Source organism: Carbonatibacter coralli (assembly GCF_039592655.1).
Taxonomy (GTDB): Bacteria; Pseudomonadota; Alphaproteobacteria; order Kiloniellales; family Kiloniellaceae; genus Carbonatibacter; species Carbonatibacter coralli.
On record NZ_JBBUTJ010000001.1, the window covers coordinates 515206 to 572876 of the forward strand.

A 57671-nucleotide genomic window follows, 5' to 3' on the forward strand; every position below is an offset into this window, starting at 1 on the left:
CTCAAATATTCGGCCAGTTCCGGCACTCCCAGCGACTTCATGACAGGCAGATCTCCGGGCAGTTGGCGCTCCAGCAGTTTTCTCACCTCTTCCAGAGCTCCCTGCTCCAGCATCAGATCAAAGCGTCTGTTACAGTTGTCATACAGGCGCTCACGATCCGGCATCAAGGCCATGCGAACAAAATTGAACGCAGGCTCCAAAACCTGTTCCCGGCCCTTTTGATGCCAGTCACTGAGCGTCACACCGGTATGACGCCAGACCTCCCAGGCACGAACAAGGCGCTGCGTGTCCCCTGCTGTCAAACGCGAAGCTGCCTGCGGGTCAAGCTCCATGAGTCGGGCACGAAAAGCCTCCCCTCCCTCACTTCTGCACAGCGCCATTCCCTCTGCACGCACCTCTTCAGGTACGGCAGGTATCTCGGCAATGCCCTCTTCAAGAGCCTTGATATAAAGACCGGTGCCGCCGACGATAACCGGGAGCTTCCCCTGAGAAAGTCCCCGATCGATTTCAGCCAGCGCCATACCCCGCCAACGACCGGCCGAACAGCATTCAGCTCCGTCCAGAACCCCGTAAAGGCGGTGCTCGACCCGATCCAGATCCGCGCGAGGAGGACGGGCCGTCAGAACGTCAAGATCACTGTAGACCTGCATGGAATCTGCATTGATCACAATCCCGTCCAGCTCTTCCGCAATGCGAACTGCCAGACCCGACTTTCCGCTCGCTGTGGGACCGGTCAACAAAACAACGGCAGGCAAACTGGACGACTTTGACATGGAGACCTTCAACTTGAACTGTTTTCCCTGAATATTCAGATTTTTCCTACCCGGGACATGACGTTAAAGCAACCAGGCGATATAATTCGGAGTTCCAGACTATAACCGCTGAAGCCTTTGCGGACCAGCTTCGGTCACCAAGCGCCACCGGCTAACAGGATCGAGAACAATGGATGCCCTCCCCCGCTCTGAATACGCCCTGACACTGACAGCAGCACAAAACCAGAAAATCCCGGCTGATCTTCTGGAAGCAACCGGACAGCTTGTTCGCAACCAGAAACTCGCTCCTTCCGCTCCTGTCTGGCTCTCTGAAGGACAGGTCTGCGACTTCATTGTGGACATGACCCCGGATGAGAACAGGAGTCTCCTTGACGCGACCCGCCTTCTTTTGAGGGATGCCCCACTGGACTGGTGTCTTCAGCCAACAGAACACCGCCGTAAAAAAATGCTGGTGGCAGATATGGAATCCACAATCATCCCGCAGGAAATGCTGGATGAGATTGCCGAAGAACTGGGCTTTGGCGCAGAGATGAGCGAAATCACCGCTCGCTCCATGCGCGGGGAACTGAACTTTGAGGAATCCCTCCGTACAAGAGTTCAACGCCTCAAAGGTCTGGATCGGGATCAGCTGGAGCATTTCAAAAACAGCATCACCCTGCATTCAGGTGCCCGCAGTCTCATTCAGACACTCAAGGCCCATGGCGTTTTCACAGCTCTCGTATCCGGCGGCTTCACGATCTTTACAGATCATGTCCGGACGCTCTGCGGTTTTGACGAAGCCTACGCCAACACGCTGGAATTTGATGGAAACACTCTGAACGGAAAGCTCACTCCTCCCCTTCTGGGACCGGATGCAAAGCTTTCGATTGCCCGGGAACTTGCAAACCGTCAGAACATCGGGATTGAGGAGATCTGCGCTACCGGCGATGGAGCCAACGACATCCCTATGCTCAAAGCCGTGGGACTGGGCGTAGGCTATCACCCCAAGCCAATCGTTCTGAAGGCAACACCCTGGTCAGTCCGGCACGGCGATCTGACAACACTGCTCTATTTTATGGGCTACAGGAAAAGCGAAATCCTCCAAGCATAAACCCGAACACAAACAAGGGCAGATACAAAAAGGGCGCCACTCAGGGCGCCCTTTTCCATTTTCGCGAACGGATCGACCGTCAGTCTTTCAGCTTGACCGCGACCCAGGTGTGCTGCCCCTGACGATTGACCAGCAGGGTGACAACGCGATAGCCCGCGTCCTTGGCCTTTGCAATCAGGTCTTCAACATCACCGGGCGCGGAAACCTTCTCCTGATCAACCTCGATGATCAGATCACCTTCCTGAATGTTTTTCTCTGCCGCAGTTCCGGCCGGATCAATGGAAGTGACGACAACACCTTCCTGATCCTGCGAGAAGCTGTAACGCTCACGCAGCTCATTGTTCAGGGTTGCCAGGCTGATACCGATCTCGCCGATCACCTCAGTCGGAGTATTGCCTTTGGGAGGCTCCGGTTCCTGTGGAGCCGCAGCAGCCGCGACCTCATCTTCCAGTTCACCCAGCACAACAGTCAGGGTTTTGGATTTGCCCTTGCGCCAGACTTCAACCTTGACCTCCTTGCCGATTGCCGTTTCAGCAACCATGCGCGGCAGCTTGCGCATCTCCGGCACGCGACGTCCGTCGAACTTCAGGATTACATCGCCCTGCTGGATGCCGCCCTTGCCGGCCGGACCGTTCGGGTTGACTTCCGAAACCAGCGCACCGGCAGCTTCATCAAGACGCAGACCTTCAGCCAGTTCCTCGGTTACCGTCTGGATACGAACACCCAGCCAGCCCCGGCGAACCTCACCGTTCTCGCGCAGCTGGGCAACAATGTTCTCGACCAGATTGGACGGGATGGAGAAACCGATACCGACAGAGCCACCGGATGGAGAGAAGATCGCAGTGTTTACACCGACAACCTCACCTTCCATGTTGAACAGGGGACCACCAGAGTTCCCGCGGTTGATGGCGGCATCCGTCTGGATGAAATCATCATAGGGGCCGGAGCGGATATCACGGGCCCGTGCAGAGATAATCCCTGCAGAAACAGAACCGCCAAGACCGAAGGGATTGCCAATCGCAATCACCCAGTCGCCGATACGCGCATCGTCGGAATCGCCGAATTCAACAGCCGGCAGGGAAGCGGACGACTTGACCTTCAGCAGTGCCAGATCTGTGCGTTCATCACTGCCGATGACTTCAGCCTCCAGCTCTGTGCCATCCTGCATGCGGACAGACACGGCATCTGCGCCATCAATCACGTGGTGATTGGTCACAATGAAACCATCGGAATCAATGATAAAACCGGAACCCTGGGCATTGCCGCGGCGCTGCTCCGGCGGGCGTTGACCACGGCGTTCGAAAAAGTCGCGGAAAAATTCTTCAAAGTTCTCCCCCTGCGGCACCTGGGCCTGGGGTTCCTCATCAGGAGCTTCCTGAAGCGCAATGATGTTGACAACGCTCGGAAGCAGCTCCTCTGCCAGATCGGCAAAGCTCTCCGGTGCAGAACGGGCCTGCGCCAGATTGATATTCAGAGCCATCAGGACTGAAAGGAAAAGACCGAAAACCAGCATGGACTTGGGTGCCGGCTTCGATTGGGCCAGTACTCTGGCATGAGTTGTTTTAACGGAGTTCACAACGGACCTCTTCTTGCTATGACATCAGCACCCTACAGGAAAAATGATGTCAGATTATTAAACGCAACCTACCCGCAGACGGAACCTTGTATGTCAATTATGCGGTTTCCTGTCTGCCCTGGATCAAAAATCACCACAGAAAGGGGCAATAATATGGTTCGAATTCGGAAAGGTCGCGCCTTTTGTGACGAAAGATCGTCTCAATTAATCTTTGTCACAATGTCCGCCACAACAAGAGGCCTTCCTGTCACGTTACTGTGACAGGGACTGCAGATCATGAAATTTTGAGGAGCCAGAGGAAAAAAATCCCCATGGATGCTGCAACGATGCCGCCATAGCGCAAAACAAAAGGCGGCATTTCATTCATCATTTCAAGTATTTGCCGCAAACGTAACGGAAAAACAGCAATAAAAAGCCCTTCAATCACCAACATTAATGCAAGAGCTATAAGAAACTGTTCCACCGAAACCACCTCTGTTCTACTTACCTTAAGGCCGATTGTTTCAGCTCTTTTCCTGATTCGGATTTCCGTTTCACAACAACTGAATCCGCATTTGCCGCAGAAAAGCACATAATTGGAAAACACGGAACCCAAAAAAAACTAACCCGGAAACAAAAAGGGGGAGCCCTTTTCAAGGCTCCCCCTTTCGCAACAACCCGGCAATCTATTCCGGTGTCGCCCCTCTCAGGAACTCGAAGAAATCCCCTTCAGGCGAGATAACCATGTAGGTCTTGTTGTTGGTCAAAGACTGCTCGTAAGCCTGCATGGTCCGGAAGAACTTGAAGAAATCCGCATCCTGACCATAGGCATCGTTGAGGATACGGGTTTTTTCCGCATCACCCTGACCACGGAGAATCTCGGATTCCCGTGTTGCCTCGGCCATGATCACAGTTGCTTCACGATCAGCCGTGGATTTGATCAGTTCAGACTGCTCGAAACCCTGGGCACGGAACTCGGCAGCCTCACGCTCACGCTCGGTGCGCATCCGCTGATACACGGCCTGGGATGTCTCGACCGGCAGATCGGCACGACGGATGCGGATATCCAGCACATCAATACCGAAGCGCTGCGCCTGTTCATTGGTTGCCTTGAGGACCTCGCCAATGATGGCATCACGATCAGCAGACAGAACAGATGTCAGGGTCACCTTACCAAGGGAGCTCCGCAGGCTTGCATTGATAATCGGTCCCAGACGCTGAACCACACCGGCTTCGGTTCGCACGGAATTAAAGAATTCCAGCGGGTCCGTGATGCGATAGCGTGCAAAGGAATCGATCAGAAGCGGTTTCTGATCCGCCAGGATCATACGGGCTTCCGGTGGATCAAGATTGAGAACGCGTTTTTCATAACGCTGCACATCCTGCCAGGGCAGTTTCCAGTTCAGTCCAGGTTCCTGAACAGTCCGTTTGTACTGACCAAACTGCAGAACCATAACCTGTTCGGCTTCATCCACTGTAAAGAGTGATGTGTAGCCCACGATTGCAAGCACAGCTATAACCGCGCCGACAATAAATCCGGTAATACCTTTCATGATTTGTCTCCCCGGTTAGCGGTTGCTGTTGCGCAGTTCATTCAGGGGCAGGTAAGGAATCACACCATCACCCTGATTCTTGTCCAGAAGGACCTTGTCCGTATTCTTGTAAACCTTTTGAAGGGTTTCCAGATAGATCCGGCGCTTTGTCACCTCTGGATTCTGCTTGTACTCACGATAGATGGACAGGAAGCGGTCAGCTTCACCGGTTGCCTCGTTCACAAGACTTTCCTTGTAGGCTTCAGCCTCCTGGATCATCTTCTGGGCATTACCCCGTGCGCGGGGCAGGATGTCATTCCGGTAACGCTCGGCTTCGTTGCGAAGGCGATCCCGATCCTGCAGGGCACGCTGGACATCATCGAAGGCATCCACAACAGCAGCCGGTGGCGCAACGTCCTGGAGCTGAACCTCGGTGATCTGAACACCGGCCTCGTAACCGTCCAGAATCCGTTGCAGGCTGTCGCGAACATCAAGTTCGATGGCGCCACGTGCTTCTGTCAGGGCAGGCTGAATATCAGTGCGACCGATAATTTCACGCAACGCTGATTCTGCTGCAATTTTTACAGTCGCCTCAGGATCGCGAATATTAAAGAGGTACTGGAACGGATCGGAAATTTTCCACTGAATGGTCAGATCAATATCAATGATGTTCTGATCACCTGTCAGCATCAGGCTTTCCTCGGCCACATCGCGACGCTGATTTCTGTTACCGGCACCGGAACCACGGAAACCGATATCGATCTGGTGAATCGTTGTGACTTCAGGACGCAGAACCGTTTCAATCGGATAGGGAGCATGCCAGTGGAGTCCGGGATTGGTGATTTTCACCATCTCGCCAAAGCGCAAAACCACACCCTGCTGGTTCGGTTCGACGCGATAGATCCCGGATGCCAGCCAGACCAGCAGAATCAGGAATCCAAGTCCCAGAATCCCCTTGGGTCCCACACCGCCGCCCGGCATTACATTTTTCATGCGGTCCTGGCTCATACGGATCATTTCCTCGATGTCCGGCGGGCGCTGACCGCCGCCACCTCCACCGCTGCCGCGATTACCACCACCGCCGCCGCCCCATGGGCCGCCGCCATTACCCTTATTTTCCCAAGGCATTTAGAATTCCCTGTTTTCAAGACTTTAATATCAAAGGTAGGCAAAAAGCTTCGCAGACCAGTCCCGATACTGCAAGCAAAAGACTATTCAAGAATAGTCGCTTAAAAGCTCTCCACCCGCTTATGGCTCTGTAAACTTATATAAGGGGATAAACAGGGGACACAATGGATCATGCAAAATTCTTTCGCCTTTTTGCCCGGTTTTTTCCATCTGGTACTGGACAATGAAAATCTGCACACCTTATATGCCATAAAGCCAAAGATATCTTCATGGGACACCCCGCAGGAAGGAAGCCCGTCAGAATGAGCAAAGTAACCGAAAAAGACGTTCTGGATGCACTCTCAACCATTCTTGAACCGGAACAGAAAAAGGATATTGTGTCACTGGGCATGATTTCGGGACTGGTGGTCAAGGATGGCAATGTCGGCTTCTCCATCGAAATTGACCCTGCCAGGGCTCCCCAGATGGAGCCCCTGCGCAAGGCTGCCGAAAAGGCTGTTCACAACATCAAGTCCGTTCTGTCTGTCAGCGCAATCCTGACTGCTCACAGCCAGTCCCCGGCCTCTGTACCCAAGCAGGCACCGCAACAGGCCCAGCGCCCTGCAGCGGACAGCAAGAAGCTCAACATTGACGGCATCAAACACATCATTGCCGTTGCCAGCGGCAAGGGTGGCGTCGGCAAGTCCACAACAGCCGTAAACCTTGCTCTGGCTCTTGCACGACAGGGGCTTTCTGTCGGTTTGATGGATGCTGATATCTACGGCCCGTCCCTGCCGCGCATGATGGGAATTTCCGGTCGCCCCTCCTCTCCCGACGGCAAGACACTGGAGCCCATGAGCGCGCATGGCATCAAGTGCATGTCTGTCGGCTTCCTTGTCGAGGAAGACACTCCCATGATCTGGCGCGGCCCGATGGTTCAAAGTGCTCTGACCCAGATGCTCCGTGACGTTCTGTGGGGCGAGCTGGATGTTCTGGTTGTCGACATGCCGCCCGGCACCGGTGATGCGCAGCTGACCATGGCCCAGCAGGTTCCCCTGGACGGAGCGGTGATCGTTTCCACACCACAGGATATTGCCCTGCTGGATGCCCGCAAAGGCATCAACATGTTCAAGAAAGTGAACGTTCCCGTGCTTGGCCTTGTGGAAAACATGAGTGTCTACATCTGTCCGAGTTGCGGTCATGAAGCACACATTTTCGGGCACGAGGGAACCCGCAGGGAAGCGGCCAAACTGGGCGCAACCTTCCTGGGAGAAATGCCCCTGCACCTCGATATCAGGGTGACCTCGGACGAAGGGCGTCCGGTGGTTGTTTCCGAACCGGAATCAGATCACGCCAGACGCTACGCCGACATCGCACAAAAGGTCCATGCCCAGCTGGCAGGACCAGCCCCAAAGGCCCCCAGCATCTCGATGCAATGAAACCGGGGCAATGAAACCGGGGCAATGAAACCGGGGCAGCAAAACAGAACGAAAGGGCGGAAGAAAAACTCTTCCGCCCTTTCCTGTTCATGGTCTGGCAGGAACCTTCAGTCTCTTTCGTAGACGACAAAATCAAAGGCGGGCTGATCGCCTTCAGCCTCATGGTGCTCCCGCCAGCTTTCCGACCAGCTTCCCTGTGCCCGATAATCCGGGAAGAAGGCATCACCTTCCGGCGCCAGGTCAATTTCGGTCAGATAAAGCCGTGTTGCCCGGGCCAGCATCTGTTCATAGATCTGTCCGCCCCCGACAATCATGATCTCCTCGACACCCAGTTCAGCAGCCTTGCCTTTTGCGACCTCAATCGCCTCGTCCAGACTGGAAACACGGGTGGTTCCTTCCACAGCAAAGCTTTCATCGCGCGTGACGACAATATTGGGGCGACCAGGCAGGGGGCGTCCAATGGACTGCAGGGTCTTGCGCCCCATCACGACCGGTTTCCCCAGCGTCTTGGCCTTGAAAAACTTCAGATCGGCAGGGATATGCCATGGCATGACATTGTCCACGCCAATCACACGGTTGCGCCCGTGGGCGACGATCATGGAAATGATCATTTCAAAACTCCTCAAACTGAAATCGGTGCGGCAATGTGCGGCTGCGGATCATAGCCCGTGATTTTAAAGTCCTCGAACCGGTAGTCGAACAGGCTCTCCGGCTTTCGCTGAAGCTCCAGGGACGGCAGGTTCCCGGGGGTTCGCTGCAACTGCTCGCGCGCCTGGTCCAGATGATTGAGATAAAGATGGGCATCCCCGAAGGTATGGACAAAATCTCCAGGTTCCAGATCAACCTGCTGTGCAATCATGTGAACCAGCAGCGCATAGGACATGATGTTGAAAGGGACACCCAGAAAGACATCTGCACTGCGCTGATAAAGCTGGCAGGACAAACGGCCATCCGCCACATAGAACTGGAAAAGACTGTGACAGGGGGGCAGGGCCATGTTGTTGACCTCTGCAACATTCCAGGCCGACACAATATGTCTGCGGGAATGGGGTCTGTCCTTCAGGTCCCTCAGAAGAATCGCAATCTGGTCAATTGTCGAGCCATCCGGCGCAGGCCAGGAGCGCCACTGGTGCCCGTAAACCGGCCCGAGATCCCCGTTCTCATCGGCCCATTCATCCCAGATGGAAACACCGTTTTCCTTCAGATAGCGAATGTTGGTATCACCGTTCAGAAACCAGAGCAGCTCGTAAATTATGGAGCGAAGATGCAGCTTTTTGGTTGTCAGAATGGGAAAGCCTTTCGAAAGGTCAAACCGCATTTGGCGTCCGAAAACAGAGAGAGTCCCCGTCCCTGTTCTGTCACCGCGTTGCGTGCCATTGTCCAGAATGTCCTGCATCAGGTCCAGATATTGCTGCATTGTATTTCCCGAAATGATCAAGCAGAGTTATGGTCTTATCGTAATGCAGCTTTTCAGACAAAAGCAAAAGCCTTTCCGTTTTTTGCTGTCTGTTTTTTCGCAAAAGGCCAAGCACATGAAAAAGTCTTTTGATCTTCCCCGCCTCGTCCGCTTTGCAGCAACGCTTTTCTTCGCCTTCGGGTTTGGCTGGGCCATTCACACCTGGTCCTATCTGGATGACGCCCTGCGTGCGGACGGTGAAGTGGTCGATATCGTTGCGATTGAAAACACCGCCAAGGATTCAGACAAACAGAGACAGACCCTCTATTTCCCGGTCGTGCGCTTCATGACCCGGGATGGCAGGGCCATCAACTTCCAGGCCGGCACCGGCTCACAAAGCCCGATCCATTCAGCAGGGGACCCGGTTACGATCCTTTACAACCCCGAAGCACCGGAAGATGCGAGACTTGATGACTTTGCCAGTCTGTGGGGTCCGGCTCTGGCCATGGCCGCAATGGGAGCCTTCGCCCTGTTCCTCAGCCATCTCCTCCAAAAGCGCAGAGACAGAAAACAGACACTGTCCTGAAGCCTTTGAAAATTTTCCCTTTCCGCACAGGAATCCTTTGATCCCCCGCTGCAAGTGATTATATTAGGGGCACTGGCTTGCCAGTTATGGTGCTAAACGGGCTTATGGAATAAGCGTTGTGGACCCGGGGGCGGTACCCGGCGCCTCCACCATTATCCCTTCGGGGAGCCATGGGGGCGAAACAGGATCGACACGCGTGGTAAAGATTTGTTCGGTACCCGGCATGGTTCCGCCGTTATCGGGCCATCGAAGTAGTTGCAAATGACAACTCTCGTGAGATGGCTGTTGCTGCGTAATGCAGTCATGGCTATCGCCTTTTAAGCCCTGAGACGTCACACTCTCAGGCGGGGTTCGGAGGCACCTGGCAACAGAACGCCTCCACTGCTTCCCCAAACTGTCTTCAATGCTGTTTTCCGGATTTCAGCCTGTGCTTCTGCCACGGGCTCCCGAGAGATTACGGACAACCCTTGCACAGCCCGACAGCAGCCATCGAACCGTTTTGCTCAGGCCAATGTCGGAGCGAAGCTCGAAATGGTCATATCTGAAGCGCCGTCCGGGCAGGCCACTTTTGACAAAATCCCGCTGAAACTCCCTGCGCATGGCCGAAGGGCCACAGAAAAGGACAGACAGCTGCCGGATGTTCACATGCGTTTCCCTGATAATCTGACTGACAGAGAGGCGCTCTCCCCCGCGGCTCTCGACAAGGTGAACGGAAAAATCAGGATAGCGTGCTGCCACGGCCTTGAGTTCGTCGAAATGAATCGCATCCTTCCCGTCACGAACAGTATGGAAGAGATCGACCTTTTTCTCCCCCCGGTAAGCCCGGGCCATTGCCAGAAAAGGCGTAACCCCGACCCCGGCCGCGATCCAGATTTCCCGACAGGATTTCCGGTCAGTCTGGAACCGCCCAAATGCAGGCGATATCCGGGCGCGGTCGCCTTCTTTCAAGACCCTGTGCATCAACGCCGTGTCATCCCCCAGATTCCGGATTGTAAATCTGATTCGTCCACCCTCATCAGGGGCAGAACTGAACGAGAAGGGATGGGGCCCTGTGGGCACAGAGCCATCAAAACGGACAAAGGCAAACTGCCCCGGCCGACCTGACAGTTTGTTCCCGAGCGGCTCAAGCCACACAGACAGTGCGCCTCCTGCCCTTTCCAGCGATGAAATCCTGTAATCAAATCCCTGACGGAACAGGTGCCATGGCAAAAGTGTATAGAGGTAGGACAAAATACCAACCACACAGAAGAACAGCACATAGAGGGAAAGGGGATCGCTCAGATCCACTGGTTTGAGCACCAGTACAAAGTGGAGCGCAGACAAGGCAAAAAGCAATCCCGTGAATTTGTGACTCCACCTCCAGATGTGGTAGGGAATCAGCATCAAAAGGCTGGCCAGCACAAGCCCGCACAGACCGTAATAGGCGATTTCCCCAAGCTCTGCGCCGAAATCACTCAACCCCGTCTCCGGCCCAAGTCCTGCAAACTCCGGCTCCAGCATGTCGTGGAGTAAAAAGGCAAGGACGGCACAGATACCCAGCCATTTGTGCAGAAGATACTGCCTGTCCAGACTCCCGAACAGCTCTTCCAGAACAGGCAATCGGGTCGCCATGAGCTGGACCAGCCCCATGGCAATCAGCGAAACACATCCCAGATACAGGCTGGTCACAGACACAGGGTCATACTGCCCGAAAAGCGGTACGATCCAGTAAAGCGGGAACAAAAAAGCCAGGAGGCTGATGGCAAGACCTTTTCTGGGCGGCATGATTTTCTCTCTGTTGGCAATCAATCAAACAGGCAAAGATTATCGCGCCGAAATAACAGTTCTCTGGGAGGTACCTTACAAATTTGTAAGATTGAAAAAGTCGGTCATACCCGGAACATCACCTCTTCTGACTTATGACAAACGCTCCTCAGCGAAAGCTTTTTTATTGCCTGTCGGGTCCTTTCCTGTTTTAGAAGAAGGCAACAAACAAAAATGATGACAACCGGGAGTCAGTCATGGACAAACATGCCGTTATCAACTTTGCCCATCTCAACGGGGAATTCAGCGAACGTCGCCTGAAGGATCTTCCGGATCGTGTCGTCGAGGGAGATCCCCATCATGTCTCCACGGTCCGCTTTACAAGCGAGGACGGGGTCCTGATGTCCGGCACCTGGACAAGCACCCCCGGCAAATGGCATGCCTTCACCGGCAAGGACGAATTCTGTTACATCGTTTCCGGCCACTGCCGGCTGATCGACAAGAACGGTCAGGCCCAGGATTTCAAAACAGGTGATTCGTTCATGATCCCGAACGGCTTTGAGGGTTACTGGGAAGTGGTCGAGACCACAACGAAGCATTTTGTGATCCGGAACTATTGAACGGAAACAGCCATTGGCGGATCGAAAAACCTCATTCGCCAAAAATTCCTGTCCGTCTTATCTAGCGGGTTGACTGTTCCTTAAGGATCAGACAGACAGAATACCAATTCATTTTTCAATGTTGCTAAGGGCTCGGCCCGCAGGATGATTTCATGTCAGAAGATGATGGCGTTCAGATGGGTGAAATGCGTTACGACCACATGGTTGAACGTGCCTTGCTGGGCGTGGTCAGGGAAGCGCTTGAATACGTTAATGAAAACGGTTTACCGGGCGAGCATCATTTCTACATCACCTTCCAGACATCCCATCCCGGCGTCGAGATTCCCGATCATCTGCGCGCCCGCTATCCCGGCGAGATGACCATTATCCTGCAGTATCAGTTCTGGGATCTGGAAATCGGCGACAAGGAATTTTCCATTACGCTTTCCTTCTCTGATGTTGCCGAGCGCCTGACTGTCCCTTACGAATCAATCGTCGCCTTCGCCGATCCTTCTGTTCGCTTTGGCCTCCAGTTCGATGTCTCCCGCATGAACGAGGAGGAAGAGGAAGCGCTTGAAAGCCTGCTCGATGAAGAAGACAGGCAGGCCAATGACGGCACTGAAGAAACAGCCGAAGCCGGGGAAGAAGAGGAAGAAAACAATTCCGCCAAGGTCGTGACCCTGGATTCATTCCGCAAGAAATAGGTCACGGGCAACACCGTCGAAAACGGCAGGGCAGTCTGCCCGGACACAGCAAAAACAAAAGGCTTCCCCATACCAGGCGGAAGCCTTTTTTCCTGTCTGTATAAAACCCGGTGCAAGCTATTTGCCTTTCTGGGCTTTTCCCATCGTACGCGGATCCCATTTCACAACCTTTTTGGGTGGCTCGGGCTGTTCTGCGGCATAATCAGCCTTGCTGTTCTGCAAAGCCTGGGCAAACTCTGTGAAACGGCGTTTCATTTCCTTGCGCTCTTCCGGGCTCATGTCCTGGACAGGAACATTGGAAAAATCTTTTTGACGAATATCATCCATTTGTACAATCCTTTGCGCAGCTCTCACCTACTTGCAGGGCTCCACGCCTGATGTTCAAAAGCCCGGTTTCCGGCATCCTGCCAGCACGGGTCCATCACATTGAAGACCATTATGACAGATATTCCCTTAAGAGTGAATGAACCTGATCAAACTGTTCAGGCACAGGTTTTTCTGGCTCATGGCGCCGGTGCCCCCATGGACAGCCCCTTCATGGAAGAAACTGCAGAACTGATCTGCCAAAAGGCATCCGTGCGGATCGTCCGCTTTGAATTTCCCTATATGGCTGAACCCAGGACAACAGGAAAGAAAAGACCTCCGGACAAAGCTGAAAAGCTTCTCTCTTTCTGGGACAGCCTCCTCAAAAGGCAGGCCAGCTCCGGTTTGCCCCTCTTTCTGGCGGGGAAATCCATGGGCGGGCGCATGGCAAGCCACCTCCCCCTCCTTTCGTCCTGTACCGCTGAAATTGCAGGTGTGTTTTGTCTGGGCTATCCTTTTCATCCTCCGGGCAAACCCGAAAAGCTGCGTACGGAACATCTCGCGGATTTCCCCCTCCCCATGCTGATCGCACAGGGAACACGCGATCCCTTCGGCACCCGGGACGATATTACAGGCTACAAACTCTCCCCAACCATAGAGTTTGCATGGGCAGAAGACGGCAATCACGATCTGGCGCCCAGAAAGGCCTCGGGCCTGACCCAAGCCGACAACCTGAAACTGGTCAGCGATGCGATTGCGACCTTCATCAGTGAGGTTCTCAAAAGCAAAGGATAACGAAATGAGTGAACAGGAACAGATCGTTCTCGATTTCACCAGCCGTTGTACGGCACTGGGCCCCACCAGAACCCGCAAGATGTTCGGCGGAACAGGCATTTATCTGGAAGATATCATGTTTGCCCTCGAAGCCTGGAACAGGATCTATCTGAAGGTCGACAGGGAAACCATTCCCGTCTTCCAGCAAGCGGGTTCAGAGCCTTTCACCTATGAGGGCAAGGGAAAACCGGTCGAAATGTCCTACTGGCTTCTTCCGGAAACCACCAGCGAGGACGCCTTTATGGACTGGTGTCGTCTGGCGGTGGAAGCTGCCAGGCGTGCGGCGCAAAAAAAGACAAAAAAGAAGCGCTCATAGAACAATATCTGCGACAGGGCACTTGATCCCCTCAATCATCGGGACGTAAGCTGCTGTTCTGGGATCCCCGGAACTTTCGGGGGTTCACCTCTCCATGGCCAACAAGGACCTGACAGGCATGACTGACAAGACACGTATTGAATCTGATTCAATGGGCGATATCGCCGTTCCTGCTGATCGCTACTGGGGCGCACAGACACAACGCTCCCTGCAGAACTTCCGCATCGGTGGCGAAAGAATGCCTCCGGCCATGATCAAGGCTCTGGGAACCCAAAAGCTTGCAGCCGCCCAAACCAACATGGAACTGGGTGTTCTTTCCGAAGACATCGGAAAGATCATCTGTCAGGCTGCACAGGAAGTCATTGACGGAAAACACAATGACGAGTTTCCGCTGGTTGTCTGGCAGACGGGTTCGGGCACACAGAGCAACATGAACACCAACGAGGTGATCGCCGGGCGCGCCAACGAAATTCTCTCCGGCGAACGCGGCGGCAAAACGCCTGTTCACCCGAACGACCACTGCAACATGGGGCAGTCCTCCAACGACACCTTCCCGACCGCCATGTCCATCGCCGGTGTTCGCCTGCTGAGCGAGGAAACACTGCCTGCGCTGGAACGCCTGCACGCTGCTCTGGATGCCAAGGCAAAAGCCTTTGATTCCATTATCAAGATTGGCCGCACACACCTGATGGATGCCACACCACTGACACTGGGTCAGGAATTTTCCGGCTATGCCCGTCAGATCGAGAACGGTATCGCGCGGATCAAGGCAACCCTGCCTCGCCTGTCAGAGCTGGCCCAGGGTGGTACAGCTGTTGGTACAGGACTGAACTCCGTTGAAGGTTTCGCGGAAACCTTTGCCCGGAAAGTTGCCGATATTACAGGGCTGCCCTTTGTCACAGCCCCCAACAAGTTCGAGGCACTGGCAGCGCATGATGCCATCGTCGAGTCATCCGGAGCCCTGAATGTTCTGGCTGCCTCCCTGATGAAAATCGCAAATGACATCCGCATGCTGGGGTCCGGCCCGCGTTGCGGCATCGGCGAACTGCTGCTACCGGCAAACGAACCCGGCTCCTCCATCATGCCGGGCAAGGTAAACCCGACACAATCCGAAGCCCTGACAATGGTTTGTGCACAGGTTATGGGCAACCACACCACCATTACAGTCTCCGGTGCAACCGGACATTTCGAACTGAACGTTTTCAAACCGGTCATGATCTACAATCTTCTGCAATCCGCCAAGCTCATTGCGGATGGCTGTGATTCGTTCCGCGAAAACTGTGTCGAGGGTATTGAAGCCAATAAGGACCGTATCCAGTCCCTGATGGAAGAATCCCTGATGCTGGTGACAGCCCTGAATCCGCACATCGGCTATGACAACGCCGCAAAGGTTGCCAAAAAGGCCTATGCTGAAAACTCCACCCTCAAGGCTGCAGCGATCGAGCTTGGCCTGCTGACAGCCGAAGAGTTTGACCAGTGGGTTCGCCCGGAAAATATGGTTGGCCCCCGCAAGGCCTAGACAAACCCGGAACAGACTGACGACAGACAGAACCGGCACCTCTGCCCGGTTCTGTCTCCTCAACGGAGCAAGACATGTCGCCACTTCAGGATGACAGGACGGATGCGCTGAAACTGGAAACCCCTCTGGTTCGCAAACGCTCCGTGACCATCGCCGGGCACAGGACCAGCCTCAGTCTGGAAGAGCCGTTCTGGCAGGATCTCAAGATGATTGCCGGAGAGCGCAACAAAAGCCTCAGCAGCCTTATCGAGGACATTGACGAGGCCCGCACAAGCAACCTCTCAAGTGCCCTGCGCCTCTTTGTACTGGATTACTTCAAGCAAAAAGTTCAGACCGCCGACGAAACCGGTCCATCAGACCTGACCGGGTAACAGTTCCGATCCGGCATCTTTAAAGCAGACAAAATAAACGACCAGTAGCGCCTGAAACAGGATAATTCCGGCTGCAACCTCCATGGAGGCTCCCACAAAGCCGAGAATCTGCACGACCACCCCGGCCAGCCCCATCTGCAGAAAACCGATAATGCCCGAGGCAGAGCCCGAAAGTCTGCCGCAGAACTTCATCGCTTCATTCTGCATGTTGGGCACAGCCACGCCCTGGATAAACCCGATAAAGAGCATCATCCCCACAGCCACATGCAGGCTGGAATAACCCGACACCAGAAAAACAAAGAAAGAAAGGGCTGCCAGCAAGGAGAGCAGCGACAGGTTCTGCAATTCAAATCCCTGCAAGAGAAAGCGTTCCCAACCTGCCCCGTTTCCTGCCATCCCGAGCGGGATTGTATTGAGCAGCCTGCGCCGACCAAGGGCGACCAGTGCTCCGGCGACGAAGCACAAGGTTGTCAAAAGAAAGACAACCCCGTAACCCTCTACGGTCAGGCCATAGGTTTTTCTGAAATAAGCCGGAGCCACAGCAACAAAGACAAAGAAAACCGAGGAAAGAACAGACGCAGCGACAGCTTTGCGAACAAAAAACCTGTTCTTCAGCAACTCCAGAACCATGGAGCTCTGCAGCCCGTTTTCCCGGACAACACCCTTTGTCCGTCCCTGTTTTTCTTTCATCATCACAGGCAGGGCCCAAAGCCCGAGGAGGACAAGCATCAGGCATCCCAGTGCAGCCTGAAGCTCAAACAGCCCTCTTATATCGAGAACATGCAGCAAAACGCCCGACAACCAGGGACCAACCATCGGTGCAGCAACCATCGTGACAACCAGAATGGTATAGGCCTGATCCGCCTTGTAGCTTGTCGGAGACAGATCCCGTATCAGTGCCCGCGAGACAACCAGCCCGCACCCGCCACCATAAGCCTGGATCACCCTGGCCAGAACCAGGGCATGAAAGCTTTCCGACCAGGATGCAAGCACACTTCCGAAAATGAAAACAACCAGACCAAGAAGCAGGCTTTCAGGTTTGCCAATACGGTCGGATACAGGACCAAAGGTAATGTTGGCGATCCCCAGAGCAATCAGCGAGACACTGACTGTTGTCATACGCTCAAGTCCGGACAGCGCATGGCCGAATTCGACAACCGATGCCAGCGCAATATACATCTGCATGGCAAGCGGACCCAGTGCTGTCGTCAGGATCAAGAGAACGAAAAGGTAAGGTTGCATAACACAACCCTAACATCACCAGGCCAAAAGGCGAAATCACAAAAAGGGTTTATCCCTTTTAGGTTGCAATCTTTTCGATTTCTTCCTCTTTTCTGTTGATCACTTCAAGCAGACAGGCCAGATTCTTTTTCGACTGTTCGGGAATTGCCTTTGGCAAACTGCTTTCGGCGATATCAAGGAACACCTGTGCCTCGTCTATTTTACGCACAGCCTTTTCCTCAAGGAAAAGCTCCCTCCGGCGCTGCCCTCCACTGATAATCTTGACCAGTCCCTTCTTTTCCAGCGCCTCTGCTCCGCGCAGAGAAGCCGACAGATCCAGTTCCAGCAGGGAGGAAAGTTCCGACATGCTCAGCCCGGGATTGCTCCCGATCGCCAGCAGGAAGGTTAATTGCGTGGCCGTCAAACCGACTGGCGCCAACGTTCGATTATAGTGATTGGTAACGTATCGTTGTATCACCTTAATCGAGTTACAGTGGCAAGCAGCCATCAAATCCAGATAGAACTTGCTCATTGGCTTGACACCCCTCTTTCAAAGGATATCTTCCGAGCAGGGACGAGAGGTTGAACTGCTTGTTCAGAAAAACAAACCATCATACAGCTTTGCCATTTAAACAATCGCAGAACAAGCTCGCCCCACAGAGCTATATTCCGAACACCAAAAGTTAATACCTTTTAACCAATTTTCGCATAATAACGCAAGAAAATTAAATCTAATTCACCAAAAATTAGGATAATATTTTCCAGCTTTACTTTTCAGGAGTGTTTTCAGAAAGCCACTGCTGTTTTTTTCTGTAAAGCGTAGAAGGATTTACTCCCAGTCTTTTCGCAGCTTTTGCGACCTGCCCATCGCAGGCCTCAATCATCGATTCAATGATCGTTCGTTCAATCTTCCACAAGGGCAACTCTTCCTGCTCGGCAGAAAAGAGCTGCAGGAAAAGCGCCTGACCAAAGGTGTCCCACTCTCCGGGAAAAGGCCAGCCCTGCTCCACAAACTGACCGGGCAAGCTCCTGTCTGCACCGGCCACTCCGATGTTACCGGCAATTCCCGGGACACCGGGGTCACCACCCTCGGGACCTCCACCTTCTCCTGCGATCTCTGACGCCCTGTCCCCGACCGGAACCGGAAGCATGGACAGTTCAATCCTTTCCCCCTGGTGCAGCACAATCGTGTTTCTCATCACATTCTGAAGCTGCCGGATGTTACCGGGCCAGGAATAGTCAAGGAAACGATCCTTCACCTCGGCAGAAAGGACAGAAAAGGCCTTGCCTTCCTCCTTCGCATAGAGGGACATGAAATACTCTGCGATATCCAGAACATCAGAAGCTCTCTCGCGCAAGGGAGGCAAATTTATCGGAATTACGTGCAACCTGTAGTAAAGATCCTCTCGGAACCGGCCTTCTGCCACTTCCTTCAGGGGGTCACGGTTGGTTGCACAAACAATGCGGATATCAACGTTCTGCAGCTTGGTGCTGCCGACCTTCTGAAAAGCTCCGGTCTGGACGAAACGCAACAGCTTGCTTTGCAGATCCAGATCCATCTCGCAGATTTCATCCAGGAACAGGGTTCCCCCGTGCGCCTGCTGGGCAGCACCTTCCCTGTTGCTGACAGCACCGGTAAAGGCACCTTTGACATGGCCAAAGATCTCCGATTCCATCAGGTCACGGGGAATGGCCGCACAGTTGATCGGAACAAAGGGCCCGTCGTTGCGCTGGCTGCTCTTGTGAATGGCTTCAGCGCAAACCTCCTTGCCCGTGCCGCTTTCTCCCATGATGAAGACTGTAGCCTTTGAAGAGGCAGCCGCATCAATCATGCGGTAAACAGCCTGCATTGGCAGAGACGATCCGACAAACCCGTGAAAGGAGGTTCTGCCCTGAATGGCCTTGACCATCTTGGAGAGGCGATTGCGCTCCAGCGCATTGCGAATGGTGACAATAAGCCGCTCAGCAGAAAAGGGCTTTTCCAGAAAGTCGTATGCCCCGAGCCTCATGGAATCAACCGCAACATCCACAGAGGCATTGGAGGTGATAACAACGACTTCCAGTCCACCCAGATGCCCCTGCTCCCGCTTGTCCTTCAGTCTGGACAGAATATCCAGCCCGTTCATGTCAGGAAGCTGCAGGTCCAGCAGAACAAGCGAGTATTGTCCCGCATCAAGCGCTTTCAGGGCCGCCTGACCTGTTTCCACATGATCCGCCTTGTAACCCGCCTTGGCCAGATAGGCCAGATAGACAGCTGAAAGCGATACAGTGTCTTCAATGAGAAGTATGGGAGAAGCCTCAGACAAAACAGGCAGTCCTCGATCCGGTCTTTCAGACGGCTTGAGCAAGCCGGGACAGGTTGAACAAAGACAACGCAAAATGCTGTCAGACAGACAGTATCTTGCATTTATACTGTTTTCTCAAGGTGTTGAAAAAATTTCACTGGCACAGGGCAGCAGAAATTCAGGAAAGAGGCATATGATCGTTGGAATAGGCCGCCAGGGTTTCCTCCCCCAGCCTTGTCGCCTCTTCGGATGCCTTCCTCAAAGCCCACTGGGTTTCCCCCTGGCGGCAGGCCTCGTTGATTTCACGCATCAGTGCGCAGAATTCGGCTGCTCCAAAAGTCCCGCAAATACTTTTGAGGGTATGGCTTTCCCTTTGAAGCAAATCCGCATCCATACTTTCGGTTGCATGAACCAGCTGGTCCAGATGAACCGAAAGATCACTGCGAAAGCGTTCCAGCAGCTCTGGCACTGCTGCTGCGCCGATGTCTCTGGCCAGAGACACTATGATCTGGTCGTCTCTTATTGGTAGCATTTTGCGAGTAACCCCGGATTATTGCAGTGCAATAGATCTCTTTTTTGTTTTGCTGCCCCGCAGACGCAACAAAGACAGGCTTTGCAACGGCTCCAGAAGCAGTATTCACAAGATTACCACCTGATTCTTAACAAAACCATAGCAAAGAACCGGGATTGCCTTTTTCCACCGGTGGTTATGCACCCTTTGCATAGTCATAGGTCGCCAGAATATTTCCGGTCTGCACATCTTCACAATACAGACCAACATCATAGCCCCAAAGTTGTGCAATTTTTTCCAGAACCAGGTTGGCCTCCTTGCCGTCGATCGGAATCTGGTCGTGAACATAGTGACAAAGCGTCAGGGTGCGATCCCCGTGCAGATCGACATCGACAACCTGGATGTCCAGATCCATGGACGAAATGGAGTAGGACTTCGAAAGGGCGGATCTGACAGAACGATAGCCCCGCTCATTGTGTATCGCCTCAACCTTCAGGAAAGGCCGCTCGGAATTGTCCTGGATATGGAACAGACGAAAATCCCTGATCACCTTGGGACTCAAATACTGAAGGACGAAGGATTCATCCCTGAAGTTTTCCCAGGCAAATTTCAGTTGCCCCAGCGCATCATTCGATCCGGCAAAGTCAGGGAACCATTCCCGGTCCTCCTCTGTAGGATTCTCGCAGATCCTCTCGATATCCTGCATCATTGCGAAACCAAGGGCATAGGGGTTGATACCACTCCAGCGGGGATCATCAAATTCAGGCTGGAACACCACCCGGCTGTGATAGTCAAGGAACTCCAGCATCGTCCCCTCCGTAATCAGCCCGCGGTCATAAAGTGCATGCATCAGATAATAGTGGCAGTAGCAGGCACAGCCCTCATTCATAACCTTGGTCTGTTTCTGGGGATAGAAATACTGGGCGATCTTCCGGACAATCCTCAGGATTTCGCGCTGCCACTCCTGCAGGACAGGGCTGTTCTTCTCCATGAAATACAGCAGGTTCGATTCCGGAAGCCCCAGCTTCGTCGCGATCACGGCCTGCAATTCATCCTCTGCATCACGCCCCTTCCCGTCATTGGCTTCCGGCAGGGTTCTCCAGATATCCCGGACGTCCTGCTGGGCATGAGCCTCCCGGCGTTCCAGACGCTCCTTTTCCTCCTGCACCGAAAGGCGTGCAGGTCGGCTGTAGCGATCAACCGCGTTTTCTCTCAGAGCATGCGCGGCATCCAGTGTGTCCTCCACAGCCTGGAAACCATATCGCTCCTCGCAACGGGAAATGTAGTCCTTTGCAAAGTTGAGATAATCCAGAATGCCTTCCGCATCGGTCCACTGACGGAACAGGTGATTGTTCTTGAAGAAGTGGTTGTGACCAAAGGCGGCATGCGCCATCACCAGGGTCTGCATGGTGATCGAGTTTTCTTCCATGATGTAGGAAATACAGGGGCTGGAATTGATCACGATTTCATAGGCCAGCCCGCGCATCCCCTTTCTGTACATGAAATCATCCCGCACAAAACTCTTGCCGAAAGACCAGTGCCTGTACATCAGGGGCATGCCGACCGAGGAATAGGCATCCAGCATCTGTTCCGAAGTGATGACCTCAATCTGGTTGGGATAGACATCCAGCCCCATGTCCTTCAGGGCGATTTCCTCAAGGGCATCATAGACAGCCTTGAGGTTGTCAAAAGTCCACTCCGAACCGGTGTAAAGAGGTTCCATCTCCTTGCTTTTTCCTTTTGCTTCAGAGCTGCGGGGCATTTTGCCTCCTTTCTTCTCAGGCGTCTTCCTTGCTGAAGAGATCACGGAAAACGGGATAGATGTCTGCGGCACGGTTCACCCGTTTCATGGCGAAGTTCTCGTGATCCGCCGCCAGCGCCTGATAGGTTTGCCAGAGATCCGTCGAGGACGATCCGTCGCGGAAGATATCCAGCTCCTGCTCATCCATCACCTCGACATAGGCAAAATACTGACAGGCCGGCAGGATATCGTGATGCATCATGTTCAGGCAGGTTTCCCGGTCACTGGCAAAGTTGTCCCCGTCCGAAGCCTGGGCTGCATAGACATTCCACTCATCGGGAGGATAGCGGTCCTTGAGAACCTTTGACATCTCAACCAGCGCCGAAGACACAATCGTCCCTCCGGTCTCCCTGGAATAGAAGAACGTCTCCTCATCCACTTCATGCGCCTGGTGGGTATGGCGGATAAAGACAAGTTCCACACGCTCATACTGACGATCGAGAAAAAGGTGCAGCAGCATGAAAAAACGTTTCGCCAGATCCTTCATGCCCTCGGTCATGGAGCCTGAAACATCCATCAGGCAAAACATGACAGCCCTCGTGTTTGGCTCCGGCTCCCGGACAAAGGACCTGTAGCGCACGTCGACAGGATCGATATAGGGCACAACCTTGCGCCGCGCTTCCAGACGTTCCAGCTGGTGGATTACATCGGCTTTTTCGGCCTTTTCCTCCGGCGTCAGCCTGCTCTTCTGCTCAAGGGCAAAGAGTCGCTGTTTCAGGAGCTGGATTTCATCATCCCCCGGCCGGTGCAGGGAAATCCGGCGCGCTAGCGAATTGCGCATGGTCCGAACCAGATCCAGGTTGCTCGGGTTTCCGGTCTTGACCAGACCGGCGCGCTTGCTTTTGAATTCCACTTCCTCCTTGAGGGAGGTCTTCACCAGATCAGGCAGTTCAAGGTCTTCAAAGAAGATTTCGAGGAACTCTTCACGCGAGAGTGTAAAGCGGAAATCATCTTCCCCTTCGCCATCCTCGCTGGCTTTTGGGCCGCCCTGTCCGCCATCGCCCCGGGGTGGGCGCTTGATGGTATCGCCTTCGTGATATTCCTTGTTCCCCGGTAACACACGATCATGGATGCCCTTTTCATAGTCGTAGCGGAAACGGGGTTCATAAAGACCGCGACTGGGGATGGAAAGGTGCCCCTTGTGCCCGATGTCGGCAACTGTTCCCTTGTTGATGGAATCCTTTACCGCCTTTCGAATTTGCTCCTTGGCGCGGCGCATGAAGCGTTGCCGGTTGCTCAGGCTCTTGCCTTTGGGATTCAAACGCCGATCAATAAAGTGGTGCATCATAACAAAACGGTTCCTGACTTGAGACACTTGCTCCTTTTCACGAGTGCGGGATCTATCCCGCCTTGTTCACGCGCATATACCATTCAACAAGGCGATGGACCTGACGCTTGCTGTAGCCCCGATCAACCATACGGGCGACAAACTCGTTGTGCTTGATCTCCATCTCCTTGTCCTTGTTGGAGGTAAAGCTGATCACCGGCAGGAGGTCCTCGACCTGTGTGAACATCCGCTTTTCAATCACTTCCCGAAGCTTTTCATAAGAGGTCCATTTCGGATTTTGCCCCTTGTTGTTTGCCCGGGCGCGCAGGGCAAACTTCACCACCTCGTTGCGGAAGTCCTTCGGATTGGAAATTCCCGCAGGTTTTTCCGTCTTGGAAAGCTCCTGATCCAGTATTTTCGGATCAAGCAGCTGACCCGTGTCCGGATCCTTGTAGTCCTGCCCTTCAATCCAGGCATCAGCGTAGGCGATATAACGGTCAAAGAGGTTCTGCCCAAAGTCGGAATAGGATTCCAGATAGGCCTTCTGAATTTCATTGCCGATAAACTCGGCGTAACGCGGTGCAAGATCACCCTTGATAAATTCCAGATAGCGTTTTTCCGTTTCCTCGGCGAACTGCTCCCGGTTGATTGCCTGTTCCAGCACATACATCAGGTGCACCGGATCAGCCGCCACCTCCTGGGGATCATAGTTGAAGGTTTCAGCCAGCACCTTGAAGGCAAAACGGGTTGAGATACCGGACATGGCCTCGTTGACCCCTGCAGCATCACGGTATTCCTGAATGGGTTTCGCTCCTGGGTCGACATCCTTCAGATTGTCGCCGTTATAAACCCTCATCTTGGAAAAGAGGTTGGAATTTTCATGTTCCTTGAGGCGCGACATGACCGCAAACTGCGCCAGCATTTCCAGCGTTGACGGAGCGCAGTTTGCATCATTGAGGCTCGAGTTGCTCAGAAGCTTGTTGTAGATGTCCACTTCTTCCGAAACACGCAGGCAGTAAGGCACCTTGATGACGCAGACACGGTCAATGAAAGCCTCATTGTTCTTGTTGTTCTTGAAGCTCTGCCACTCGGCCTCGTTGGAGTGGGCCAGTATCACACCCTGAAACGGAATGGCACCAAGGTTTTCCGTACCGACATAGTTTCCTTCCTGTGTCGCAGTCAGCAGGGGATGCAGCATCTTGATCGGCGCCTTGAACATCTCCACAAATTCCAGCAGACCCTGGGTCGTGATATTCAGTCCGCCACTGTAGGAATAGGCATCCGTATCGTTCTGACTGAAGTATTCCAGTTTCCGGATATCAACCTTGCCAACCAGAGACGAGATGTCCTGGTTGTTTTCATCGCCCGGTTCTGTCTTGGCCACACAGATCTGGCGCAGTTTGGATGGAAACAGCTTCACGACGCTGAAGCGCGCAAGATCGCCGTCAAAATCATCAAGACGCTTCAGGGCCCACGGCGAAAGCAACCCTGTCAACCGGTGCCCGGGAATACCATAGCGCTCTTCCAGCGCATCACCCATCGTTTCCGGATTGAAAAGACCCAGCGGTGATTCGAAAACCGGACTGATTTCATCACCTGCCTTCAGAACATAGACAGGACACTTTTCGACAATTGCCTTCAGGCGTTCGGCAATGGATGACTTGCCGCCACCGACCGGACCAAGCAGATAGAGGATCTGCTTGCGCTCTTCCAGCCCCTGCGCCGCATGCTTGAAGAAACCGACGATGCGCTCTATTGTCTCTTCCATCCCGTAGAATTCTTCAAAAGCCTTGTACCGCTTGATTGTTCTGTTGGAGAAAATACGCCCGAGACGTTCGTCCCCGCTGGTATCAAACAGCTCCGGCTCCCCGATCGCCTCGACCATGCGTTCGGCCGTCGAAGCGTACATCATGGGATCATCCCGACAAGCCGCCAGATAATCCCGGAGGCTCATCTCGCTTTGTTGACGATTCTGGAATTGATCTGCAATGAGATCAAAAAGATCGCTGTCGCTTGTGGGGTTGGTTGTCATTTTGATCCTCCAGCGGTTTAGGCTCTGTTGATAGAAACTCCTGAGATTTCAGCTTCAAGGTCGAAGCAGCGTTAAAACGAACACGGTTGGTTCGGCCCGGGCACATCAAACGGGCAATTCAATTGAATGCAGATCAGGGCTTCTGTAAAACCGGATCAGACAATTCACAAACAAATAAATAAAATAATTATCTAAATAAAGAATTCCACATATCTGTATTTTCTTATGCAGAATTCACTATCAGGAGTAAAAACACCTGAAAATCCTCAATTTTTATAATCGTAACACAATATTCGTTAACAAAAAACAAAATGAGAATAAATTTATCTTTATCTGAAAAGATTTAGTTGCCATACACAACAGGCATTTAACTGCTCGGCCCTCTTCATTTAAAGGGCTGCTCTACAACAGATATGGTGACAGATTGCCTCACAGGCCATTCAGAAGCCCGTGAAAGCCGACAGAAAAACAGGCAAAGCAGTTAAAAGGCGCCTATTCAGGCGTTTGCTGCAACAAAAAACGCCCCAGTTCCTCGCCGTTTTCCAGACTGTGAACACGAATCTGCTGACAAAGCGCTGCAGCACCATCCAGAACAAGCACAGCCCTTTGTCCCCTGATCTCAAAGGCTTTCAGGTGGCAGCCAGCCGGGATGGAAAGAGTCTGTTCCCCGAAAACAGCAGGATTTCTGTCTCCGGAAAAGACAGGCCGGGGAATTGCAGGAGCATCCTTAACAGATGTCTTTTCGGAAGAGGCCAGAACAGGTTCGTCGGACAACAGTCTGGAGACAATCGTCACGGCAACAACTGCAAACCCGATAACAAGCAGTGCCGACATCACAAAAACTGCGACCTTGATTGCTTTCATCTGTCCCGTCCTTTAAGTAAGCTGCTCAGATACAAACATGCATTGCAATGCCTTTACCGGATGCAGGAATCAACAGAAATCTGCAAAGCCCAGAAAATGACCGAGCCAGAATTCCCCCCAACAGATGATTCTTTCGAAGAGCAGACAACGCATCACCTGACTGTTGCAGATGATGAGCGAAAGCTTCGTCTGGACAAACTTCTTGCACAGCGCCTGCCTGAACTGTCCCGCAGCCGCATCCAGAGCCTGATGGCCGAGGGGATGGTTCTGCTGGACAATGCGGTCGTGGACAATGCCAACTATCGCGTCAAGTCGGGCCAATCCATTACCCTCACCCTCCCTCCTGCAGAAGACGCCGATCCTGTTCCCCAGGACATCCCCCTGGATATTGTCTTTGAGGACGAACACCTGCTTGTCGTGAACAAGCCATCCGGCATGGTTGTCCATCCGGCACCGGGCAACAGCGATGGAACGCTGGTCAATGCGCTGCTCTATCATTGCGGCGATGACCTGCAGGGCATCGGAGGCGTCAAGCGGCCGGGCATTGTTCACAGAATTGACAAGGACACCAGCGGCCTGATGGTTGTTGCCAAGACAGAACCCTGCCACCACGGCCTCGTCGAGCTTTTTTCCCGACATGATATCGAGCGCAGCTATCAGGCCCTGGTCTGGGGGGTTCCCTCACCCGTCAGGGGAACCATAACCGGCAATATCGGACGCAGCCCGCAAAACAGAAAGAAAATGGCCGTCGTTCCGAAGGGCGGAAAGGCAGCGACAACCCATTACAGATTGCTGGACACCCTCGCACACGACACCGTTGCACTGGTTGAATGCAGGCTTGAAACAGGCCGCACCCACCAGATTCGCGTACACATGACGCACATGGGCACACCGCTTGTCGGCGATCCCGTTTATGGCAATCAGAGCAAAAGCAGGCAAAAACACTTTTCCGCCGAAGCCAAAAACCTCATGGAAGATTTCAACCGCCAGGCCCTTCACGCCAAAACCCTGGGGTTCATTCATCCCATAACCGGGGAAGATCACTTGTTTGAGAGTGAGCTATCAAACGATTTGAAAGCTCTGATAAATACTTTATAATAATTAAAAATTGCAACTGGACAAAATTCCGCCGCAATAGCGACAAGAAAATACCACTTGTCAAGATCTCGAAGTGAACCCATATCCCGTATCTGTGCGTATCAAGTCAGTAGTTCAATCGCACAGATAAGGCAGAAAACAAACCAGTGAAGCCAAAGCTTCTTTTCTGACCGTTTATCAGGAGGGGATAGATATGACTGATACGAAAATTCCTGCATTAACTCCGGAAGGCAACCTTTCACGTTACCTGCAAAATATTCGGAAGTTCCCCATGCTGTCTCAGGATCAGGAATATCAGCTGGCCAAATCCTGGCGGGAAGACGGAGATGTCGATTCTGCCCACACACTGGTGACCAGCCATCTGCGCCTCGTTGCGAAGATTGCCATGGGCTATCGCGGATACGGCCTGCCTGTTGCCGAACTGATCTCCGAAGGCAACGTTGGCATGATGCAGGCTGTCAAACGCTTTGATCCGGAAAAGGGTTTCCGCCTGGCAACCTACGCCATGTGGTGGATCCGCGCCTCCATTCAGGAATACATTCTGCACTCCTGGTCCATGGTCAAGATCGGCACAACGGCAGCACAGAAGAAGCTCTTCTTTAACCTGCGCAAGCTGAAAGGCCAGATGTCTGCCATCGACGATGGCGATCTCTCCCCGGAGCAGGTGACAAAAATTGCGGACACGCTCGACGTGCCGGAAAACGATGTCATCCAGATGAACCGCCGCCTCGCGGCACCCGACAACTCCCTGAACGCCCCTTTACGTCAGGACGGGGATGGCGAGTGGCAGGACTGGCTTGTTGATGAAAGCGAGAGTCAGGAACAGGTCCTTGCCGAGAACGAGGAACTGACCAAGCGTCGTGCCCTCCTCCAGAATGCGATGAAATCCCTGAACGAACGCGAACAGCACATTCTGAGCGAGCGTCGCCTGAAAGAAGACCCGACCACGCTCGAGGATCTTTCCCAGGAATACGGGATTTCCAGAGAGCGCGTTCGCCAGATTGAAGTGCGTGCCTTTGAAAAGCTTCAAAAAGCCATCCGCAACGCCGCAATCGAGCAAAATCTGGCCCAGGGATAAACCTTAAGAGATAAACCCGAAGCAAAAAATGCAGGGGTCACTGACCCCTTGCGTTTCCGCTGAAGGTAAGCCTTGTATCTCCCCCACCGGCTGAACAGCTTTTGCCGAATTCCACCTGTACTGATGAGCCGGAGCACTCCCTTGTGTTCCGGTCAGTCATTTTCACCTTCTTTCAGGTTCCATCAGCGTGGCTCTCAGTGATGTGAGCCTTCTGCATCACTCGGATCACAGTTCAAGATCCGCCCCCTTCCTTCTGCTGCCGGGTCGTCTGATAAATGAAGGGCCACCCAGCGACGTAACGCCAAAATCCCACACCCAGCGCCTGTAGCAACAGCAAACACCCTCCTGCCTCCGCCTTACCGGAATGGACAGGCCTGATCAGGAGAAGGGCACAAAAGCGATGCGTCATCACTTCGGAAAAAGCCGCTGGTTCTTTCGCCTGACTGCTTTCCATTGCCCTTTTGGAGAGCTGACACTTTTACACAGATAGAACCTTCAAAAGAAATCATTGTTAAACTTATTTTGAATCAAACAGTTATTTGATTTTTTACCCAGAAACAAAACAATTTCAGTAACGGTATGGAAACTTTCTGAAACACTTGGTAGCTTGGGGCATCTCTTCAGAAAAACCGAGCACAGCCCACACAATGAATAACTTTCACAGACACTGTTCCCTCCCTTCGTTTCTCTGGCTCTGGGCACCCCTGCTGGTTGCCGTCAGCCTTGTCTTTGCCTTCCATCTGCTTTCGCAAGATGCTTATGAAACCTGGATCGGCAGCGAGGAAACAGGGCTTCTGGAAGGAGCTCATGCTGTCATTCCCTTTGTCTCGGCTGCTTTCGCCCTTGCACTGCTGATCAGCAAGGTATCCCGTCACCTGCCCCTGCTGCGCGTTATTTGCATTGTTCTCATTGCCGGGAACATCTACATCGGCGGGGAAGAAGCCAGCTGGGGACAACACTGGTTCGGCTGGGAAACATCGGATGAATGGTCAGCCATCAATGACCAGGGCGAGACCAATCTTCACAACACATCCTCATGGCTGGACCAGAAGCCACGGGCCTTGCTCGAAATCGGAGTCATTGTCGGAGGACTTGTCTTTCCGATTGTCGGATACTTTTACCCTGCTCTCTGGAACTGGAAGCTGTCGTTCTTCTACCCGTCACCTCAGTTTTTCGTAACGGCCCTGATTGCGGAATTCTCCAAGAACAGCGAGCGGCTTCTCTCGGCTCTGGGCAGTGACTTCAGGCTTTTCAACAGAGCCAGCGAAGTTCAGGAAACCTATTTTGTCTGGTTTTTGCTTCTCTATATTCTGCTCATGTATTGCAGAGCCAGAAGAAGCCATGAAGGCCATCAGGACTGACGGGATCATCCCTGCTGACTGTTGCCCTCATCGTCCTCAAAGCCGGCCTCGCTCTCCCCGGGCGGGGGATTGGCCCCGATAACCTCCTGCCCCCAGGCATCAACGAGCTCGTTCTGGACCTTGACCAGTTCCTCGACTTTCCTGTCAGAAGCAGAAGAGAGATAAATCTTCACAATGGGGGGAACCGACAGGAACAGGCCAACGCCCAAAGCGGCAGCAACATAGGCCATCACAATGTTACCCGGCGAAAACATCAGCGATGTTGAGACAGCATAGGTCTGGCCGTGTTCCCACAGCTTGATGACAGCGGGCATTGCACCACAGAAATTGGGCATGGCCATGGTGAGGCTCAGGTATTTCGGCCTGCCCTTGTCCAGCATGAAGACAACGCCTGACGGCAGCATCAGAAAGGCCAGCAACAAGACAGTCGGCATCAGGACTGCAGCAACCAGCAAAAGAACCACAAGAAGTCCTATACGCCCCATAATCTCTCCTACAATACCATGCCAAGCGTCATGAACATCAGAGCCAGCATCGAGAGAACTGCCGAAACGATGGCAGCAGCACGCCCTGCAGTGTCCCTGACATGATCAGAGGTTTGCCATCCCCCTTCATGCAGCCATTTGATCTGGGCATGCAGGCCGCTGTACACCTGTTGCGCCGTTTCAAAACCCATCTTGTCCTGGGCCTCGAACTTCGGATTGTCCAGCAAATACCCCAGATTATCCAGATCACCCTTTTCCGAGACAATATCCAGCGCCTTGCGCATTTCATCCCTGAAATATGTGTTCTTGAACTGCTCGATCTGTTCCAGCAACAGATTGGCGAAATAGGCCGTCAGATTGGGATAGCTCATGTTCCCGTGAGCCGACTGGGCATGCCCCAGCAAACGCAGATAGCTTCTGACCACGGTGATGAAATCGTCACTCAGCATCTGCCGGAGCGTCTTGTCATGCGAGCCTTTGAGATTCTTGCTGATAAAAGCCAGAATATGTTCGTCCACAGGGATCCCGTCCAGCGCACCAGCCTTGGCCTGCTGTTCGAGAATAGCCAGAAGCGAAGCCAGATCGGCACAATAGTTTTCCCCGAGCAACGGCGAAAGACAGGGCATGCCGTCACAACCGTCATAGATCGCCCGCGGCATTCCGTAACCCGGGAAATCCTTTTCCAGGGTTGTTTCCATATGATCCAGCGATTTCAGGGCCGAAATCGAGTCCAGACCAACATTCTTCCTGAAGCTCAGCCACTGGTGGGCCAGCTTCATCTTGATGACTTCAATCACGTCCTTGACAGACTGATCATCACCGGAGCTGACAGCAAGACCAAGTGTGTGGATCACACCGTTAAATCGCAGGGAGAGATCCCGGTAGTGAATAGGCGCATTGTTGTCCATCGAGATCAGAACACTCGCCAGGCCGCGATCGGCAATGTCGCCCATTCCGGCATAGACCGCGCTGACATTGACTGAATTACGGACCTGGTTGCCCATGTCCTCGTTCAAAAGGGCGCGCTTGACCCAGTTTTCCAGCTCATTGTTTTCATTCACCAGATCCTTGGCGTCCTGCCAACTCCGGGAAAAGCCATAGGCCAGACTTCGAGCCGTCCAGTGCTCCTTGCCATTGAACTTGAAATAGCGCACGGCCTTGGGCGGCAAACCGGCAAGTTTCGGGCTTTGCTGCCGGCCACTCATCCAGAACTCAAGATCTTCCAGTCCCCACCGGTCGGCAGCGTTGTCACTGAGCAGCCCCCGCAAGGGCTCCATCAGCCGAAGCGGGATACGGTTTTGTCCTATCAGAGCTCCGTAGGACCCGTGCTTCAGCTTTCGCGCAACAACGTCTTCCTCGGAAAGACCGTCGCAAAGCGTACCGCCCATAGCAAACTGGGCCATGATGACACCAAAGGAATAGAAATCGTCGTCATGCGTTCCCGGTCCCTTGCCGATAGGCGAGCACTGTCCCAGATCGATCGGCTCGTAAAGCGCAGGCTGAAACAATCCGGCAGGGGTCGATACAAATTCCCCCAGAGTGACAAGTCCTGCCTCGTCAATGTAGATGTTGTCGGCACGAATGGCCCTGTGTGCAATCGAGCGCTGGGAACATTCCCTGAAAAAGTTAACCACCCTGCTCACAAAGCCATGAAGGATATCGTCTTCCTTGAGCTTCGGGATATCCGGATAATCCGGGGTCAGGAGCTTGCGGCCGTTCGGCTCCTCAAAAATGATCACATAGCGGAAGATCCCGTCCTCGGGAAAGAGGATAGCCCCACCGTCAACAGGCGTGACAACGCCCAGCCGTGCAATTCTGGAAGCCAGACGCATAATGTCTTGTCGGGGCGGGTATTTTTTCTGGCAGACCAACGCAAAAAAACGCCGCCCCGGACCACTCTTGCTCCTGGCCTCGACCGCAAGCGTACCGGGAGACTGGAAATCCGGGCGACGGCTGGACATCAGGATCTCGAAACGATCCCCGAAGTCTACCGTCTGCTGCAAATGCGCCAGATCATTCTCCAGATTTGCAATATCGATCATACCCTGTTCCAGGATCCCATACGCCAGCATTGTTCCAGAAGAGAATATACCCTAAAGGCAAAAGAAAAAAGCCCGACAAAGCAATAGCTAAGGGCAAAAAACTGTTTTTGTTCACAAAAGACCGCAACCGAATCAAAAACCCCGGCACCGAAAAGCACCGGGGTTTCCACAAAACACGCAGGACAGGCGTCTATTTCTGAGGATGGAACGGATCCTGAACCAGAATGGTGTCATCACGCTCCGGGCTTGTTGACAGCAGTGCAACCGGCGCCTCGATCAGTTCTTCGATACGACGAATGTATTTGATCGCTGTTGCCGGAAGATCGGCCCAGCTGCGCGCACCATAGGTGCTTTCAGACCAACCCTGCAGGGTTTCATATACCGGCTCCACCTTGGCCTGTGATTTGGCCAGGGCCGGCAGGTGGTCATAAACCTCGCCATCAATCCGGTAACCAACACAGATCTTCAGTTCGTCCAGACCGTCAAGGACATCCAGCTTCGTCAGTGCAATTCCGGAAACCCCGCCAAGTTTGCAGGACTGGCGCACCAGGACCGCATCAAAATAGCCACAGCGGCGCTGACGACCTGTTACAGTTCCGAACTCGCGGCCACGTTCGCCAAGACGCTGACCGATTTCATCATCCAGCTCTGTCGGGAACGGACCGGAACCAACACGGGTTGTGTAGGCCTTGGTAATCCCCAGAACAAAACCGACCTGACCTGGACCGATACCGGAACCACAGGCAGCCTGTCCCGCCATGGTGTTGGAAGAGGTCACAAAAGGGTAGGTTCCGTGATCGACATCCAGCATGGCGCCCTGGGCACCTTCAAAGAGAACACGCTTGTCTGTTTTCCGGGCTTCTTCCAGACGCTGCCAGACAACATCAACGTGAGGCAGAAGCTTTGGCGCAATCTCGAGCAGCTTTTCAACCAGATCGTCCTGGTCAACCTCGGGCTGTCCAAGGCCGCGCAGGATTGCGTTGTGGTGAATCAGCAGGGCTGCCACACGCTCGCGCAGTGTGTCCTCACACGCCAGATCACAGACGCGAATGGCGCGACGCCCGACCTTGTCTTCGTAGGCTGGTCCGATGCCCCGGCCTGTTGTACCAATCTTGGTTTCACCGGAAGCAGCAGCTTCACGCGCACGGTCCACAGCGCCGTGCAGTGGCAGGATCAGTGCAGCGTTCTCGGCAATTTTGAGATTCTCGGCAGAAAGGTCAACGCCCTGCTCACGCAGGCGCTCCATTTCGTCAACCAGTGCCCACGGATCAATAACGACACCATTGCCAATGATGGATGTCTTGCCCTTGCGGACAATACCGGATGGCAACAGGGACAGCTTGTAAACCTCTCCGTCAATAACCAGAGTATGCCCCGCATTGTGACCGCCCTGGAAACGCACGACAACATCGGCGCGCTCTGACAGCCAATCAACGATTTTACCCTTACCTTCATCACCCCACTGGGTGCCGACCACTGCAACGTTGGACATTCGTCTTTTCCTACTCTATCCCTCTGTGCCGATTTCATTTACATGACCGTCCACCAAAATCCGGTCACAGCCTTGTTTGCGGGCTTCTTCCCGCGCGTCATCCTCTGCCTTGAGACCTGTAATTGTCACCCAGCCCTGGGCGCGAAGCGCAACACCGTCCTCATGGCGCGTTCCATAAGGCAGGTAAATGCGGCGCGGCTGCTTGGGCTGCGGCAAGGCTCTCAAAACGGTATCCATATAAAGGGTGAAACCTGTCGCGCTCTCGGTTGTTTCATCAGCAGCAACAGAATCATATCGTCCACCACGTCCAAGCTCTCCGCGAACAGAACGTGCAAAAAAGATAAAGCTCAGGCCCGTGTGATATTCAAAGCCCCGGTGTTCCACCAGATCAACCGTCAGCGACAGTTCCGGTTCAACAGAACGGATCAGCGCAACAACCTGTGCGACCCTGTCCAGCGCAACCCTGGCATCACCTGTCAGCTTCAGGCTTTCTGCATAGGCAAGAATGCTCTCTGCCGGTCCTGCCGTTTTCAGCAGGGCAAGGAAAAGCTCCCTACCGGAACCGTCGACAAGTTTTGCAACCTCGGCAGCATCCTTGCGATCCAGAGCCTCACGCAGGGACTTGGCCGTCTCGCCTTCAATGCCTTCAGCAGCCATCACGGCCGAAACAAGAGTGGGCATGTTGATATCAACAGAGAGGTCCTTGACCCCGACGCCTTCAAGCGCGGCAACAGCCTGCAGGATGACCTCCGCATCGGCCTCTGCCTGGGTGGCACCGATCAGCTCGGCTCCGACCTGGCGAAACTGACGCTCCGGCCTCAACTGGCTGCCTCGCACCTGCAGCACTTCTCCTGCATAGCAAAGGCGCAAGGGGCGCGGCTGGTTCAGCAAGCGGGTCGAGGCTACCCGCGCAACCTGTGGCGTAATATCCGCACGCAATCCCATCATGTGATGGGAAACAGGATCCATCAGCCGGAAAATCTGCTGGGAAAGGGATTCACCTGCACCGGAAAGCAGAGCCTTTTCGAATTCAAGCAAAGGTGTCTTGATACGGCCATATCCTGCCAGGGCAAAGCTGTGCACCAGACGCTCTGTCACATCCGCTTCATGAGCCGCCGCAGGGAACAGCACATCCTGCAATCCTGCCGGCAACAAGGCCTTTTCATTCTGTTTGCTCATATTCTCAAGCCCTCACGACGTCTGGTGTCCACCCCAAAGGCAGACAGGCACGCACAACAAATCCCGCGAGACGCGCGGTTCTGCGTACAGGAATCGAATTGTCAGTGAAAAAACCGGATTTCCTGTTCAGGTCGCAGCCAGCGGCGACAGTTCAAACAGGTGTCACGTGTTACAGCGCATGACCCGAGCAGAAAACGGGTGGCCTTTTCGCTCATTATCTAGCGCCTTTGCTGAATGGGGGCAACAGGAATCCGAAAGAGAAGGTCTATTCCGTCCCGGCAAATCACAAAAAACGGGCTCTGCCACCCGGCAAAGCCCGTTCAATCAGTCAGAGCGCCCGAACGGGATCAGTTGAATTGCAGAAGCTCAAGCTTTCGCACAGAAGGGAGAGTTCTCAACTCTGTGAGCAATTCAGGGGCTGGTGCCGTGTCCAGCGCAACCAGCGCCAGAGCCCCAGAATCCGGGGCGTCCTTCTGGCGACCCAGATGGAATGTTGCAATGTTCACACCGGCATCCCCCAGCTTTTGCCCCAGTGCACCGATCAGCCCCGGCTTGTCATCGTTGCTGACATAGAGCATCGGTCCGGCAAGCTCGGCTTCAATTGTGATCTCGTTAACCGCCACGATCCGCGGATGCTTGCCACTGAACAGCGTTCCCGCCACAGACAGGCATTCTCCATTCTCGCAATTGATCTGCAAACGGATAAGAGACTGATAATCGCAGTCATCCGCAACCTGCACATCCCTGACAGCGATCCCGCGCTCCTTGGCAACAAGTGCAGAGTTCACGGCATTGACTCCTTCCATCGTTGGCTTCAGCAACTGGGACAGCAGCTTTTGAACCAGCGGGCGCGTGTTGAGATCAGCAGCTTCTCCGTGATACTCCACTGTGACATCCCTGATCGCAGAACCGATCAACTGTCCGCCAAGCTGCCCCAGTGTATGCGCCAGAGCCATGAAGGGCACCAGTTTGCGGGCTTCTTCCGCCTGCAGGGAAGGAGTGTTCACAGCATTGGAAATTGCACCGTTCAGGAGGAAATCACTGATCTGATCCGCAACCTGCAAGGCCACATTTTCCTGCGCTTCTTCCGTAGAAGCTCCCAGATGCGGGGTCAAAACGACATTGGGCAAATCAAAAAGAACGCAATCCTTCGCCGGTTCGACCTCGAAAACGTCCAGTGCCGCTCCGGCGACATGTCCGCTTTCAAGCGCTTCCTTAAGGTCCGCTTCAACGACCAGCCCACCGCGCGCGCAGTTGATCACCCGCACACCCTTTCTGGTTTTCGCCAGATTGTCCCTGTTGATGATTCCCCGTGTCTGATCGGTCAAAGGGACGTGCAGGGTAATAAAATCAGCGGCCCCGAGCAGTTCATCCAGTTCAACCCTGGTGACGCCCAGATCCCGGGCACGCTCCTGCGTCAGGAAGGGATCATAGGCCAGCACCTTCATTTTCAGGCCCAAAGCCCGATCCGCAACAATGGCACCGATGTTTCCGCAACCGATCAGCCCCAGCACCTTGGCGTTCAGTTCCGTTCCCATAAATCTGGATTTTTCCCAGAGTCCCTGATGGGTGGACGCATTTGCAGCCGGAAGATGGCGCGCCAGGGCGAAGATCATCCCGATTGTATGTTCGGCTGTGGTGACAGAGTTTCCATGGGGCGTGTTCATCACGATCACACCTTTTTTCGTCGCAGCCTCCCTGTCGACATTGTCAACGCCGATACCGGCACGACCAACAACCTTCAGATGATCTGCCGCCTCCAGAATATCACTCGTCACCTTTGTTGCAGAGCGGATTGCCAGACCGTCATATTGGGGAATGACCGCCATCAGTTCTTCCGGACTCAGCCCTGTTTTGACATCAACATCTAGCCCTCTCTCGCGGAAAACGGCTTCGGCTTTCGGGCTCATCTTGTCGGCAATCAGGACCTTTGGTGTTTTCTTCGTATTTGTCATCGTTCAAACTCTTTCATAGCTAACCGGGTTCTCAAATTCGGGAAATCTCGCATCACGACTGATAGCGATTCGAGACCTCCGCGTAGGCCCAGTCCAGCCAGGGCAGGAGTGCTTCAATGTCCGGGGTTTCAACAGTGGCCCCGCCCCAGATACGAAGACCGGGAGGCGCATCGCGATAACCTGCGATGTCATAGGCAATCCCGTCTTCTTCCAGCAGGTTGCAAAGATACTTGATCGCACCGCGCTGCCTGGCTTCATCCAGCGCAACAAACCAGCTTTCTGTCAGGTTCAGACAAATCGATGTGTTGGAAAGCGTTCCCTCCTCCTGCGCCAGAAAGGACACCCAGCCCCGGTCTTTCACCCAGGCTTCAACAGCTGCCAGATTGCTGTCGCACCGCCGATGCAATGCAGGCAGACCACCGATGCTCTCGGCCCAGTTCAGACTGTCCAGCGCATCTTCAACGGCAAGCATGGAGGGCGTGTTGATTGTTGCGCCTTCAAAAATTCCCCGGATCAGCTTTCCATCCTTGGTCAAACGGAAAATCTTCGGCAAGGGACGCTGAGGGGCGAAACTCTCCAGCCTCTCGACAGCGCGCGGGCTCAGGGCAAGCATGCCGTGCGCGGCTTCGCCACCGAGCACTTTCTGCCAGGACCAGGTCACGACATCAAGCTTCTCCCACGGAAGATCCTGGGCAAAGGCGGCAGAGGTCGCATCACAGATCGTCAACCCCTTCCGGTTGTCGGCAATCCAGCTCCCGTCCGGCACACGCACACCCGACGTTGTCCCGTTCCAGGTAAAAACAACGTCTCTGTCACAATCCACATCGGACAAAGCGGGCAGCTCACCATAGGGAGCCTCCAGGATCCGCAGATCATCCAGTTCAAGCTGGTTCCGGATATCGCCAGCCCAGCCCTTGCCGAAGCTTTCCCAGACCAGAACATCAACACCGCGCTCTCCCAGAAGGGACCAGAGGGCCATCTCCACAGCGCCAGTATCCGACGCCGGAACGATCCCCAGCAGGTAATCTTCGGGAATGCCCAGCAGGGCGCGCGACTTTTCAATAACCTGTTGCAGTTTTTTCTTGCCGCCAGACGCTCTGTGGGAACGGCCCGACCAGCAGTCAGCCAACGCAGAAACAGACCAGCCGGGGCGTTTTGCGCAAGGGCCGGAAGAAAAACAGGGATTGGCTGGCTTGATGACAGGTTGTTCAGTCATTTTGGTTTATTAAGCTCCAGATTTGAGGATGGATGGGGACATTTTGTTTTTGCGACATCATCTGTAACCGAAGTGTCGTTTTTTGATATTAAACAGTCGCTTTAAGCCAAATCAACGGCATTTTGTTCATTTTCTGCGCTTTCTTTCCTTTTAGTCCTAAAGTTTCAAAAGCCGGAGGCCAAACGACTTTTTTTTTCAAAAAAGCCTCAAAAAATGAACAGCTTCCCATTTTGCCACGAGACCATAACTTTCCATTCCAAACGACTCCTGATCCCTGTACTATCGAAAATGGTTGGAAAAAGCTCACACAGAAAATATAAGGCGTTCAACAGATGTTCCAACTCGGGGAATGAACAGCGAACGGCAGAACCATGCTGACAGATCAAACGATCGTTTTTCTCATCATCGGTCTTGCTCTTGTTTTTTTTATCTGGGGGCGTTTTCGGTATGACCTTGTGGCCATGATGGCCCTGATCTCCAGCGTTCTGCTGGGGGTTGTCCCGTCGGATCAGGCCTTCGTCGGCTTTGGTCATCCGGCAGTCATCACCGTTGCAGCAGTCCTGATCATTTCACAGGCCCTGCGCCAGTCCGGGCTGATTGAGCAGGCCTCCCGCCTGATGGAGCCCTTCTCCCACAACCCGTCCCTGCACATTCTGGCATTGAGCACGCTTGTTGCCTTTTGCTCCGCCTTCATGAACAACGTTGGCGCACTGGCCCTGATGCTGCCTGTTGCCATCCAGAGTGCCTACAAAAGCGGTCGTCCGACAAGTGAAGTCCTCATGCCCCTGAGTTTTGGCTCCCTGCTGGGTGGCCTGATGACACTGATCGGCACGCCACCCAACATTATCATTTCCAGCTACAGGGCAGCAGAAACCGGACAGAGCTTTGCCATGTTCGATTTCTTTCCCGTCGGTTTCGGTGTTGCTGTGATCGGCCTGGCCTTTCTTTCCCTGGTCGGCTGGCGCTTCCTGCCAAAACGTGTCGCCCGCAGTGAGGAGAATGACAACCTCTTCCACATCGAGGACTACATCACCGAAGTCCGGGTTACGGATGGCTCCCGAATTATTGGCCGCCGTCTGTTGGAACTCGAACAGCTTGCGGAAGGCAACCTCGTCGCCGTGGCTCTGCTGCGCGGGGAGGATCGCATGCTGGCGCCATCCGGTTACATGCGCCTGCGCGAAGATGACATTCTGACACTGGAAGCAGACACCGCCACACTGAAACAGATTGTCGACGAGCAGAAACTGGAGCTGGTCGGCTCCACGGACTACACGCAGGCCACACTGAAATCCGATCGCGTTGATGTTCTGGAAGCAGTCGTCACCCCCGGGTCGCGCCTTGAAGGCAGAACAGCACAGAGCATTCAGCTTCATGCTCATTACGGTCTGAGCGTTCTGGGTGTCGCAAGACAGGGACAGGCCCTGCACGAACGCCTTGGCCGGGTTCGCTTCAAACCCGGCGACGTTCTGCTGTTACAGGGACTTCGCGAAGAAATGCCGGAAACCTTCTCCGCAATCGGGCTGCTCCCGCTCGCCGAACGTGATATCGAGCTGATGCCGCGTCAGGGTTCCCTTGTTGCCCCCCTGATCTTTGCTCTGGCAATTCTGACTGTGGTCACGGGCCTGCTCCCGGCAGAAATCGCATTTGTCTCTGCTGTCGGTCTGATGGTTCTCAGCGGCAGCTTTCCGCTCAAGGATCTTTATGAATCAGTCGACTGGTCCATTGTCGTCCTCCTGGGCGCCATGATCCCCGTCGGCCTGGCCCTGGACACAACAGGCGGCTCGGCAGCCATCGCCGAACCCCTGATCACCCTTGCTAATCATATTCCGGTCTGGGGGATAATGGCGCTTATGATGCTGGTTACCATGCTTTTGTCCGATGTCATGAACAACGCCGCAACAGCCGTTTTGATGGCACCGATCAGCATTACCATTGCCAAGGCCCTGGGCGTTGCTGTCGATCCCTTCCTGATTGCGGTCGCCATCGGCAGTTCATCCACCTATCTGACCCCCATCGGCCACCAGTCCAACCTGCTCGTTATGGGACCGGGAGGCTATACCTTTGGCGACTACTGGCGAATAGGACTGCCGCTCGACATCATCATCCTGCTGGTTTCCATCCCGCTGATCCTGTTTTTCTGGCCGCTTTACCCCGCCTGAACAGCAACAGACCAAAACTGCGACCTTTTTATAGGTGTCAGCACACCGTCCTTGCGCTATTCTTGCGAACAATTCTCAAGTCAGAACCGGGTTTTGCACCATGCCATTTCTGTCACGCCGACAGCTCCTGAAATCCTCACTGGCAACAGCTGGTGCCCTCTCGTCAGGTGCCCTGCTTGCAGCCTGCTCGACCGGCACAGAAACTGCGGCCCGCTCCGAACCGGATTTCGAACTCAATCCCCATCTGACAGACTTCGGAATTCTGGGAGACAGGCTGACACAAGGCGTCATGAGTTACGGGAACTCGGCTCCGCCTCCCGTTCTGGTTGCCCGGCAGGGCGAACCTTTTTTTACACGCCTGAACAACAGCCTTCCGGAACCGACAACGGTCCACTGGCACGGGATGCGCCTGCCCAATGCAATGGACGGCGTCCCCTTCCTGACCCAGCCCTATGTCTATGACGGGGAAAGCTTTGATTACCGCTTTACACCTCCGGATGCAGGAACCTTCTGGTATCACCCGCACTGCAACACCCTGACCCAGATGAGCAGGGGCCTGAATGGCGTTCTGATCGTCAAAGAAAGGGACGATCCCGGTTTTGATGCCGACATCCCGCTGAATCTCAGGGACTGGCGCCTGGACAGGGAAGGACAGTTCATCGACCTCTATGACCTCAGGAAAAGCGGCAAGGCGGGCACCTTTGGAGCCGTCAAGACAGCGAACTGGATTGAATCCCCCGACTATACCGTGCCAACCGGCGGGCTGATCCGCGTCCGCGTCGTCATCTCCGATGTCACCAGAATCTATCGCCTTTCCTGCAAGGGAGCGACAGCGAAAGTCATCGCAGTGGACAGCCACCCTGTTCCAGAGCCCTTCGATCTGGATTTTGACAGCTTTGGTCCGGGGCAAAGGGTCGATCTTGCCATTCCTGTCCCGCAGGAAGAAGGCCGGACAATCCGGTTGATCAACTCATCCAGCTCGAAGCCGTGGGTGGTCGCAAGCTTTACAGCCTCCGGGGAAAACCGCAAACGCGACACAAGGGAAATCAAGCCTCTGTCTGCCAACCCCGTTCAAAAACCGGACCTTGCCTCCGCAGAAACCCTGGAGCTTGATTTCACGGCAACAGCAGAACAGGCTCCCAAAAGCGGATACTGCGGCACACTCGGTTTTTCTTTCTGGGCCATCAACAAACGGGCCTGGCAAGGCGCCTCGCCGGATCCGATGGCCCCGTTGATGGAATTCAAGCTGGGCAATAGCTATGTCCTGAACATTCGCAACAGAACCCCGCACACGCATCCCGTCCATCTTCACGGTCTGGCGTTCCAGCTGTTGCAGTCGAACAAACGTCCGATCCGCAAACTCTGGACAGACACAGCCCTGGTCCTGCCGGACGAAACAATCCAGGTCGGGCTTGTTGCAGACAATCCGGGAGACTGGCTGCTGCATTGTCACATCATCGAGCACCAGAAAACCGGAATGTCTGCCTATGCCCGCGTCATCTGACCCCCGCGTGCGGAACAGTTTCAGATACGAATGACACCTTCCATATAGAGCGCGGCAAAGCCTGCCATCCGGACGCGATCCCCGTCCAGTCTGACCCAGAGCGTGCCACCACGCCGGGAAATCTGGCGGGCCACCATCTCCTGTTTCCCCAGCTTTTCCGCCCAGTAGGGAACAGATGTGACATGGGCAGAACCCGTTACAGAATCTTCGGGAATACCGCAATGCGGTCCGAAATAGCGGGACACAAAATCAAGCCTGTTGCCATCCGGATCAGGCTTTGAGGCCGGTGCTGTGACAATCAGGCCGTCGCCGGGCAAGGCTTCAACCTTGTCGAGGTTGGGGACAATCGATTCAATCTGTTCCTGATTGTCATAAACCGCCATCAGTTTCGCTGCCCTGACGACGCTCAGGGGACGCAGGCCTACGGCCTGTTCAACGGCATCAAGCTGCTCATCACTGCCGGAAGGGACCCGCGCCGGAAAATCCAGTTCCAGAGCGGCTTTACCATTGATTTCTGTCTGAGCCACCGTCAGATCGCCACTTGCCGTATCAAACACGAAAGCATCCTTCCACTCCGGATGCATGTGCATCAGGGCGGCAGCCGTCGCCAGAGTTGCATGACCACAAAGATCCACCTCTGTCGTTGGCGTAAACCAGCGCAGTCCGGATTTCCCTTCCCCCTTCAGCTGTGACGGGATCACAAAAGCTGTTTCTGCAAGGTTGTTCTCCGCAGCAATCGACTGCATGACAACATCATCAAGCCACTCGTCAACAACGCAGACGGCAGCAGGATTTCCGGCAAAGACACGACCAGTAAAGGCATCAACCTGAAAAAGGGGCAAGTGTTTCATTTTTTGGTTTCCAAGAGATACAATAGAGACAATAATTACCAAATCATAGAAAACAAACAGACTCAATCGATACATTGTCAGCAGACAATGAGGGCAACGAAAGGCACATGTCATGAACAACTGGCTTCCCAAGATGACCTTCTCGGGCGGGGCCCGCTATCTGGCAATTGCCGACGCTCTGGCCCGAGACATCCGCAACGGGATTCTCCAGCCCGGTGACAAGCTGCCCACTCACAGGGATCTGGCCTGGCATCTTGGTGTGACAGTCGGAACGGTAAGTCGGGGCTATGCCGAGGCCGAACGCCGGGGCCTGACCTATGGCGAGGTCGGCAGGGGAACCTTCGTGCTGGGGCCTCTTCCAGCCTACAGTCACAGCATCACACCGGAAGATCAGCACAATGACAATCTCATTGCACTGGACTTTGCCTATCCTCCGGAAGGAGCAGAGGCTCTTGAGCTGGAACAGACCCTGAAACACATTGCAGGCCAGGCTGACATGGGCGCCCTTCTGAGTTACCAGCCGCATACAGGCATGCAGCACCACAGGGAAGCCGGCGCCAAATGGCTGAAAGCCTGTGGCCTTGATGTCTCGGCAACGGATATTGTCCTGACTTCGGGTGGACACCACGCCATTTCAGTGGTTCTGGCTGCAATGGCCCGCCCGGGGGACCGCATTCTCTGTGACGAACTGACTTTCCCCGGCATACAGTCGATTGCACGTCTTCAGGGTCTCAAGACAGAAGGCATCGCCCTTGATTCGGAAGGCATGATCCCCGCAGCACTGGATGAAGCCTGCAAAAACGGGGACGCCAAATTCCTGTACCTTGTGCCGAACTGCCAGAACCCGACAACACGCACTTTGTCCCTGCACCGCCGGGAAGCCCTGGTCGAAGTGGCGCGCAAACACCGTCTCAGCATTATCGAGGACGATGCCTTTACCCGGATGGCGGATGGCAGCGCCCTGCCCACGCTCTATACCCTGGCTCCCGAGAGAACCTACTACTTCTCTTCCCTTTCCAAATCCATCGCACCCGGTCTGCGTATTGGCTATCTCTGCGGCCCGAAGGGAAGCGCCGGAACACTCGCAATGGGCGTCCGCACCACAAGCTGGATGACAGCGCCTATCGCAGCAGAAGTGGCAACACACTGGATAGAGTCCGGCACCGTGGACCGCATTCTGAAAGACAGAATCAGGGAAACAAAGGAAAGAATGGACGAAGCTGTCGCCCTGCTGGAAGGTTACACTTTCGAATACAATCCGGTCGGCCTTTATATCTGGCTTCATTTGCCGGATCAGTGGCGATCCCAGGCCTTTGTCTCCGCAGCCAGACAGAACGGCGTCCTCATCAGCGGATCAGAGCCCTTTGTCGTCGGACGCCGGGTCGCACCACACTGTGTCCGTGTGTGCATCGGAAAGGCCTCTTCACGCGAAACCATGCGTCTGGCGCTGCAGCGTCTCCGCAAGACACTGGAACAGGAGCCGGAGCCAACCCATCCTGTTTTCTAGAACAGGGCAGATCAGCTCCGGCCTTATTACAACCTTCGACAGGCTTTAACCTGCCCTGATTTCACTGAGGAAGCTTTCAAGCGCCGACTTCAATCGTGCCGACTGATTGCTCAGATCATCAGAGGCCTGTGACAGCTCATCGGTAAGATTGGCACTGTCATTGGCTGCAGACTGAACTGAAAGGATATTGTCGGACACCTCTCCGGTTCCCCGGGCGACATCATGCACATTGCTGGTGATTTCCTGGGTGGAGCGATTCTGCTCCTCGACTGCAGCAGAAACCTTCGCAGTCTTGTCATCCACGGCACTGATCTGCTCCAGGATATCATTCACGCTGTGGATGGTCTCCGTGGCACTTTGCTGGATATCGGCAACCTTTTTCGAGATTTCCTCTGTCATGCGGTGCGTCTGGTTGGCCAGAGACTTCACCTCGCCCGCCACAACCGCAAAGCCCTTGCCGGCCTCACCGGCGCGGGCGGCCTCAATCGTGGCGTTAAGTGCAAGCAGGTTGGTCTGCTCAGCCACATCATTGATCGAATTGATCACGCTATCAATATCCTGCACAGCCGTTTGCAGCTCTTTCAGATTGTTCTGGGAACCCTCGGCAGTCTTGGCTGTTTCACGCGCAGTCTGCGCCGTGTCCGTCACACTGCTGGCAATGTCATGAATGGAAGAGGAAAGCTCTTCTGTCGCAGAAGCCACAGCCCTGACATTGACAGACGCCTGTTCCGCAGTCGTTGCAACCGAAGCGGATTTGTTCTTGGTTTCCTTGACAGACTCGGACAGCGTGCGCGCCATGGCCTGCATGCCCTGAGCCGCATTTTCAACAGATTCAACAACACTGCCGACACGACTTTCAAACTGCTGCGCCATTGAAAGCATTGCAGCACGACGTTCATTCTGCTGCTCCTCTTCCTGGGCCTTCTGCTCTTCCTCAAGACGCCTGATCTCGATTGCATTTTGCTTGAAGACACAAACTGCTGTTGTGATTTCGCCGACTTCATCCTTGCTGGTGATATCCGGAACTTCCGTGTCCAGCTTGCCGTCAGCCAGACGGAGCATTGCCTCCGTCAGACCTCTCAGAGGGCTCACTGAACTCTTGAGCCAGAACATGAAGATCAGGCCAATCAGAACCGAGGCCCCGAATACGGCAAGCATCGTGGACATGAAGGCGTTGCCGACCGAACGGGCGACATCCGCTTCCATCATGTTCTTGTCTTCTTCCAGATCGATGAATTCATTGATCACAGCCAGCCATTCCGTAAAGGCCGGACGTGCTTCCGTTGTCAGAATGATATAGGGGAAATCGTACTCTCCGCTGCGTCGCTGCTCGATGATCTGATTGATCAGGGGAACAGTTCTGGCTTCCACTGCCTTGATCCGCTCCAGAATATCGCGTTCGCGCGCATCGGCATCCACCTGTTGAAAGAGCGCATCCATACCTGCCGCCGCCTCGGCATAGTCCCCGGTCAAACGCTCGATCTCGGCTGTAACCTCCTGAAAATTGCTCTCCCCCTGCAACAGCACAAGATCGCGAAGCGCAATGGCCCTGTCGTGTACACTGCCACGAAAGTTGATTGCATAACGTTGCTTGACAGAGTTGATGTCATCAATCTGCGTCAGAGCACGATTGATCTTCTGCACCTCCCAGATCCCTGCAGCTGTGATGATGGCAAACAGCACAATCATCAGGCTGAAACCAATCATCAGGCGCGACTGAATGCGCATATTCCTCACAAAATTCATTTTTCACCATCCCCAGATTAACCAAGTTGCTGCTCAACACATTCTGCAACAATCCTCCTTCTTTATAGGTGGGTAAATCTTACCTATTCCTAAAGAAAACCGTTTTTTTGAATGATTGCTCAAAAAGAAGGACGTCGCAGTTCTGACTGGACATCAACCCAAGGTGTTAATACGAATCAGTGAATCCTACTGCCCTGCCCGAACATTACGAAAGAACAGAGATGGACGCCTGGATCGCACTCTCGGTTGCTGCTGCGGCTTTCCAAACCCTGCGCTTCATGCTGCAGAAACAGCTCAGCACAGCGACCCTGTCAGCAGGCGGGGCAACCTTTTCGCGTTTTTTCTATTCCACACCGATCATTCTGTCTCTGACGACGGGATATCTCTTCTGGCAGAACGCCTCTCTGCCTTCCCTTTCCCTTGCGTTCTTCCTCTACGCCTTTGCTGGGGGCCTGACCCAGATTCTGGCAACCTGGTGCGTCGTGGCCCTTTTCCAGCAAAGAAACTTTGCCGTTGGCATCACGCTCAAGAAAACAGAGGTGCTCCAGACAGCCCTCGTTGGCTTCATTGTTCTCGGGGATCCTGTCTCCCTGACGGGCTTCCTTGCGATCCTGACCGGTTTTCTGGGGGTCCTCTTTCTTTCCAGAAAAAACGGTCCCGCCACAGGCAGACTGCTTGGGAGCTATCTCAACAGGGGAACAGCGCTTGGCCTGCTTTCCGGTGTTTTCTTTGCTGTTTCCGCGGTCGGTTACCGTGGTGCCACACTGGAAATCCAGAGTGATGACGCCCTGCTCAGATCCTCGGTTACCCTGAGTCTGGTGACGCTTGGTCAGACCGCTGGAATGGCGCTGTGGTTGATCCGCAGGGAAGCCGGAGAAATAACCCGTGTCATTGCCGCCAGAAAAACAGCGCTCTGGATCGGGCTTTCGGGAATGGCCGGCAGCCTTTGCTGGTTTACAGCCTTCACGCTGCACAATGCGGCTTATGTTTTCGCGGTCGGCCAGGTTGAGGTGATTTTCTCGATTGCTGCTTCTGCTCTGTTTTTCCATGAAAAAATCACAAGACTGGAGTTCATCGGCATCGCCTTCATCACGCTGAGTGTCGTCGCTCTGGTGTTCGCAGTTTGAAACCGGTCTTCACAATCGGGAAACAGGCGTAGCCCAGCAAAAAAGCCTCTTCAGACCAAAGTCCAAAGAGGCTTTTTATGTGGCTGGGGTGGCTGGATTCGAACCAGCGCATGGCGGTACCAAAAACCGCTGCCTTACCGCTTGGCTACACCCCATCAGTGCGTGTGAGGTGGAATTTACTCAGCGCGGCGCACAAGTCAAGCCAATGAGGACGTTTTTTTTCAGATTCGTTAAAAAAAAGCCCTCACCAAGAGTTTTTTTTCAAAAAATCAGCCACTTAAGCACTCCTCCGCAAACAGCATCCCAAAGAAAAGTTCAGAATCGCATTGTGAAAATTCATTGATTCGCAACCTCCTTCTTTCATACTCAAGCACGCTTCATCCACCACAGGCCTCACGAGCGGGTATTCATGGCAGAACCTCAAACAGAAACCCCCGAACAATCCGGGGAACCCAAAGCCCATAACAAGAGCACCCGCTTCAGAATGATGCTCGCAAGACGCATTCTGCTGGTCTCCAGCCTTTTTATCGTGACGACACTGATCTTTGCCTTCCAGACCCACCTGACACCGACACTGGACACAGCCTCACAGGAAGAAGGTCAACAGACGGCGCCAAACGCAAACACCTTTTCCAAGCCGGAGGATGCCCTGAGTATCAGCTATGGCCTCAGTGTGGAAAGTCTGACTTCCATCGAACAGATGCTTTTCGACCTGCAACTGGATCCGGGTACGATTGATGGTGTCATTGATCAGGAAACCACGTCAGCCATTTCCGTTTACCAGCGCATAACCGGGCTCTCCATTACCGGTCTGCCCAGCCTGGAGCTTCTGGAAAACCTGAAACGAACTGTCGAGAAACTGAAAAACCCGACCAAGGACAACCAATCCTGATCCTGAAAGCGGGCCCCTCAGGACAGTTCAGTCGGCAGTGTCCACCAGCCATGGAGCGATGACAGGATTTCCCCGGCCTGCCTGGCCTCCTGCATCGAAGCAAACAGGCAAAAGCAGGTTGCGCCACTGCCGGACATCGCGCTGAAAAGAGAACCTTTCTGCTGCTCCAGCGCTCCCAGAACATCCCTGATCAGAGGAGCCTGCGAAACAGCGGGCTCCTGCAAGTCATTGGACAGGGTTCCCAACAGATCAACAAGCTCCTGCGCGCCGGACAGTTTCCCGGGCCTTCGGGCAGGCAGGAAGCCTTCATCCAGAGCCGGCGCATTCAGTGCCCTGAAGACAGCAGCAGTCGATACCGCGTCCCCCGGATTGACCAGCAGCACAGGACAAGCCGGAAAATCCTCCAGAACATCGAGCGTCTCACCAATACCGCGCATCCAGCAGGCCTGACTGTGATAACAGACAGGAACATCGGCTCCCAGCGTCCTGCACAGCTCCATCAGGTCCCGCTCAGGAACAGAACAGCCCCAGTACCGCAAGGCAAGACGCAGCGCTGCTGCTGCATCTGCAGAGCCTCCGCCAATCCCCGAGGCAACAGGCAGTTTCTTGTCCAGTGTCACAGAAAAATCGAGGGGACGTCCACTGAGGACAGACAGCGCCTTCAAAGCCCGGACAACCAGATTGTCCTGCTGTTGTTCCTGACGCAAAACGGTACCAAATGGTCCAACGACCTCAAAGGCAAACTGCCCGGAAGGGTTTTGCTCCAGCGTCAGCACATCCCCATCCCCGGCAAAGGCGACAAGGCTTTCAAGCTCGTGATAGCCATCCGACCGCTTTCCCGGAACAGACAGGCTCAGATTGACCTTGGCCCGCGCAACATCCTGCAGCGGCACTCTCACAGTTCCTTCTGGTCTGCAACAACATCGCTATCAAGCGGCGGCAGTCCGTTCAGAAGTTTTTCCTCAATGATCGGCCCCTGACCATCTTCCGGACCGAAGCTCAGTGCTCTGCGCCACTGGAAACGAGCTTCATGACGACGCCCGACACGCCAGTAGGCGTCCCCCAGATGATCGTTGATCGTCGCCTCCTCGGCCTGCAGTTCAACAGCGCGCTCAAGGTAGGTCACCGCGTCCTCAAACTTGCCCAGCCGGTAATAGGCCCACCCCAGAGAGTCGACAATAAAACCATCTTCAGGGCGCAGCTCGACTGCCTTGATCAGCATTTCCTCAGCCTGTTGCAGGTTTCTCTCCTGCTCGACCCAGGAATAGGCGAGATAGTTCAGAACAAAGGGCTGATCAGGAAACAATTCCAGAGCTTTCAGAAAATCCTTTTCGGCCTTTTCCCAATCCTTTGCCCGCTCAAAGGCAATTCCCCTGAAATAAAAGAGGCTCCAGTGGCGATCCTCAATCGTCCCGATGCGCTCAAGCGCCCCGGAATAGGCAACAGCAGCCTCGGCAAAACGCTCTTCGAAGCGCAGGATATTTCCCTTGCGCAAGAGAGGCTCGAAACGATCTGTACGGCTTTGGGCCAGCTCATCAAGCGATGCAATGGCTTCTTCCCTGCGCCCCATCGCATCCAGCTCCTGTGCAATCTGCAAGGCAGATGTCCAGGCAAAGGGGGAATCAGACGGTATGGTTCTGTATGAGGCGACAGCCTCCGCACTCTGCCCCATTGCCTGATAGAGCTCGGCAATAAAGAGGCGTGAATTTTCCTGGGCAATCCCTGTTTGAAGACGCAGGGCCTGCTGCAGATAGATCAGCGCCACATCGGATGCATCCTCCCTGGCCAGCAGCGAAGCAATCGAAAAGAGGATTTCACCAAAGGCTGCCTGCGCATCCGGTACAAGCGGTTCCGGAACAGTGCCGGCGCGCAAGGCTTCCAGCTCACGCCTGAGAACCTCGTTCAACAGACCATCACGCTGCAGCTGCTCCAGAAGCTCAACGGCCTTTTCCATCTGTCCGTGACGGGCATGGAAATTGGCCGCCACCTGCTGCTGCCGCAACGTCGGTTGCTCTGTCTCCATCAACTCCTCAAAGAGCTGCCGGGCCAGATCCTGCTCGCCACTCAGATCAGCAATCAGAGCCTTCTGCTGTTTCCTGAGGGAATCAATGCCTTCATTCGCGCTCAGGGAGTCCAGTGTGGCATAAGCCTGATCTGTCTGCCCCAAAGCCTGATAGGTCCAGGCCCTGTAAAGCGGAAAGGCAATGGCGTTCACACCCCGCTCAGGGATGACAGCCAGTTTTTCAAGCACTCTGTCCCAGTTGCCCAGAAGCGCTTCCTCAACAATCAGCGCTGTATTGGCAAGCGGCTGATCCGGAAGCTCTTCCGAAAGAAGGCGCGCCAGTTCAAGTGTTTTTTCATGCTCGCTTGTTGCAGCAGTCGTCAGAAAGCTCCGTCCGAGGATACCCGGATTGTTCCGGTCAATTTTGCGAACGACTTCAAAAAAATCGGATGCGCTTTTAAAATCATTGCTTTCAAAAGCCCAGTTTCCTGCAAGGTAAGCCCCTTCCAGCGACACATCAGCAGCCCCGTCAACGACAGCAGAATCGTCCACAGGCCAGTTTCCATACCCGTCACCGGCGCCACCTGCTGTCTGGGCAGAGCTGCAGCCGGACAACGTCAAAGCCACAAGAGATGCCTGCACCACAGTCAAGCGCAACGGGGACAGGGACATCAAAAATCGTTTTTTTGCGGACAGGGGCAAACCACTTCCCTTTCATGGACTCTGCTGGGTGAAAAAACACAACAAAAACAGACTGGGGCAAGTGTAACCTTTTGAACCCTAAACGCAAGCTATGGAACGCTCTCTGGACATTCAACTGAACGCGAGCGTCTCACAGAACAGAAAAAAGGGTGCCAGGGCACCCTTTTTCATCACGCGCCAGACTGCTGCTGATCACATGTTCGGATAGTTTGGACCACCCGCACCTTCCGGTGTCACCCAGTTGATGTTCTGTGTCGGGTCCTTGATATCGCATGTCTTGCAGTGCAGACAGTTCTGCGCATTGATCTGAAGGCGTGGATCGCTTCCGTCATCCTCGGTCACGATTTCATATACACCAGCCGGGCAATAGCGCTGCTCCGGCGCATCATAAAGCGCAAGGTTGTGTGAAATCGGAATCGACGTGTCTTTCAGGGTCAGGTGAACAGGCTGATCTTCCTCGTGGTTCGTGCCTGAAATAAAGACAGAGGACAGACGATCAAAAGTCAGCACATTGTCCGGCTTCGGATACTCGATTTTCGGCATATCCGCTGCAGGCTTGAGAGACTCATGATCCGTATGCGTGTGACGGAAAGTCCAGGGCAGCTTGCCCCCAAAGACTTTCAGATCCAGACCGGAATAGAGCATGGAGCCCCAAAGACCGAACTTTGCATGCGCCGGACGGAAGTTGCGCGCTTCATACAGCTCCTTGTAAACCCAGGAGTTTTTGTAGGCTTCGGGATAGCTCTCCAGAACAGCAGGAGTTTCCCCTTCCTCGCCCGCAGCCGTGATGGCCTCAAAGGCTGATTCAGCCGCAAGCATACCGGTCTTCATTGCGTTGTGACTGCCCTTGATCTTTGCAACGTTCAGGAAACCTGCCGTACAGCCGATCATTGCGCCACCCGGGAAAGCCAGATCCGGAACAGACTGGAAACCGCCTTCGTTCAGCGCACGCGCCCCATAGGAAATACGCTTGCCGCCTTCGAGCATCTCCGCGATCTTCGGATGCGTTTTGAAACGCTGGAACTCCCCGAACGGGAAGAGATGCGGGTTCTGGTAATCCAGACCGACAACATAGCCCACATAAGCCTGACCATCACCGATGTGATAGATAAAGGAACCGCCCCAGGTGGAGTTGTCCATCGGCCAGCCGCCAGTATGAATAACTGTGCCCTGCTTGTGCTTCGCAGGATCAAGCTGCCACAGCTCCTTCATGCCGATACCATAGGTCTGCGGATCACAATTCTTGCGCAGATCAAAACGCTGCATCAGCTGTTTGGACAGGTGACCACGGCACCCTTCAGCAAAGAAAGTATACTTGCCGTGGAGCTCCATGCCCGGCATGTAGGTGTCCTTTTGCTCACCGGTTTTGGAAACACCCATGTCACCGGTTGCCACGCCCTTGACCCGGCCATCCTCGTGGAAGACCACTTCGGCAGCAGCAAAACCCGGATAGATTTCAACACCCAGCGCCTCGGCCTGCTCTCCCATCCAGCGACAGACGTTTCCAAGGGAAACAATGTAATTGCCGTGGTTGTGCATCTGCTTTGGCAGCAGCGGAATGGGCAGGTTCATGGAACCTGTTTCCGTCAGCAGCATGAACTCTTCATTTTCGACCGGCACATCCAGCGGAGCGCCCTTTTCCTTCCAGTCAGGGATCAGTTCGTTCAGCGCTGTCGGCTCGAGAACAGCACCCGAGAAAATATGCGCTCCGACTTCAGAACCCTTTTCCAGAACACAGACAGAAACTTCCTTGCCCGATTCGATGCTCATTTGACGCAGTTTGATCGCCGCAGCAAGGCCCGCCGGACCCGCGCCAACAATCACGACGTCATATTCCATATATTCGCGTTCCATGATCCCTACTCTCCAAATAGTAAGCGGCCCGGGAGCCCTTAGTCTGTTGCAGCCAGTCTTGAGCCGACCTTTGTCCAACACTATGCAGAAAAACATCTTTGGTTCTGCATGAAAAAGAAGACGCTTTTTCTGAATGAAAAAAAACCTCTTTTTTTCACGACTAAAGACACTGCACAAACTTGCCTGTTTTAGCAATATCATTCTTGTTATCCGTGCCCATAAGAATTCTTTTGCCCAATTGCGACAAGACTTAGATATTTTGTATGCAAGCAGGCTTTCACAGCCAAAAAGATCCCGGAAACCGGATGTTCCGCCAAATGCTTCAAGGATGCCCTTTGCTCCCGGAACTGAATCCCTTATAAGAAAGTCATGTCTGAACATTCGCCCCTCGAGAACCTCTCCAAAGACGAGATCGCAGAAATGCTGCACGCCCTGCAGTGGCAGCAGGACATGGGTATTGACGAGAACATTTCCGAAGAAGCCGTCAATCACTTCGAACTCTCGAAACAGCAGGCAGAGGAACTCGCACAAAAGCGCAAGGCCAGAGCAACCCCCAAGCAGCTTCGCCCGATCAAGGACATGGAAGCAGCCCAAAAGGCCCAGTCCCTTGCAGACGTGGTCAGGCAGGCCGAAAAACTGGCCCGGGAGGCAGGCACCCTCGCAGAGCTGAAAGAGGCCCTTGAAGCCTTCGAAGGCTGTTCCCTGAAGAAAACAGCGTCCCACACGCTTTTTGGCCAGGGGCCAGAAAACCCGCCTGTCATGATCCTGACCGGTGCTCCCCGGGCTGATGAAGACAAGTCGGGCGAACCGGTCGCGGGGAAATCTGCCGAACTTTTAAGGCGCATGCTGATTGCAATCGGGCAAAAGCGGGAAGACTTCTATGTCAGTCCGACCCTGTTCTGGCGCCCCCCCGGTGACAAGAAAGCAACAGCCCAGGACATGGCTGTTTGTGTTCCCTTTATCAAAAGACAGATCGAACTTGTTTCTCCTGATGTCCTGTTTTTGATGGGAGAGGTCAGCGTTCGCGCCCTGCTCGACACAGAGACAACCCTTCTGAAGTCGCGAAACAAGTGGCATGAACTCCAGATTGGCTCAACGACAATACCGGCCCTGACATCCCTGTCACTGGATCATCTGATGAACACACCACGCCAGAAAGCACTGGCATGGGAAGACCTGAAACGGTTGAGAGACAAAATCCGATCCACGTGAACAACAGCTCCGGCCTCCAAAAAGACAACAGAAAAACTGTTTTTTGTCACGTTAACCATCTGTTGTTTACATTGAAATTAAGATAAATACCCAAAGCACTCCATAAAACGTCTGTGACCGGAGAGACAACAGCTCCGGCACAGAAACAAAAAGTTGCATTGGGATCATTCATGCCGCCATTTTTCTTTCTCTGCAGACTGGCACTGCCCCTGCTCGCAAAGCTGCTTCTGCTTGCCTCCCTGTCAGCAGTTCAGGCATCGGAAACGGAAAAGAAACAGGCTGATGCCCAAAGCAGTTCTTCCCTGTTCCCAGACAGCTCTCTCAAAACCCTGTCCTACAGCGGCAGGGAGCAAGTCGAGCTGCCATCTCCGCTGGGTGAGGCTGACGTCAAGCTCTACAAGCGCCTGTTCGCACTGGGAGAGCAGGGTCGATGGCCGGAAATTGACAGCAAGCTGGACAGGCTCGAAAACCCGGTTCTTCTGGGACACCTTATGGCCCAGCGTTATCTGCACCCCTTTGCCTATCGCTCCGGATACAAGGAGCTCAAGAGCTGGATGGAGCAACACGCCGATCATCCCCAGGCCGCAACGATTTACAAGCTGGCTCTCCAGCGCCGCCCAAAAAACCACACCTACCCCCGCAAACCGGAAAAGCTGAAGGCACAGGCCTCCAATGCCTATGGCAAAACCTATCGCTACCGTCCCAATCGCAAGCTTTCGAAGGCCGACAGCAAGAAAGCGCAGCGCCTCAGCCGTCAACTGCGCTGGAACATCTACAACCAGCGCCTCAGCATCACGGAAGACGTTCTCAAAAAGGCAGAAACCAGAAGGCTTCTGGATCCTGTCGAACTGAACCAGCACAAGATGGCTCTGGCCGCAGCCTGGTATCATCTCGGCAGGGACGAAAAGGCCTACCGCTTTGCAAAGGCGGCTACTGTCTCGGAAAAATATCTGCCCATGAGCCACTGGACTGCAGGCCTTGCCGCCTGGCGCATGGAAGAATTCGAGCAGGCCGCACAACATTTCGAAGCCATGGCCCGCGCTGAACGCCTTGGCAGCTGGAACAAGGCCGCAGGTGCTTACTGGGCTGCGCGCTCGGCACTCAAACTGAAGCAGCCGGAGAAGATCAGCTCCTGGCTTCACAGGGCTGCAGGCTATCCGCGAACCTTCTATGGCCTGCTCGCCAGAAAAACCCTTGGTCTGGATATCGATTTTCACCACAGTGCAAGCCAGCTTGAGACCGCAGGAGCCCTTGCAAGCCATGACGCCTTCCTGCGTGTTGCCGCCCTCCTTCAACTGGATATGGAAAAGTCCGCCCGGGAAGAACTTTCCCTGCTGTCACGCCGCGTTGAGCAGGAAAACATCCCGACCCTGATCGCTGTCGCTGAACAGTCAGGTTTCCCGAAAATTGCCTTCAGACTTGGGGCACAGCTTGCGGCCAGCGAAGGGGACGAACGCGATCCGGCCAACAACTACGGCCTTGTGGAAAAGGCCCTGTTCCCTGTTCCCGTCTGGGAACCCCGGAACGGCTACAATCTGGACCGCGCTCTCATCTATGCCTTCATGCGACAGGAATCAGGCTTCAATCCCGACGCCAAAAGTCCGGCAGGAGCGCGCGGCCTTCTCCAGCTGATGCCGGGAACAGCCCGTTATATTTCGGAGGGAACCCCTTACAATGGCAAGGATCGCTCGGAGCTTTTCAAGCCGGACATCAACCTCTTGCTGGGGCAGAAATACATTGCCTATCTGCTGGAACACAAAAGCGTCGAAGGCAACCTTGTCAAGCTGATGGCAGCCTATAACGGTGGTCCGGGCAATCTTCTGAAATGGGTCCGCGAAACAGAATTCAATGATGATCCCCTGCTCTTTATCGAGAGCATTCCCTCACGGGAGACCCGCATTTTCATCGAACGCGTTCTGACCAATCTGTGGATCTACCGCGCACGCCTGCGACAACAGAACCCTTCCCTTGAGGCTATCGCTTCGGGAGAATGGCCTCTATACCGTTCTGTAGATCTGGCCATAAACAGAACCGGATCCACGTCAGAAGAAAAAGAGGTCGCAAGCCATGTCAAAAATTGATTCCGATCGCGAATTCCTTCCCGTCAACATCGCGATTGCCACCATCTCCGATACCCGCACCCTGGAAAACGACAAGTCCGGCAATCTCCTTGAAAAGATGATCACCGAAAGCGGTCACACCATTGTCGAGCGCAGGATTGTCAAGGATGACAAGGAGGCGATCGTTGAAATGCTCCGGGGGTGGATTGCTGACAAGAAGGTTGATGCCGTTATCACGACTGGTGGAACAGGCCTGACCGGACGCGACACAACGCCTGAAGCCTTCAAGGACGTTATCGAAAAGGAAATCGAGGGGTTTGGCGAGCTGTTCCGCTGGCTGAGCTACAGCAAGATCGGCACCTCGACAATCCAGAGCCGTGCACTGGGAGGACTGGCGCACGGAACCTACCTCTTTGCCCTGCCCGGCTCTCCGGGAGCCTGCAAGGACGGCTGGAAGGACATTCTGGAAGCACAGTTCGATGCACGCCATCGTCCCTGCAATCTTGTCGAACTGATGCCCCGCCTTCTGGAACATCTGCCCGGTTGAACGGAAAGAGCCTTGCCATAATTCAGCCAAGGTTAAAGCCTTCTCTTTCCACAGGATTTTTCTCTGTCTTGTGATAAGCTTGGACCATGACTGATCACGGCTCTGCCCTTACTCTCCTTGCGATAACTGTTCTTGGTGCCCTGGCTTGCGGCATTTTCATGCGACAGGCCAGACAACCCGCTGTTCTGGGCTACATCATTGCCGGAATGCTTCTCGGCCCGGCTGGCTTTGCCTTTGTCGAGGATCGCGAATCAACAGCCCTTCTTGCAGAGATGGGCGTTCTGCTGCTGCTCTTTGTGATCGGCATGGAGCTTTCCCTCCGCGGCATCAAAGAGGTCTGGAAAGTCGCCCTGGTTACAACGGCCATGCAGATTGTCGTCGGGCTGGGAGCGATGTTTGCCTTCGGGCAGCTCTTTGACTGGAGCACGGAAACAAATATTGTTCTCGGCTTTGTGGTCGCACTTTCAAGCACAGCCGTTACGGTCAAGATGCTCGAGGACATCAATGAACTGAGCACACGTGTCGGGCAGATCACCATTGGCATTCTCATTGCCCAGGATCTGGCCGTTGTTCCCATGATGCTGATTGTCAGCTCCATGGGTGGTGAGGACGGCATTCCCCAGGGCGCCATGGTCAAGGTCGGCCTCTCCGTCGTCCTGCTGGTTGTTCTTCTGGCCTGGCTCAGCAAAAAGCGGGGACTTCGCCTGCCACTGGCCCGGGCAATCGGAGACAACCACGATCTCACCCCTCTCTCCGGTCTGGCCTTTTGTTTTGGCGCAGCCGCCCTGTCCGGTCTTCTGGGGCTGTCTGCCGCTTACGGTGCCTTTCTGGCCGGCCTTGTGATCGGGAACTCTTCCAGCCGCAAGGTCATGCTCAAGCATGTTCAGCCGATTCAAAGCATTCTGCTGATGGTTTTTTTCCTCTCCATCGGCCTGCTTCTGGATCTGGGATATATCTGGGACAATCTGGGCACTGTCCTTCTGATCGTGTTCTTTGTTGCCGTCTTCAAGACAGCCCTGAACATCGGCCTCATTCGCCTGCTGGGTGAGAACTGGCCCCGTTCCATTCTCTCCGGTGTTTTGCTGGCCCAGCTGGGAGAGTTCTCCTTCGTGCTTGCCGCTCTGGGCGTGGGCAGCGCAGTGATCAGCGATGAAATCCACCGCCTGATTGTCGCGGTTACAGTCATTTCCCTTGTCATCAGCCCTTTCTGGATTGCAACAGCGCGCCGCCTGCACCTCATTGCACAGCTCGGCATCACCTCCGGTCGGGAAACCATGCGTCTGACGTTCGGTGCAGAGTTCCAGAGTTTCTGGAGCACACTGCTGCAAATCGAAAACCGGATTTTCTCCATTCTTCGCAAGGCAGGAGAGCGCTTGCCGCCACTGCCCGCACGACTGAACAGGCACAAAAACAACGAGACACAGAAAACAGGCCAACGGGATGACAGTCCGGAAAACGAGACAACAGACACAGGAAAGCCCTGATTACACCGAGGAGCAGAGTGTTCTGCAAAGTCTGGACGTACCGGCTCTGGTGATCGGTCTGGACGAAGCCGGACGCGGTCCCTGGGCCGGCCCCGTTGTTGCGGGTGCTGCCTGGCTGAACCCGCAGGACTGTCCCCAGGATCTTCTGACGCAACTCAACGATTCCAAAAAGCTCTCTGCAAAGCGCCGGGAAAGCCTCTTTGAAAGAATGGAGGAACTCTCTTCAGAAGAGAAATCTCCTCTGCTCTGGTCCACCGGATCAGCCTCGGT

General features: G+C 54.2%; 51 protein-coding genes, 1 tRNA gene and 1 other RNA gene (2 of these 53 only partly in view). 24 read left to right on the forward strand and 29 right to left on the reverse strand.

Annotated features, from left to right (window positions below):
- Positions 1–773, reverse strand: partial view of a tRNA (adenosine(37)-N6)-dimethylallyltransferase MiaA gene (gene miaA / locus AAAH10_RS02290; protein ID WP_343560136.1) — the 5' portion only. The gene continues 175 nt to the left of window position 1, outside the view; the window shows 773 of its 948 coding nt (coding positions 1–773); it begins with the start codon at positions 771–773; its stop codon lies beyond the left edge, outside the window.
- A gap of 169 nt (positions 774–942) precedes the next feature.
- Between miaA and serB the strand changes: the two genes are divergently transcribed.
- A complete protein-coding gene (gene serB / locus AAAH10_RS02295) occupies positions 943–1863 on the forward strand; it encodes a phosphoserine phosphatase SerB (RefSeq protein WP_343560138.1) in 921 nt (306 codons plus the stop codon).
- A 79-nt stretch (positions 1864–1942) separates the two neighbouring features.
- Here serB and AAAH10_RS02300 read toward each other — a convergent pair whose 3' ends face one another.
- The 4 genes from AAAH10_RS02300 to hflK form a co-directional block, all read right to left on the reverse strand.
- Complete coding sequence (locus AAAH10_RS02300; protein WP_343560140.1) at positions 1943–3439, reverse strand: DegQ family serine endoprotease; 1497 nt, start codon at positions 3437–3439, stop codon at positions 1943–1945.
- Positions 3440–3713: 274 nt separating this feature from the next.
- Entirely contained in the window at positions 3714–3902 is a 189-nt protein-coding gene (locus AAAH10_RS02305) for a DUF2065 domain-containing protein (RefSeq protein WP_343560141.1), read from the reverse strand.
- Positions 3903–4104: 202 nt separating this feature from the next.
- Positions 4105–4971, reverse strand: coding sequence for a protease modulator HflC (gene hflC, locus AAAH10_RS02310; RefSeq protein WP_343560142.1), 867 nt, complete (start codon positions 4969–4971; stop codon positions 4105–4107).
- 15 nt (positions 4972–4986) lie between these two features.
- Positions 4987–6078 (reverse strand): FtsH protease activity modulator HflK, encoded by a 1092-nt coding sequence (hflK, locus tag AAAH10_RS02315; RefSeq protein ID WP_343560143.1) that lies wholly within the window; start codon positions 6076–6078, stop codon positions 4987–4989.
- Between the two features lie 302 nt (positions 6079–6380).
- Here hflK and apbC point away from each other — a divergent pair, with 302 nt between their 5' ends.
- A complete protein-coding gene (apbC, locus tag AAAH10_RS02320) occupies positions 6381–7496 on the forward strand; it encodes an iron-sulfur cluster carrier protein ApbC (RefSeq protein WP_343560145.1) in 1116 nt (371 codons plus the stop codon).
- A 107-nt stretch (positions 7497–7603) separates the two neighbouring features.
- Here apbC and folA read toward each other — a convergent pair whose 3' ends face one another.
- Both folA and AAAH10_RS02330 read right to left on the reverse strand, forming a co-directional pair.
- Positions 7604–8107 carry a type 3 dihydrofolate reductase gene (folA, locus tag AAAH10_RS02325; protein ID WP_343560147.1) on the reverse strand — a complete coding sequence of 168 codons (504 nt, stop codon included), beginning with the start codon at positions 8105–8107 and terminating at the stop codon, positions 7604–7606.
- 11 nt (positions 8108–8118) lie between these two features.
- The gene (locus AAAH10_RS02330) at positions 8119–8913 is read right to left on the reverse strand and encodes a thymidylate synthase (protein ID WP_343560149.1); all 795 of its coding nucleotides are present in this window, start codon (positions 8911–8913) and stop codon (positions 8119–8121) included.
- Between the two features lie 115 nt (positions 8914–9028).
- Here AAAH10_RS02330 and AAAH10_RS02335 point away from each other — a divergent pair, with 115 nt between their 5' ends.
- Positions 9029–9478 carry a DUF3592 domain-containing protein gene (locus AAAH10_RS02335; protein WP_343560151.1) on the forward strand — a complete coding sequence of 150 codons (450 nt, stop codon included), beginning with the start codon at positions 9029–9031 and terminating at the stop codon, positions 9476–9478.
- Between the two features lie 32 nt (positions 9479–9510).
- Positions 9511–9861, forward strand: a transfer-messenger RNA (tmRNA) gene (ssrA, locus tag AAAH10_RS02340).
- A gap of 37 nt (positions 9862–9898) precedes the next feature.
- Here ssrA and AAAH10_RS02345 read toward each other — a convergent pair.
- Positions 9899–11242, reverse strand: coding sequence for a ferredoxin reductase family protein (locus tag AAAH10_RS02345; protein ID WP_343560153.1), 1344 nt, complete (start codon positions 11240–11242; stop codon positions 9899–9901).
- Here AAAH10_RS02345 and AAAH10_RS02350 point away from each other — a divergent pair.
- The 3 genes from AAAH10_RS02350 (at position 11217) to AAAH10_RS02360 (ending at position 12524) form a co-directional block, all read left to right on the forward strand.
- Entirely contained in the window at positions 11217–11459 is a 243-nt protein-coding gene (locus AAAH10_RS02350) for a hypothetical protein (RefSeq protein ID WP_343560155.1), read from the forward strand. The two genes, AAAH10_RS02345 and AAAH10_RS02350, sit on opposite strands and share 26 nt — an antisense overlap.
- Positions 11460–11478: 19 nt before the next feature.
- On the forward strand, positions 11479–11841 hold the full coding sequence (locus tag AAAH10_RS02355; protein ID WP_343560157.1) for a cupin domain-containing protein: 363 nt from the start codon (positions 11479–11481) through the stop codon (positions 11839–11841).
- Positions 11842–11993: 152 nt separating this feature from the next.
- Positions 11994–12524, forward strand: coding sequence for an SspB family protein (locus tag AAAH10_RS02360; RefSeq protein WP_343560159.1), 531 nt, complete (start codon positions 11994–11996; stop codon positions 12522–12524).
- 117 nt (positions 12525–12641) lie between these two features.
- Here AAAH10_RS02360 and AAAH10_RS02365 read toward each other — a convergent pair whose 3' ends face one another.
- Positions 12642–12851, reverse strand: coding sequence for a hypothetical protein (locus AAAH10_RS02365; protein WP_343560161.1), 210 nt, complete (start codon positions 12849–12851; stop codon positions 12642–12644).
- 111 nt (positions 12852–12962) lie between these two features.
- Here AAAH10_RS02365 and AAAH10_RS02370 point away from each other — a divergent pair, with 111 nt between their 5' ends.
- The 4 genes from AAAH10_RS02370 to AAAH10_RS02385 all read left to right on the forward strand — a co-directional run bounded on the left by AAAH10_RS02370 (position 12963) and on the right by AAAH10_RS02385 (position 15867).
- A complete protein-coding gene (locus tag AAAH10_RS02370) occupies positions 12963–13622 on the forward strand; it encodes an alpha/beta family hydrolase (RefSeq protein WP_343560163.1) in 660 nt (219 codons plus the stop codon).
- A gap of 4 nt (positions 13623–13626) precedes the next feature.
- The gene (locus AAAH10_RS02375; protein WP_343560165.1) at positions 13627–13977 is read left to right on the forward strand and encodes a TfoX/Sxy family protein; all 351 of its coding nucleotides are present in this window, start codon (positions 13627–13629) and stop codon (positions 13975–13977) included.
- Between the two features lie 118 nt (positions 13978–14095).
- On the forward strand, positions 14096–15496 hold the full coding sequence (gene fumC / locus AAAH10_RS02380; protein ID WP_343560167.1) for a class II fumarate hydratase: 1401 nt from the start codon (positions 14096–14098) through the stop codon (positions 15494–15496).
- A gap of 74 nt (positions 15497–15570) precedes the next feature.
- Complete coding sequence (locus AAAH10_RS02385; protein ID WP_343560169.1) at positions 15571–15867, forward strand: ribbon-helix-helix domain-containing protein; 297 nt, start codon at positions 15571–15573, stop codon at positions 15865–15867.
- Here the strand turns inward: AAAH10_RS02385 and AAAH10_RS02390 are convergent.
- The 8 genes from AAAH10_RS02390 to AAAH10_RS02425 form a co-directional block, all read right to left on the reverse strand.
- Positions 15850–17109 (reverse strand): MFS transporter, encoded by a 1260-nt coding sequence (locus AAAH10_RS02390; protein WP_343560170.1) that lies wholly within the window; start codon positions 17107–17109, stop codon positions 15850–15852. The genes AAAH10_RS02385 and AAAH10_RS02390 overlap by 18 nt on opposite strands.
- A gap of 58 nt (positions 17110–17167) precedes the next feature.
- Positions 17168–17620: a MarR family transcriptional regulator gene (locus AAAH10_RS02395; RefSeq protein WP_343560171.1), complete on the reverse strand. Its 453-nt coding sequence runs from the start codon at positions 17618–17620 to the stop codon at positions 17168–17170.
- Positions 17621–17855: 235 nt separating this feature from the next.
- Positions 17856–19394, reverse strand: a complete 1539-nt coding sequence (locus AAAH10_RS02400) for a sigma-54-dependent transcriptional regulator (protein ID WP_343560173.1) — start codon at positions 19392–19394, stop codon at positions 17856–17858.
- Positions 19395–19551: 157 nt separating this feature from the next.
- A complete protein-coding gene (locus AAAH10_RS02405) occupies positions 19552–19905 on the reverse strand; it encodes an Hpt domain-containing protein (RefSeq protein WP_343560175.1) in 354 nt (117 codons plus the stop codon).
- A gap of 175 nt (positions 19906–20080) precedes the next feature.
- Positions 20081–21646, reverse strand: coding sequence for a SpoVR family protein (locus AAAH10_RS02410; protein WP_343560176.1), 1566 nt, complete (start codon positions 21644–21646; stop codon positions 20081–20083).
- 16 nt (positions 21647–21662) lie between these two features.
- Entirely contained in the window at positions 21663–22973 is a 1311-nt protein-coding gene (locus tag AAAH10_RS02415; RefSeq protein WP_343560178.1) for a YeaH/YhbH family protein, read from the reverse strand.
- Between the two features lie 52 nt (positions 22974–23025).
- Positions 23026–24984, reverse strand: a complete 1959-nt coding sequence (locus AAAH10_RS02420; protein ID WP_343560179.1) for a PrkA family serine protein kinase — start codon at positions 24982–24984, stop codon at positions 23026–23028.
- Between the two features lie 492 nt (positions 24985–25476).
- A complete protein-coding gene (locus AAAH10_RS02425) occupies positions 25477–25848 on the reverse strand; it encodes a hypothetical protein (protein ID WP_343560180.1) in 372 nt (123 codons plus the stop codon).
- 96 nt (positions 25849–25944) lie between these two features.
- Here AAAH10_RS02425 and AAAH10_RS02430 point away from each other — a divergent pair, with 96 nt between their 5' ends.
- The 3 genes from AAAH10_RS02430 to AAAH10_RS02440 all read left to right on the forward strand — a co-directional run bounded on the left by AAAH10_RS02430 (position 25945) and on the right by AAAH10_RS02440 (position 29385).
- Positions 25945–26946 carry an RluA family pseudouridine synthase gene (locus tag AAAH10_RS02430; RefSeq protein WP_343560182.1) on the forward strand — a complete coding sequence of 334 codons (1002 nt, stop codon included), beginning with the start codon at positions 25945–25947 and terminating at the stop codon, positions 26944–26946.
- A 193-nt stretch (positions 26947–27139) separates the two neighbouring features.
- Positions 27140–28024, forward strand: coding sequence for an RNA polymerase sigma factor RpoH (gene rpoH, locus AAAH10_RS02435; RefSeq protein ID WP_343560184.1), 885 nt, complete (start codon positions 27140–27142; stop codon positions 28022–28024).
- A gap of 647 nt (positions 28025–28671) precedes the next feature.
- Positions 28672–29385, forward strand: a complete 714-nt coding sequence (locus tag AAAH10_RS02440; RefSeq protein ID WP_343560186.1) for a hypothetical protein — start codon at positions 28672–28674, stop codon at positions 29383–29385.
- Between the two features lie 5 nt (positions 29386–29390).
- On the opposite strand, the gene AAAH10_RS02445 is transcribed toward AAAH10_RS02440, so the two are convergent.
- The 6 genes from AAAH10_RS02445 to AAAH10_RS02470 all read right to left on the reverse strand — a co-directional run bounded on the left by AAAH10_RS02445 (position 29391) and on the right by AAAH10_RS02470 (position 37754).
- Positions 29391–29870: a hypothetical protein gene (locus AAAH10_RS02445; RefSeq protein ID WP_343560188.1), complete on the reverse strand. Its 480-nt coding sequence runs from the start codon at positions 29868–29870 to the stop codon at positions 29391–29393.
- Between the two features lie 8 nt (positions 29871–29878).
- A complete protein-coding gene (locus AAAH10_RS02450; protein WP_343560190.1) occupies positions 29879–31912 on the reverse strand; it encodes a protein kinase family protein in 2034 nt (677 codons plus the stop codon).
- Between the two features lie 190 nt (positions 31913–32102).
- Complete coding sequence (locus tag AAAH10_RS02455; RefSeq protein ID WP_343560192.1) at positions 32103–33404, reverse strand: adenylosuccinate synthase; 1302 nt, start codon at positions 33402–33404, stop codon at positions 32103–32105.
- A 15-nt stretch (positions 33405–33419) separates the two neighbouring features.
- A complete protein-coding gene (locus AAAH10_RS02460; protein ID WP_343560193.1) occupies positions 33420–34583 on the reverse strand; it encodes an ATP phosphoribosyltransferase regulatory subunit in 1164 nt (387 codons plus the stop codon).
- Positions 34584–34930: 347 nt separating this feature from the next.
- Positions 34931–36538, reverse strand: coding sequence for a phosphoglycerate dehydrogenase (gene serA, locus AAAH10_RS02465; RefSeq protein WP_343560195.1), 1608 nt, complete (start codon positions 36536–36538; stop codon positions 34931–34933).
- A gap of 52 nt (positions 36539–36590) precedes the next feature.
- Positions 36591–37754 (reverse strand): phosphoserine transaminase, encoded by a 1164-nt coding sequence (locus AAAH10_RS02470; RefSeq protein WP_343560197.1) that lies wholly within the window; start codon positions 37752–37754, stop codon positions 36591–36593.
- A gap of 371 nt (positions 37755–38125) precedes the next feature.
- Between AAAH10_RS02470 and AAAH10_RS02475 the strand changes: the two genes are divergently transcribed.
- Both AAAH10_RS02475 and AAAH10_RS02480 read left to right on the forward strand, forming a co-directional pair.
- Entirely contained in the window at positions 38126–39913 is a 1788-nt protein-coding gene (locus AAAH10_RS02475; RefSeq protein ID WP_343560199.1) for an SLC13 family permease, read from the forward strand.
- Positions 39914–40013: 100 nt separating this feature from the next.
- Positions 40014–41417 carry a multicopper oxidase domain-containing protein gene (locus tag AAAH10_RS02480; protein WP_343560201.1) on the forward strand — a complete coding sequence of 468 codons (1404 nt, stop codon included), beginning with the start codon at positions 40014–40016 and terminating at the stop codon, positions 41415–41417.
- Positions 41418–41437: 20 nt separating this feature from the next.
- Here AAAH10_RS02480 and AAAH10_RS02485 read toward each other — a convergent pair whose 3' ends face one another.
- Positions 41438–42268: a PhzF family phenazine biosynthesis protein gene (locus AAAH10_RS02485; protein WP_343560203.1), complete on the reverse strand. Its 831-nt coding sequence runs from the start codon at positions 42266–42268 to the stop codon at positions 41438–41440.
- A gap of 112 nt (positions 42269–42380) precedes the next feature.
- Between AAAH10_RS02485 and AAAH10_RS02490 the strand changes: the two genes are divergently transcribed.
- Positions 42381–43775, forward strand: a complete 1395-nt coding sequence (locus AAAH10_RS02490) for an aminotransferase-like domain-containing protein (protein ID WP_343560205.1) — start codon at positions 42381–42383, stop codon at positions 43773–43775.
- Between the two features lie 45 nt (positions 43776–43820).
- Here the strand turns inward: AAAH10_RS02490 and AAAH10_RS02495 are convergent, their stop codons facing one another.
- Positions 43821–45521 (reverse strand): methyl-accepting chemotaxis protein, encoded by a 1701-nt coding sequence (locus AAAH10_RS02495; protein ID WP_343560207.1) that lies wholly within the window; start codon positions 45519–45521, stop codon positions 43821–43823.
- A gap of 221 nt (positions 45522–45742) precedes the next feature.
- Here AAAH10_RS02495 and AAAH10_RS02500 point away from each other — a divergent pair, with 221 nt between their 5' ends.
- Positions 45743–46648, forward strand: a complete 906-nt coding sequence (locus AAAH10_RS02500; protein ID WP_343560209.1) for an EamA family transporter — start codon at positions 45743–45745, stop codon at positions 46646–46648.
- An 80-nt stretch (positions 46649–46728) separates the two neighbouring features.
- On the opposite strand, the gene AAAH10_RS02505 is transcribed toward AAAH10_RS02500, so the two are convergent.
- A tRNA-Gln gene (locus tag AAAH10_RS02505) sits at positions 46729–46803 on the reverse strand.
- A gap of 254 nt (positions 46804–47057) precedes the next feature.
- Between AAAH10_RS02505 and AAAH10_RS02510 the strand changes: the two genes are divergently transcribed.
- Complete coding sequence (locus tag AAAH10_RS02510) at positions 47058–47540, forward strand: peptidoglycan-binding domain-containing protein (protein WP_343560211.1); 483 nt, start codon at positions 47058–47060, stop codon at positions 47538–47540.
- A gap of 17 nt (positions 47541–47557) precedes the next feature.
- Here AAAH10_RS02510 and AAAH10_RS02515 read toward each other — a convergent pair whose 3' ends face one another.
- From AAAH10_RS02515 to AAAH10_RS02525, 3 genes are all read right to left on the reverse strand, one after another.
- Complete coding sequence (locus AAAH10_RS02515; protein WP_343560213.1) at positions 47558–48433, reverse strand: 4-(cytidine 5'-diphospho)-2-C-methyl-D-erythritol kinase; 876 nt, start codon at positions 48431–48433, stop codon at positions 47558–47560.
- A 2-nt stretch (positions 48434–48435) separates the two neighbouring features.
- Positions 48436–50169 (reverse strand): tetratricopeptide repeat protein, encoded by a 1734-nt coding sequence (locus tag AAAH10_RS02520; RefSeq protein ID WP_343560215.1) that lies wholly within the window; start codon positions 50167–50169, stop codon positions 48436–48438.
- A 267-nt stretch (positions 50170–50436) separates the two neighbouring features.
- Complete coding sequence (locus AAAH10_RS02525; protein ID WP_343560217.1) at positions 50437–52098, reverse strand: electron transfer flavoprotein-ubiquinone oxidoreductase; 1662 nt, start codon at positions 52096–52098, stop codon at positions 50437–50439.
- 369 nt (positions 52099–52467) lie between these two features.
- Between AAAH10_RS02525 and AAAH10_RS02530 the strand changes: the two genes are divergently transcribed.
- The 5 genes from AAAH10_RS02530 to rnhB all read left to right on the forward strand — a co-directional run.
- Complete coding sequence (locus tag AAAH10_RS02530; RefSeq protein WP_343560219.1) at positions 52468–53310, forward strand: uracil-DNA glycosylase; 843 nt, start codon at positions 52468–52470, stop codon at positions 53308–53310.
- Between the two features lie 170 nt (positions 53311–53480).
- The gene (locus AAAH10_RS02535) at positions 53481–55391 is read left to right on the forward strand and encodes a lytic transglycosylase domain-containing protein (protein ID WP_343560221.1); all 1911 of its coding nucleotides are present in this window, start codon (positions 53481–53483) and stop codon (positions 55389–55391) included.
- Entirely contained in the window at positions 55378–55917 is a 540-nt protein-coding gene (gene moaB, locus AAAH10_RS02540) for a molybdenum cofactor biosynthesis protein B (protein WP_343560223.1), read from the forward strand. The genes AAAH10_RS02535 and moaB overlap by 14 nt, the downstream gene beginning before the upstream one ends.
- Before the next feature lie 86 nt (positions 55918–56003).
- A complete protein-coding gene (locus AAAH10_RS02545; RefSeq protein ID WP_343560225.1) occupies positions 56004–57401 on the forward strand; it encodes a cation:proton antiporter in 1398 nt (465 codons plus the stop codon).
- On the forward strand, positions 57358–57671 hold the 5' end (the start) of the coding sequence (rnhB, locus tag AAAH10_RS02550; RefSeq protein WP_343560227.1) for a ribonuclease HII. Its footprint extends 397 nt past the window's final position; only the first 314 of its 711 coding nucleotides appear in the window; its start codon is at positions 57358–57360; its stop codon lies beyond the right edge, outside the window. Before AAAH10_RS02545 ends, rnhB begins: the two co-directional genes overlap by 44 nt.

Excerpts from the sequence above, each read along its gene's own strand:
- AAAH10_RS02470 (WP_343560197.1), bottom strand. The coding sequence starts at position 37,754 with ATGACTGAACAACCTGTCATCAAGCCAGCCAATCCCTGTTTTTCTTCC.
- AAAH10_RS02355 (WP_343560157.1), top strand. The coding sequence starts at position 11,479 with ATGGACAAACATGCCGTTATCAACTTTGCCCATCTCAACGGGGAATTC.
- AAAH10_RS02420 (WP_343560179.1), bottom strand. The coding sequence starts at position 24,984 with ATGACAACCAACCCCACAAGCGACAGCGATCTTTTTGATCTCATTGCA.
- AAAH10_RS02485 (WP_343560203.1), bottom strand. The coding sequence starts at position 42,268 with ATGAAACACTTGCCCCTTTTTCAGGTTGATGCCTTTACTGGTCGTGTC.
- moaB (WP_343560223.1), top strand. The coding sequence starts at position 55,378 with ATGTCAAAAATTGATTCCGATCGCGAATTCCTTCCCGTCAACATCGCG.
- AAAH10_RS02480 (WP_343560201.1), top strand. The coding sequence starts at position 40,014 with ATGCCATTTCTGTCACGCCGACAGCTCCTGAAATCCTCACTGGCAACA.
- AAAH10_RS02530 (WP_343560219.1), top strand. The coding sequence starts at position 52,468 with ATGTCTGAACATTCGCCCCTCGAGAACCTCTCCAAAGACGAGATCGCA.
- AAAH10_RS02390 (WP_343560170.1), bottom strand. The coding sequence starts at position 17,109 with ATGCAACCTTACCTTTTCGTTCTCTTGATCCTGACGACAGCACTGGGT.
- AAAH10_RS02375 (WP_343560165.1), top strand. The coding sequence starts at position 13,627 with ATGAGTGAACAGGAACAGATCGTTCTCGATTTCACCAGCCGTTGTACG.
- AAAH10_RS02495 (WP_343560207.1), bottom strand. The coding sequence starts at position 45,521 with ATGAATTTTGTGAGGAATATGCGCATTCAGTCGCGCCTGATGATTGGT.
- hflC (WP_343560142.1), bottom strand. The coding sequence starts at position 4,971 with ATGAAAGGTATTACCGGATTTATTGTCGGCGCGGTTATAGCTGTGCTT.
- AAAH10_RS02545 (WP_343560225.1), top strand. The coding sequence starts at position 56,004 with ATGACTGATCACGGCTCTGCCCTTACTCTCCTTGCGATAACTGTTCTT.
- AAAH10_RS02450 (WP_343560190.1), bottom strand. The coding sequence starts at position 31,912 with ATGATCGATATTGCAAATCTGGAGAATGATCTGGCGCATTTGCAGCAG.
- AAAH10_RS02455 (WP_343560192.1), bottom strand. The coding sequence starts at position 33,404 with ATGTCCAACGTTGCAGTGGTCGGCACCCAGTGGGGTGATGAAGGTAAG.
- AAAH10_RS02405 (WP_343560175.1), bottom strand. The coding sequence starts at position 19,905 with ATGCTACCAATAAGAGACGACCAGATCATAGTGTCTCTGGCCAGAGAC.
- AAAH10_RS02440 (WP_343560186.1), top strand. The coding sequence starts at position 28,672 with ATGAATAACTTTCACAGACACTGTTCCCTCCCTTCGTTTCTCTGGCTC.
- rpoH (WP_343560184.1), top strand. The coding sequence starts at position 27,140 with ATGACTGATACGAAAATTCCTGCATTAACTCCGGAAGGCAACCTTTCA.
- serB (WP_343560138.1), top strand. The coding sequence starts at position 943 with ATGGATGCCCTCCCCCGCTCTGAATACGCCCTGACACTGACAGCAGCA.
- apbC (WP_343560145.1), top strand. The coding sequence starts at position 6,381 with ATGAGCAAAGTAACCGAAAAAGACGTTCTGGATGCACTCTCAACCATT.
- fumC (WP_343560167.1), top strand. The coding sequence starts at position 14,096 with ATGACTGACAAGACACGTATTGAATCTGATTCAATGGGCGATATCGCC.
- AAAH10_RS02415 (WP_343560178.1), bottom strand. The coding sequence starts at position 22,973 with ATGATGCACCACTTTATTGATCGGCGTTTGAATCCCAAAGGCAAGAGC.
- AAAH10_RS02425 (WP_343560180.1), bottom strand. The coding sequence starts at position 25,848 with ATGAAAGCAATCAAGGTCGCAGTTTTTGTGATGTCGGCACTGCTTGTT.
- serA (WP_343560195.1), bottom strand. The coding sequence starts at position 36,538 with ATGACAAATACGAAGAAAACACCAAAGGTCCTGATTGCCGACAAGATG.
- AAAH10_RS02365 (WP_343560161.1), bottom strand. The coding sequence starts at position 12,851 with ATGGATGATATTCGTCAAAAAGATTTTTCCAATGTTCCTGTCCAGGAC.
- AAAH10_RS02335 (WP_343560151.1), top strand. The coding sequence starts at position 9,029 with ATGAAAAAGTCTTTTGATCTTCCCCGCCTCGTCCGCTTTGCAGCAACG.
- AAAH10_RS02395 (WP_343560171.1), bottom strand. The coding sequence starts at position 17,620 with ATGAGCAAGTTCTATCTGGATTTGATGGCTGCTTGCCACTGTAACTCG.
- folA (WP_343560147.1), bottom strand. The coding sequence starts at position 8,107 with ATGATCATTTCCATGATCGTCGCCCACGGGCGCAACCGTGTGATTGGC.
- AAAH10_RS02430 (WP_343560182.1), top strand. The coding sequence starts at position 25,945 with ATGACCGAGCCAGAATTCCCCCCAACAGATGATTCTTTCGAAGAGCAG.
- AAAH10_RS02525 (WP_343560217.1), bottom strand. The coding sequence starts at position 52,098 with ATGGAACGCGAATATATGGAATATGACGTCGTGATTGTTGGCGCGGGT.
- AAAH10_RS02490 (WP_343560205.1), top strand. The coding sequence starts at position 42,381 with ATGAACAACTGGCTTCCCAAGATGACCTTCTCGGGCGGGGCCCGCTAT.
- AAAH10_RS02360 (WP_343560159.1), top strand. The coding sequence starts at position 11,994 with ATGTCAGAAGATGATGGCGTTCAGATGGGTGAAATGCGTTACGACCAC.
- hflK (WP_343560143.1), bottom strand. The coding sequence starts at position 6,078 with ATGCCTTGGGAAAATAAGGGTAATGGCGGCGGCCCATGGGGCGGCGGC.
- AAAH10_RS02510 (WP_343560211.1), top strand. The coding sequence starts at position 47,058 with ATGGCAGAACCTCAAACAGAAACCCCCGAACAATCCGGGGAACCCAAA.
- AAAH10_RS02345 (WP_343560153.1), bottom strand. The coding sequence starts at position 11,242 with ATGCCGCCCAGAAAAGGTCTTGCCATCAGCCTCCTGGCTTTTTTGTTC.
- AAAH10_RS02385 (WP_343560169.1), top strand. The coding sequence starts at position 15,571 with ATGTCGCCACTTCAGGATGACAGGACGGATGCGCTGAAACTGGAAACC.
- AAAH10_RS02475 (WP_343560199.1), top strand. The coding sequence starts at position 38,126 with ATGCTGACAGATCAAACGATCGTTTTTCTCATCATCGGTCTTGCTCTT.
- AAAH10_RS02500 (WP_343560209.1), top strand. The coding sequence starts at position 45,743 with ATGGACGCCTGGATCGCACTCTCGGTTGCTGCTGCGGCTTTCCAAACC.
- AAAH10_RS02460 (WP_343560193.1), bottom strand. The coding sequence starts at position 34,583 with ATGAGCAAACAGAATGAAAAGGCCTTGTTGCCGGCAGGATTGCAGGAT.
- AAAH10_RS02350 (WP_343560155.1), top strand. The coding sequence starts at position 11,217 with ATGGCAAGACCTTTTCTGGGCGGCATGATTTTCTCTCTGTTGGCAATC.
- AAAH10_RS02445 (WP_343560188.1), bottom strand. The coding sequence starts at position 29,870 with ATGGGGCGTATAGGACTTCTTGTGGTTCTTTTGCTGGTTGCTGCAGTC.
- AAAH10_RS02535 (WP_343560221.1), top strand. The coding sequence starts at position 53,481 with ATGCCGCCATTTTTCTTTCTCTGCAGACTGGCACTGCCCCTGCTCGCA.
- AAAH10_RS02330 (WP_343560149.1), bottom strand. The coding sequence starts at position 8,913 with ATGCAGCAATATCTGGACCTGATGCAGGACATTCTGGACAATGGCACG.
- AAAH10_RS02410 (WP_343560176.1), bottom strand. The coding sequence starts at position 21,646 with ATGCCCCGCAGCTCTGAAGCAAAAGGAAAAAGCAAGGAGATGGAACCT.
- AAAH10_RS02370 (WP_343560163.1), top strand. The coding sequence starts at position 12,963 with ATGACAGATATTCCCTTAAGAGTGAATGAACCTGATCAAACTGTTCAG.